Source organism: Polyangiaceae bacterium, assembly GCA_015075635.1.
In the GTDB taxonomy this organism is placed as follows: domain Bacteria; phylum Myxococcota_A; class Polyangia; order Polyangiales; family Polyangiaceae; genus JADJKB01.
The window spans coordinates 1,659,403-1,715,219 of sequence record JABTUA010000002.1 but is presented as its reverse complement, the minus strand read 5'-3'; the positions used below and the strand labels follow the sequence as shown (position 1 = coordinate 1,715,219).

50 protein-coding genes and 1 pseudogene (2 of these 51 only partly in view) are annotated in these 55,817 nt (G+C 70.6%); 23 read left to right on the top strand and 28 right to left on the bottom strand.

Features of this window, described 5'->3' with window-relative positions:
• From HS104_23975 to HS104_23945, 7 genes and pseudogenes are all read right to left on the bottom strand, one after another.
• On the bottom strand, window positions 1–1,317 hold the 5' portion of the coding sequence (locus tag HS104_23975; GenBank protein MBE7483019.1) for a glucosyltransferase-I. Its footprint begins 540 nt before the window's first position; 1,317 of the gene's 1,857 nt are visible here — the first part of the coding sequence; the start codon lies at window positions 1,315–1,317; its stop codon lies off the left edge, out of view.
• A 41-nt stretch (window positions 1,318–1,358) separates the two neighbouring features.
• Window positions 1,359–1,715: a hypothetical protein gene (locus tag HS104_23970; protein MBE7483018.1), complete on the bottom strand. Its 357-nt coding sequence runs from the start codon at window positions 1,713–1,715 to the stop codon at window positions 1,359–1,361.
• Window position 1,716: 1 nt separating this feature from the next.
• Window positions 1,717–2,190 carry a hypothetical protein gene (locus HS104_23965; protein MBE7483017.1) on the bottom strand — a complete coding sequence of 158 codons (474 nt, stop codon included), beginning with the start codon at window positions 2,188–2,190 and terminating at the stop codon, window positions 1,717–1,719.
• Window positions 2,191–2,677: 487 nt separating this feature from the next.
• A pseudogene (locus HS104_23960) lies at window positions 2,678–2,863 on the bottom strand (hypothetical protein).
• Between the two features lie 428 nt (window positions 2,864–3,291).
• Entirely contained in the window at window positions 3,292–3,816 is a 525-nt protein-coding gene (locus tag HS104_23955; GenBank protein MBE7483016.1) for a hypothetical protein, read from the bottom strand.
• Window positions 3,813–4,988: a DUF3570 domain-containing protein gene (locus HS104_23950; protein ID MBE7483015.1), complete on the bottom strand. Its 1,176-nt coding sequence runs from the start codon at window positions 4,986–4,988 to the stop codon at window positions 3,813–3,815. The genes HS104_23955 and HS104_23950 overlap by 4 nt, the downstream gene beginning before the upstream one ends.
• A 27-nt stretch (window positions 4,989–5,015) precedes the next feature.
• On the bottom strand, window positions 5,016–5,411 hold the full coding sequence (locus HS104_23945) for a hypothetical protein (GenBank protein ID MBE7483014.1): 396 nt from the start codon (window positions 5,409–5,411) through the stop codon (window positions 5,016–5,018).
• Window positions 5,412–5,540: 129 nt separating this feature from the next.
• Here HS104_23945 and HS104_23940 point away from each other — a divergent pair, with 129 nt between their 5' ends.
• From HS104_23940 to HS104_23915, 6 genes are all read left to right on the top strand, one after another.
• Window positions 5,541–6,416: an NAD(P)-dependent oxidoreductase gene (locus HS104_23940; protein MBE7483013.1), complete on the top strand. Its 876-nt coding sequence runs from the start codon at window positions 5,541–5,543 to the stop codon at window positions 6,414–6,416.
• Window positions 6,417–6,430: 14 nt separating this feature from the next.
• Entirely contained in the window at window positions 6,431–7,258 is an 828-nt protein-coding gene (locus HS104_23935) for an endonuclease/exonuclease/phosphatase family protein (protein ID MBE7483012.1), read from the top strand.
• Window positions 7,255–8,187 (top strand): acyl-CoA dehydrogenase family protein, encoded by a 933-nt coding sequence (locus tag HS104_23930; GenBank protein MBE7483011.1) that lies wholly within the window; start codon window positions 7,255–7,257, stop codon window positions 8,185–8,187. The genes HS104_23935 and HS104_23930 overlap by 4 nt, the downstream gene beginning before the upstream one ends.
• A gap of 39 nt (window positions 8,188–8,226) precedes the next feature.
• Entirely contained in the window at window positions 8,227–8,538 is a 312-nt protein-coding gene (locus tag HS104_23925) for a polyhydroxyalkanoic acid system family protein (protein MBE7483010.1), read from the top strand.
• Window positions 8,539–8,671: 133 nt separating this feature from the next.
• The gene (gene nrfH / locus HS104_23920; protein MBE7483009.1) at window positions 8,672–9,121 is read left to right on the top strand and encodes a cytochrome c nitrite reductase small subunit; all 450 of its coding nucleotides are present in this window, start codon (window positions 8,672–8,674) and stop codon (window positions 9,119–9,121) included.
• Between the two features lie 12 nt (window positions 9,122–9,133).
• Window positions 9,134–10,561, top strand: a complete 1,428-nt coding sequence (locus HS104_23915; GenBank protein ID MBE7483008.1) for an ammonia-forming cytochrome c nitrite reductase subunit c552 — start codon at window positions 9,134–9,136, stop codon at window positions 10,559–10,561.
• 3 nt (window positions 10,562–10,564) lie between these two features.
• On the opposite strand, the gene HS104_23910 is transcribed toward HS104_23915, so the two are convergent.
• The gene (locus HS104_23910) at window positions 10,565–12,238 is read right to left on the bottom strand and encodes an amidase (protein MBE7483007.1); all 1,674 of its coding nucleotides are present in this window, start codon (window positions 12,236–12,238) and stop codon (window positions 10,565–10,567) included.
• Window positions 12,239–12,342: 104 nt separating this feature from the next.
• On the opposite strand from HS104_23910, the gene HS104_23905 reads away from it, so the two are divergent.
• A complete protein-coding gene (locus HS104_23905; GenBank protein ID MBE7483006.1) occupies window positions 12,343–13,959 on the top strand; it encodes a protein kinase in 1,617 nt (538 codons plus the stop codon).
• A gap of 46 nt (window positions 13,960–14,005) precedes the next feature.
• Here HS104_23905 and HS104_23900 read toward each other — a convergent pair whose 3' ends face one another.
• Entirely contained in the window at window positions 14,006–16,402 is a 2,397-nt protein-coding gene (locus tag HS104_23900) for a DUF4388 domain-containing protein (GenBank protein MBE7483005.1), read from the bottom strand.
• A 281-nt stretch (window positions 16,403–16,683) separates the two neighbouring features.
• Between HS104_23900 and HS104_23895 the strand changes: the two genes are divergently transcribed.
• Window positions 16,684–16,998 (top strand): hypothetical protein, encoded by a 315-nt coding sequence (locus tag HS104_23895; protein MBE7483004.1) that lies wholly within the window; start codon window positions 16,684–16,686, stop codon window positions 16,996–16,998.
• Window positions 16,999–17,000: 2 nt separating this feature from the next.
• Here HS104_23895 and HS104_23890 read toward each other — a convergent pair whose 3' ends face one another.
• The 4 genes from HS104_23890 to HS104_23875 form a co-directional block, all read right to left on the bottom strand.
• On the bottom strand, window positions 17,001–18,257 hold the full coding sequence (locus HS104_23890) for a hypothetical protein (protein MBE7483003.1): 1,257 nt from the start codon (window positions 18,255–18,257) through the stop codon (window positions 17,001–17,003).
• A complete protein-coding gene (locus HS104_23885) occupies window positions 18,251–19,252 on the bottom strand; it encodes a hypothetical protein (protein MBE7483002.1) in 1,002 nt (333 codons plus the stop codon). The genes HS104_23890 and HS104_23885 overlap by 7 nt, the downstream gene beginning before the upstream one ends.
• Window positions 19,252–20,601, bottom strand: coding sequence for a serine/threonine protein kinase (locus HS104_23880; GenBank protein ID MBE7483001.1), 1,350 nt, complete (start codon window positions 20,599–20,601; stop codon window positions 19,252–19,254). Before HS104_23880 ends, HS104_23885 begins: the two co-directional genes overlap by 1 nt.
• A gap of 78 nt (window positions 20,602–20,679) precedes the next feature.
• Entirely contained in the window at window positions 20,680–21,180 is a 501-nt protein-coding gene (locus tag HS104_23875; protein MBE7483000.1) for a hypothetical protein, read from the bottom strand.
• Between the two features lie 123 nt (window positions 21,181–21,303).
• Here HS104_23875 and HS104_23870 point away from each other — a divergent pair, with 123 nt between their 5' ends.
• From HS104_23870 to HS104_23850, 5 genes are all read left to right on the top strand, one after another.
• On the top strand, window positions 21,304–23,772 hold the full coding sequence (locus tag HS104_23870) for a glycogen/starch/alpha-glucan phosphorylase (protein ID MBE7482999.1): 2,469 nt from the start codon (window positions 21,304–21,306) through the stop codon (window positions 23,770–23,772).
• A gap of 276 nt (window positions 23,773–24,048) precedes the next feature.
• Window positions 24,049–24,465 (top strand): hypothetical protein, encoded by a 417-nt coding sequence (locus tag HS104_23865; protein MBE7482998.1) that lies wholly within the window; start codon window positions 24,049–24,051, stop codon window positions 24,463–24,465.
• Window positions 24,466–24,644: 179 nt separating this feature from the next.
• Window positions 24,645–25,304: an ABC transporter ATP-binding protein gene (locus tag HS104_23860; GenBank protein ID MBE7482997.1), complete on the top strand. Its 660-nt coding sequence runs from the start codon at window positions 24,645–24,647 to the stop codon at window positions 25,302–25,304.
• On the top strand, window positions 25,298–27,664 hold the full coding sequence (locus HS104_23855; GenBank protein MBE7482996.1) for an ABC transporter permease: 2,367 nt from the start codon (window positions 25,298–25,300) through the stop codon (window positions 27,662–27,664). Before HS104_23860 ends, HS104_23855 begins: the two co-directional genes overlap by 7 nt.
• A gap of 2 nt (window positions 27,665–27,666) precedes the next feature.
• Window positions 27,667–28,950 carry an HlyD family efflux transporter periplasmic adaptor subunit gene (locus tag HS104_23850; GenBank protein ID MBE7482995.1) on the top strand — a complete coding sequence of 428 codons (1,284 nt, stop codon included), beginning with the start codon at window positions 27,667–27,669 and terminating at the stop codon, window positions 28,948–28,950.
• A gap of 15 nt (window positions 28,951–28,965) precedes the next feature.
• Here the strand turns inward: HS104_23850 and HS104_23845 are convergent, their stop codons facing one another.
• The 6 genes from HS104_23845 to rplS form a co-directional block, all read right to left on the bottom strand.
• Window positions 28,966–29,529 carry a hypothetical protein gene (locus HS104_23845; GenBank protein MBE7482994.1) on the bottom strand — a complete coding sequence of 188 codons (564 nt, stop codon included), beginning with the start codon at window positions 29,527–29,529 and terminating at the stop codon, window positions 28,966–28,968.
• A 573-nt stretch (window positions 29,530–30,102) separates the two neighbouring features.
• Window positions 30,103–33,051, bottom strand: coding sequence for an FHA domain-containing protein (locus tag HS104_23840; GenBank protein MBE7482993.1), 2,949 nt, complete (start codon window positions 33,049–33,051; stop codon window positions 30,103–30,105).
• 51 nt (window positions 33,052–33,102) lie between these two features.
• Entirely contained in the window at window positions 33,103–34,380 is a 1,278-nt protein-coding gene (locus HS104_23835; protein ID MBE7482992.1) for a serine/threonine-protein phosphatase, read from the bottom strand.
• Between the two features lie 19 nt (window positions 34,381–34,399).
• Window positions 34,400–36,700 carry an FHA domain-containing protein gene (locus tag HS104_23830; GenBank protein MBE7482991.1) on the bottom strand — a complete coding sequence of 767 codons (2,301 nt, stop codon included), beginning with the start codon at window positions 36,698–36,700 and terminating at the stop codon, window positions 34,400–34,402.
• A gap of 38 nt (window positions 36,701–36,738) precedes the next feature.
• Window positions 36,739–38,025 (bottom strand): FHA domain-containing protein, encoded by a 1,287-nt coding sequence (locus HS104_23825; protein MBE7482990.1) that lies wholly within the window; start codon window positions 38,023–38,025, stop codon window positions 36,739–36,741.
• Between the two features lie 103 nt (window positions 38,026–38,128).
• Window positions 38,129–38,482: a 50S ribosomal protein L19 gene (rplS, locus tag HS104_23820; protein ID MBE7482989.1), complete on the bottom strand. Its 354-nt coding sequence runs from the start codon at window positions 38,480–38,482 to the stop codon at window positions 38,129–38,131.
• Between the two features lie 191 nt (window positions 38,483–38,673).
• On the opposite strand from rplS, the gene rplC reads away from it, so the two are divergent.
• Genes rplC through HS104_23805 form a run of 3 tightly spaced genes read left to right on the top strand, consistent with a single transcriptional unit; the run spans window position 38,674 to window position 41,680 of the window.
• Window positions 38,674–39,336: a 50S ribosomal protein L3 gene (gene rplC / locus HS104_23815; protein ID MBE7482988.1), complete on the top strand. Its 663-nt coding sequence runs from the start codon at window positions 38,674–38,676 to the stop codon at window positions 39,334–39,336.
• A 26-nt stretch (window positions 39,337–39,362) separates the two neighbouring features.
• Window positions 39,363–40,997: a class I SAM-dependent methyltransferase gene (locus HS104_23810; GenBank protein MBE7482987.1), complete on the top strand. Its 1,635-nt coding sequence runs from the start codon at window positions 39,363–39,365 to the stop codon at window positions 40,995–40,997.
• A 20-nt stretch (window positions 40,998–41,017) separates the two neighbouring features.
• A complete protein-coding gene (locus tag HS104_23805) occupies window positions 41,018–41,680 on the top strand; it encodes a hypothetical protein (protein ID MBE7482986.1) in 663 nt (220 codons plus the stop codon).
• On the opposite strand, the gene HS104_23800 is transcribed toward HS104_23805, so the two are convergent.
• Both HS104_23800 and HS104_23795 read right to left on the bottom strand, forming a co-directional pair.
• Window positions 41,677–42,003 carry a 4a-hydroxytetrahydrobiopterin dehydratase gene (locus HS104_23800; protein MBE7482985.1) on the bottom strand — a complete coding sequence of 109 codons (327 nt, stop codon included), beginning with the start codon at window positions 42,001–42,003 and terminating at the stop codon, window positions 41,677–41,679. The two genes, HS104_23805 and HS104_23800, sit on opposite strands and share 4 nt — an antisense overlap.
• Window positions 42,004–42,027: 24 nt before the next feature.
• Window positions 42,028–42,741 carry a ribonuclease H-like domain-containing protein gene (locus HS104_23795; GenBank protein ID MBE7482984.1) on the bottom strand — a complete coding sequence of 238 codons (714 nt, stop codon included), beginning with the start codon at window positions 42,739–42,741 and terminating at the stop codon, window positions 42,028–42,030.
• Window positions 42,742–42,948: 207 nt separating this feature from the next.
• Between HS104_23795 and HS104_23790 the strand changes: the two genes are divergently transcribed.
• Window positions 42,949–45,024 (top strand): Rne/Rng family ribonuclease, encoded by a 2,076-nt coding sequence (locus HS104_23790; GenBank protein ID MBE7482983.1) that lies wholly within the window; start codon window positions 42,949–42,951, stop codon window positions 45,022–45,024.
• Window positions 45,021–45,353, top strand: a complete 333-nt coding sequence (locus HS104_23785) for a PilZ domain-containing protein (GenBank protein MBE7482982.1) — start codon at window positions 45,021–45,023, stop codon at window positions 45,351–45,353. The genes HS104_23790 and HS104_23785 overlap by 4 nt, the downstream gene beginning before the upstream one ends.
• Before the next feature lie 290 nt (window positions 45,354–45,643).
• On the opposite strand, the gene HS104_23780 is transcribed toward HS104_23785, so the two are convergent.
• Genes HS104_23780 through HS104_23770 form a run of 3 tightly spaced genes read right to left on the bottom strand, consistent with a single transcriptional unit; the run spans window position 45,644 to window position 47,470 of the window.
• Window positions 45,644–46,204: a regulatory protein RecX gene (locus HS104_23780; protein ID MBE7482981.1), complete on the bottom strand. Its 561-nt coding sequence runs from the start codon at window positions 46,202–46,204 to the stop codon at window positions 45,644–45,646.
• Window positions 46,201–47,097 carry a Fe-S cluster assembly protein HesB gene (locus HS104_23775; protein MBE7482980.1) on the bottom strand — a complete coding sequence of 299 codons (897 nt, stop codon included), beginning with the start codon at window positions 47,095–47,097 and terminating at the stop codon, window positions 46,201–46,203. The genes HS104_23780 and HS104_23775 overlap by 4 nt, the downstream gene beginning before the upstream one ends.
• Window positions 47,075–47,470, bottom strand: coding sequence for a RidA family protein (locus HS104_23770; GenBank protein MBE7482979.1), 396 nt, complete (start codon window positions 47,468–47,470; stop codon window positions 47,075–47,077). Before HS104_23770 ends, HS104_23775 begins: the two co-directional genes overlap by 23 nt.
• Window positions 47,471–47,637: 167 nt before the next feature.
• Between HS104_23770 and sugE the strand changes: the two genes are divergently transcribed.
• The 5 genes from sugE (at window position 47,638) to HS104_23745 (ending at window position 50,450) form a co-directional block, all read left to right on the top strand.
• Complete coding sequence (sugE, locus tag HS104_23765; protein ID MBE7482978.1) at window positions 47,638–47,961, top strand: quaternary ammonium compound efflux SMR transporter SugE; 324 nt, start codon at window positions 47,638–47,640, stop codon at window positions 47,959–47,961.
• 110 nt (window positions 47,962–48,071) lie between these two features.
• Complete coding sequence (locus HS104_23760) at window positions 48,072–49,169, top strand: hypothetical protein (GenBank protein ID MBE7482977.1); 1,098 nt, start codon at window positions 48,072–48,074, stop codon at window positions 49,167–49,169.
• 53 nt (window positions 49,170–49,222) lie between these two features.
• Window positions 49,223–49,420, top strand: coding sequence for a hypothetical protein (locus HS104_23755; protein MBE7482976.1), 198 nt, complete (start codon window positions 49,223–49,225; stop codon window positions 49,418–49,420).
• A 2-nt stretch (window positions 49,421–49,422) separates the two neighbouring features.
• Window positions 49,423–50,034 (top strand): YeeE/YedE family protein, encoded by a 612-nt coding sequence (locus HS104_23750; GenBank protein ID MBE7482975.1) that lies wholly within the window; start codon window positions 49,423–49,425, stop codon window positions 50,032–50,034.
• Window positions 50,031–50,450 (top strand): YeeE/YedE family protein, encoded by a 420-nt coding sequence (locus HS104_23745; GenBank protein MBE7482974.1) that lies wholly within the window; start codon window positions 50,031–50,033, stop codon window positions 50,448–50,450. The genes HS104_23750 and HS104_23745 overlap by 4 nt, the downstream gene beginning before the upstream one ends.
• 1 nt (window position 50,451) lies before the next feature.
• Here the strand turns inward: HS104_23745 and HS104_23740 are convergent, their stop codons facing one another.
• The 4 genes in view from HS104_23740 to HS104_23725 are tightly spaced (each overlapping or abutting the next) and all read right to left on the bottom strand, a layout consistent with a single transcriptional unit that may run on beyond the window.
• Window positions 50,452–51,783, bottom strand: coding sequence for a protein kinase (locus HS104_23740; protein ID MBE7482973.1), 1,332 nt, complete (start codon window positions 51,781–51,783; stop codon window positions 50,452–50,454).
• Window positions 51,780–53,195 (bottom strand): response regulator, encoded by a 1,416-nt coding sequence (locus tag HS104_23735; GenBank protein ID MBE7482972.1) that lies wholly within the window; start codon window positions 53,193–53,195, stop codon window positions 51,780–51,782. Before HS104_23735 ends, HS104_23740 begins: the two co-directional genes overlap by 4 nt.
• On the bottom strand, window positions 53,192–55,651 hold the full coding sequence (locus HS104_23730; GenBank protein ID MBE7482971.1) for a response regulator: 2,460 nt from the start codon (window positions 55,649–55,651) through the stop codon (window positions 53,192–53,194). Before HS104_23730 ends, HS104_23735 begins: the two co-directional genes overlap by 4 nt.
• Window positions 55,648–55,817: the 3' portion of a chemotaxis protein CheW gene (locus HS104_23725; protein ID MBE7482970.1), read on the bottom strand. The gene runs 427 nt beyond the window's last position; the window shows 170 of its 597 coding nt (coding positions 428–597); the start codon falls outside the window, past its right edge; its stop codon occupies window positions 55,648–55,650. Before HS104_23725 ends, HS104_23730 begins: the two co-directional genes overlap by 4 nt.

The following is a 55,817-nucleotide window of genomic DNA, read 5'->3' as shown; positions in this document are numbered from 1 at the left end:
CGCGCTGGGTCCGCACCAGACGCCGCCCAGGACCTCGGTCACTCCGCTCGACTGGCGCTTCCACTCGTTGCCGTCGAAGTGCAGGACGGTGCCGCGCAGGCCGACGGCGAACACGTCCTTGTCGCCCCGGCCGGAGACCGCGGCCAGGTACTCCGTGGAGCCCGACGGGCGCGTGCTCCACGCGGCCCCGTCGTAGTGCAGCAGCGTGCCCCTCTCGCCCACCGCCCAAACGTTCTTCGGGCCGGAGCCCCACACACCGAGCAGGCGCGCGTAGGTGGGGCTCGGGTAGCCCTTCCAGGCGCCGCCCTGGAGGTGGAAGGTGCGGCCGGCCGGACCGACGACGATGACCTCACTCTTTGGCGAGTGCCAAAGCCCGCCGGTCTCGCCGACCGGCAAGCGGCCCTCTGCGGTCCAGCGCTCGCCGTCGAAGCGCGTCAGCTGACCGACGTCGCCGACCGCCCAGACTTGCTTCGCCCCGCTGCCGAAGAGCGCGCGGCGGCTCTCGACGGTGCCCGAGGCCATGGGTTTCCAGCCCTGTCCCTGGTTGCGGTACACGGGATCGCCGGGCGTGCCCACGGCGAAGACGTCCTCGAGGGAGCTGCCCCAGATCGCGCGCAGGTAGGGCGTGGTCGAGATGCTCTCGTTCTTCCACCCGCTGCCGTCGTTACGCACCACGGCGCCATTGCGTCCGATGGCGATCACGGTGTTCCCGGCACCCCAGACACCCTTGAGCTCGAACCCGGCGCCGGTCTCCTGACGTTGCCACTCCTTGCCGTCGAAACGCAGTGCGAGCCCGTCCTTGCCGACGGCGTAGACGTTCTTCGAGTCGAGCGCCCAGATGCCGTTGAGCCCGAAGTCGGCGCCGGTCTTCTCGGCCTGCCAGCGCTTGCCGTCGAAGCGCACCACCGTGCCTCCGTCGCCCGCCGCCCACACGTCGTCCGGGCCGGTGCCGGAGATGGCGTTCAGCGTCCTGTGCGTGCCGCTCTCCTGGTACGCCCACGCCTTGCCGTCGTGGACCAGGATGGTCCCCGCTTTGCCCACGGCGAAGGCGCGCTCGCCCTCGCCCCACACGCCGTACAGGTTGTTCCCTTGCGGCAGCGGGCTCTGCCAGCACCAGCCGTCGTCCACGCAGAGCGGCTCGGCGGCGGGGAGCATCGCGAGGGCGACGGGCTGCGAGCCGGGGACCTCCGACGGGGGCGCCGCCCTGGCCGAGGCGGTCGCGACCGCTTGCGCGGACGGTGCGGCGTCCGGCGTCGCTCGCTCCTGCGAGGGCCGGCAAGCTCCGATGGCCAACGCCACGAGATACACGTGCCTCATCGCCGCGCAGCGTAATACGAGTGCTCGGCCCTCGCGAGCAGCTACCGCCCCGCCATCCAGGTGCCGTACTCGTGAGCCACGGTGTGGCCGAGCGCGCCGACCAAGGCCAGCAGCGTGACCGCCGCGAGCAACCGGTACAGCCAGGCCGGCGGCCCGGCGTCCCAACCCGCGCCGAGCTTCCGCAGGAGCGGGAGGGCGACCGCGAGCGCGAGGGCCCCGCCGCCCAAGGCGACCAGGGAGCGTCCGTACCAGCGCATCGCCACGCCGGGCAGCGGATCCCAGCGCCACACGCGCTCGACCGGGTAGTAGATGGGGGCACGCGGATCGAGCACGTAGAGTGCGGAGGTCACCACGATCGCCGCGCACAGGCTGATGGTCAGGGCCTCCTTCTGGCGCATCTCACACGCTCCGGATGGTCCCCAGGTACCAGCCCACGCAGGCGTTGTAGAACAGCACCAAGAGCACCACGCTCGCGAGCCCGCCGACCAGCAGGGCCTCCGGTTTCTGCTTCAGGTCGAGCGTGCGCGACAGCAAGAAGATCGCGAGCACCGGGATCAGCACGATGCTCGCGGCGTGCTCCTTGATCTCGAACAGGCCCGTGGCCCAAGGGTAGGTCTTGTCCAGGAGCTCGGCGCGGACGCGCACGCGGAAGGTCGGGTAGATGAGCGTACCGAGGGTGAACGTCGCCAGGTAGGCGAGCCCCAGCACCGTGGCGTGGGTGCGGACGCGCGGGTCGTGGCGTCGCCGCACCAGCCGCAGCAGCAGGTGGACGCAGGAAGCCAGACTGGTGATCCCTGCCACGAAGTGCAGGAAGTGCAGCGGTCTTACCAGAGACTCGAAGGCGACCATCTCGGGGCACGAGTGCAATAGCACGGCCGGCGCGCGGGTGAACGAATCAAGGTGCCCACAGCTGGTGCTCGAGATCGCCGTGGCACTTGGACTCGTTGCAGGTCGGCTTGTGCTCCTTGTCGCTGGGCATGATCTTCTCGCCCAGGCTGCCGCGCATACGGGTCTCCGTGGTGAGCCAGCTGACGCTGGGTGCGCCGGCGGCCGGGATGGAGAAGAAGCCGTTCTGGTCGGTGCAGGTGATGGCGAAGGCCGTTCCATCGCGGACGGCGACCTCGATCTTGGGGGCCGGGTTCTTGCCGCCCCACTCCCAGATCATGCCGGCGATGAAGAACGCGGTCGCGGGACCGGCCGCGCCGTGGCAGTCCTCGCAGCCCTTGCTCTTGTAGGCGGAGTGATCGGCGGGCGCGGGGTTCGGGGGCGCGCAGCCCTCGACGTAGTCCGCCTCCCAGAACTCGATGCAAGGCGCGCTGCTGCCGCCGCAGCCGGCGGTGCCGCCGTCGCCGGCGGTACCGCCGCTGCCGCCGCTGCCCCCGAGGCCACCGCTGCCGCCGAGCGGAGCGCCGCCGCTGCCGCCGCTGCCCCCCGAAGCGCCGGTGCCTCCGGCGCCGCCGCTGCCCCCGCTTCCCCCCGAGCCGCTCAGGACGAAGCCAGGGGGCCTCGCGAGCACCGCCGCCGCGTTGCACGCTGCGCCGTCCACCGCGCCTTCGAGCCAGGAGACGAAGCAGCGCCTGCCGAGGGCGTCGAGCGCCTCGCCGCCCTTGTGACTCTCGAACAGCCGGCCCTTGCGCACCAGCGTCAGGCGCTCCGGATCGCGACCACCGTCCTGGAAGACGGCGGCCAGGATCTCCGGCTCGAGGGCGAGCACGGAGACGTAGTTCGCCTCGGCCTCCGCCGGATCCGCGGTCTTGCGCGGTACGCCCGGAACGTCGCTCGGATCCAGGCGCAGCCCCATGGAGCCGTAGAGGCGCAAGCTGCGACCGGCCTGGCCGTGGCAGTCGAGGGAGCCGCAGCGCGCGTGGAGCATCTCGCTCACGCGGTGGAAACCCTCGGGGCTCGGCGCGTCGAACGTCTTCTGCTCGCTCACGACCGAGCAGGCCGCGACGACGAGCAAGGGTCCGAGCCGCCTCATGGGGTCGGCTCCTTGCACGAGTCGCGGCCGGACACGGGTTCGTCGTCCCGCAGGTACACGCGGAACGTTCGGCTGGGGCCGGCCGGATCGAAGTGGCACGCCGCGCAAGACCTCTCGCGACGGATCGGGGTCTTCATGCAGCGCCGCTCGTCGCCGTACTCGAGCCTCACCCAGAGCGGGAACTCGAGCTCGAGCGCGCCCTCTTCCAGGAAGAAGGTGCCGACCTCGTTCGTGCCGACGGTCTGCTGCCGGCCCTTCGAGTCGAACAAGCGCACCGTCACGCCGGGCAGACCCTCCGGCGAGTCCTTCTCGGCGTACACCGTGCCGGCCAGATCGAAATTCGGCTCGGCGCGCCCACCCTTGGCGTGACAGTACGTGCACGGGAAGCCCGCGCGGTGGAGCGGGCCTTCCTCGTAGGGTCCAGGATCCGGCCCGAGCGCCTCGGCCTTGGCGTCGAGCGCCGGATCGCGGCAAGCGCTCGCGGCGAGCACGGCCGGAAGGAGCAGGAGCCAGCGCTTCACTCGAACCTCGCGCTGAAGCCTGCCACGGCGAGGCCACTCCAGCGATGGTCGATGTAGAGCGCGTCGCGGAACTGCGTGTAGGCGCCGTCGAATTCCAGCGTGGCGCTCAGGCTCCGGGGGGTCGGCGACCCGAGATCGAAGCGCAGCCCCGGACCGGCGGTCGCCGTCCAGAACGGGGACAGCTCTCGGTCTCCGCTGCGGTGCTCGGGCACCACCACGCTGCCGGCGCCGATGCGGCCGACGTACGCGCGGCGCCAGAACGTGGCGGCCGACTGATCGTGGAAGCGGAGGTGCGGCCAGACCGACCAGCGGCGCGAGAGCTCGAACACCCACTTGACGTCGGTGGTGGTGGCCAGGAGCCCCCAGCTGTCCAGGTAGGCCCGGTCCCAGAGCGTCAAGGTCGAGCGCGCGAAGCGGTGCGCGAGGCGCGCGCTCGCGGCGTAGCGCTGCCGCGTGTCGGGCAAATGCTCGGCGACGCGCCCGGGCAGGCGCAGCTGGTTCACCTCGTCGATCGAGGCGCCCACCGGGACGCTCGACGCGACGGCGGCGTCGAACAGCGGCAGCCAGCGGTAGGGCTTCTCCTGGCGCCCCGACTCGAAGTGAACGTCGAGCGCCGGCGAGAGGAGCGTGGCAGGTCCGACTACGATCTCGGCGCGGGCCGCGAGCTGGTGGCGATCGGCGCGCAGCGCGTAGACGGAGAACGGCGTGCCGGTGCGCCCCGCTACGGCGTGCTCGTACACGTAGCCGAGGGACAGCACCAGGTTCTTGCGCGCGAAATCGTGGCTGCCGGTGGCGCCCGCCGCGAAGGAGGTGAAGTCCGGCTCGATGGACGTCGCCAGGCTCGCCGACACGGCAGCCGCGCCGGGCTTGTAGCCTCCGCTGAGCGCGCCGGCGTGCCGGACCTCGAACCAGCGCGGGCTCGCCGCCGAGACGATGTCCACCGACGCCGCCGAGACGATGTCCACCAGGTAACTGCCGCTGGCGTTCCAGCCGGCGCTTGGCTCGCGCGCACTGGCGTGAGCGGACGGCGTCAGCGCCCAGACGTGGTCGGTGTCGAGGTAGCCGGCGACCTCGCCGCCGGTCTCCCAGCGCACGCCCGGCTCCGCGGTGCCGGTTGCGCTCGCCAGCGCAAGCGTGGCGAGGAGACGAATTGAGAGCTGGCGACGGAGCACGGGCCAGCGAACGCTAGCGCAGCCGGCTCACTTTTTCACGGGATCGCAGCCCCAGCGCACGTCTTCGACCTTCCAGGCCTGCTTGCAGCTGGATGCCGACATCGTGACGCTGTGGCTCTCGTTCGAGGCGAGCTCGAAGCGCTCGCTCTTGGCGCTGGTGGACTCGGGCTTGCCGTCGTTGTCGGCGCACTTCACGACCCAGCTCACCTTGCACGCGAGCTTCATGCCGCAGCTCGACTCGATGTCGAAGGCGATGCCCCTGTCGATGTCGCTCTTCTTGAAGCCCAGGCAGCTCTCGGCGGTCTCCTGGGCGTGGGCCACGGCGACGGGCAGGCCCGGGCTGGTCCAAGGCTCGCCGGCCGGCAACGAGAGCGCCCCAAATGCCCCAAAACCGAACACGAATGCCAGCGCACGACGGCTCATCGCCTGCTCCTTCTCTGGGCCATCGCCCGAACCGCCACCCGACGCGGCGGATTGTGGGGAGTGACAGCGGCCCGCAGCGGCGGGTTCCCGGATTTTTTTCCGGGCCCCGCCCAGGCTAGCCTCCTGGCCGTGTCGAGCCTGCCTCGCGTCGCGTTTCTGGGCCTGGGAACCATGGGGGGCCCGATGGCCCTGCGGCTCGTGCGAGCGGGCTTCCCACTGGTGGTCTGGAACCGCAGCCCCGAGCGGAGCGCCGTGCTCGGCGCGCCGCGGGCGGCGACGCCGGCAGAAGCCGCGGCCGCTGCCGACGTCATCTGCAGCATGCTCACCGGAGGCGAGGCCCTGGAGAGCGTGCTGTTTGGCCCGAGCGGAGCGGCGGAAGGCGAGATCGCGGGCAAGCTCTACGTCGATTTCTCGACCAGCGGCCCCGTCGCGGCCCGCGCCGCAGCCGCTCGCTTGACCGAGCGCGGAGCGCGCTTCGTGGACGCGCCGGTGAGCGGCACTCGAGGTCCGGCAGAGCGCGGCGAGCTGGTGGTGCTCGCGGGAGGCGACGCGGCCGACGTCGCGGCGCTCGCGCCTGTGTTCGCGGCGGTCGGAAGGCGCACGCTCCACGCGGGCCCCGTCGGCGCGGGCCAGGCGCTGAAGGTGGTGCTGAACGGCCTCGGGTGTCAGCACCTGATGGCGTTCGCGTCCATGCTGCGTCTCGGCGAGCGCGCGGGGCTCTCGCGGGAGGTGCTGGTCGCGGCCTTCACCGAGGGGGCGTTCGCAACGCCCGCGTACCAGGGCAAGCGCGAGCGGGTGCTCGCACGCCGCTACGACGATCCGGACTTCGTGCTCGAGCTGGTGCTGCGCGACGCGGAGCTGTGCGCGGAGCTCCAGCAGGAGCTCGGCGCGGTGATGCCGACGCACGCCGCGGCCCGCGCCGAGGTCGGGCGCGCGGTGGAGGCCGGGCTCGGATCGAAGGACCTGTTCGCAGTCGAAGAGCTGTACGGGAGGGACGAGGAATGACCGAACGCTTGCGCATCGCCACCCTCAACATCTGGAACAAGTCCGGACCCTGGCCCGCGCGCGCGGCGCTGATCCGGAAGCAGCTCGCGGCGCTCGCGCCGGACGTGCTCGGGCTCCAGGAGGTGCTGCGTCTGGACGAACCGGCGCCGGACGCGGAGAGCTGTCAGGCCGTCGAGCTCTGTGAGGGGCTCGGCTTCGAGCTCGCGTTCGCTCCCGCGATGCACTACGGCGCCGGGCTCTCGTTCGGCAACGCGCTCGCCAGCCGTCATCCCATCATCGAAGAAGCGCACTTCGCCTTGCCCGGGGCGGATCCGGGCGAGGCGCGCGTGCTCCTTTACGCGCTGGTCGGAACGCCGCACGGGCTCTTGCCGGTCTTCGTCACCCACCTGAACTGGAAGCTCCACCACGGCAGCGTTCGTTTGCTCCAGGTACGCTTCATCGTCGACAAGATCTTCGAGCTCTGCCCGGTGGACGAGAGCCGGCTGCCGCCGGTGCTGATGGGCGACTTCAACGCCGGGCCCGAGTCGGACGAGATCCGCTACCTCTCCGGGCACGCGACGGTGGAGGGCAAGAGCGTGTATTTCGCCGACGCCTGGCTCCACGGCGGTGACGGTCCGGGCTACACCTTCGACCGCAAGAACCGCTTCGCCGCTCTGGCCCACGAGCCGCCGCGGCGCATCGACTACGTCTTCGTGCGCGGTCCGGATCGGGGCTTCCGCGGCGAGCCTCTCGAGACCCGGCTCGCCTTCGCCGAGAGCGAGCCACACCCCGAGGGCGAGCTCTGGCCGAGCGACCACTTCGGCGTCGTGACGGAGATCGCGGCGACCCGGCGGGAGCAATGACTCTCGCTCCCGCGACCGACACGGCGATCCTCGAAGCGTTGCTCTCTGCCGAGCCGGTGCTGGCGGCAGACCTGCCGGAGTGGTGGCAGAGGTCGGCGGGCGCGCGCCACGCGGCGCTGGGCATCGATCGCGCGTTGCTCGCCGGCGTGACCGCCGATCGCCTGGGCTTCGCCTTTGCCGGTGGGTACGACGCGGCCCTGCGAGCTCTCTTCACGGGGCTCGACCCCGTGCCAACTTGCCTGTGTGCGAGCGAGGAGGGCGGCAACCACCCGCGCGCCATCCAGACCCTGCTCGAGCCCCGCGGGCAGGGCTTCGTGCTCGACGGAGAGAAGCGCTGGGCGACGCTCGGACCGCTGGCAGAGCAGGCGCTGGTGGTCGCCAAGACGGGCGAGCGCGAAGGGAAGAGCCAGCTCGTCGTGGTGCGCGTCGCGCTGCCGGGGCAGGGGATCGAGGTCGCCGCCATGCCCGAAACGCCCTTCGTGCCCGAGGTCCCGCATGCGACGATCCGGTTCCGCGACGCGGCGGTGGAGGCGAGCCAGGTCTTGCCCGGCGACGGGTACGCTCGGTACCTGAAGCCGTTCCGCAGCATCGAGGATCTGCACGTCCATGCGGCGCTGCTCGGCTACCTGCTCGGCGTCGCGCGGCGCTCGGGTTGGCCGGCCTCGCGGGTCGAGCGACTGCTCGCGCTGGTCGGCTCCGCGCGCGACCTTCGCGATCGGGATCCGCTCGCGCCGGCCACCCACCTGGCGCTCGCGGGCCTGTTGGCCGAGACCGAGGCGTTCGTCCAAGACGCGGAGCCCCTCTGGGCGCAGGTGGACGCCGCCGAAGCGCGGCGCTGGGAGCGCGATCGGCCGCTGCTCTCCGTCGCCGGCAAGGCCCGGCAGGCCCGGCAGAAGCGCGCGCGGGAGCACTTCGGGCTCCCGGAGTGACTGGAAAACGGCTGCGGCTTGGGTTAGGTGGTGGCGCCCATGAAGCACGTCGTGCACCACGGTCTGGGATTCGACACGGCTCGCAAGGTCGCGGACGCGGCGTTCGCCTCGTACAAAGAGCGCTTCGCGCAGTACCACCCGGAAGCCCGCTGGGTGAACGACCGCCGCGCCGAGATCCACTTCAAGGTCAAGGGCATCGGGCTCACCGGAACGCTCGAGGTGGACGAGCGCGACATCGCCATGGACCTCGACGTCCCGTTCATGCTGCGGCCGTTCAAGGGCACGGCCATCAAGTTGATCGAAGAAGAGATCGACAAGTGGGTCGAGAAGGCGAAGAAGGGCGAGCTCTGACACCTTCGGCGCCCTGGCACCGGTGCACCCTCGAGGCGCGAAACCCGAGACGGGGCGCGTCCAGGACGCGGTCTGCACATTCCCCATCGTGCTTCCCAAGCCCGCACTCGGCCGGCACCATCCCTGCCGAGGGATGCGCTTCTCGCTTTGGAACGTGCTCGCCGCCGCACCCGGCGTCGCGCTGGGCTTGGCCCTCTACACCTTCGGCTACGCGCGGGGCTACTCGTATTTGCTCGACGACTCGGCGGCGTGCGCGAATTGCCACGTCATGCGCGAGCAGTACGAGAGCTGGCTCAAGAGCTCGCACCACGACGTGGCCAGCTGCAACGACTGCCACACGCCGCCGGGGACGCTGGGCAAATACGCCACCAAGGCGCTGAACGGCTTCAATCACTCGCTGGCGTTCACGACCGGGCGCTTTGCCGAGCCCATCCGCGCCAACGCGCTGAACCAGCGCATCGCGCGCCAGGCCTGCTCGAAGTGCCACGCCTCGATCGTGGAGTCGATGCACGCCTCGAGCCCGAACGAACGCGATCTCGCCGACTGCAAGCGCTGCCACGGCTCCGTGGGCCACCCCGACTGACGAGGAGGAAGCATGGAGGAGAAAAGATCGCGCTGGAAGCTCGTGACGGTGTTGTCGGTGGCCGCCTTGGCCAGCGCCGGGCTGGCGGCTTTGTTGGTCAACATCTTCGAGAAGAAGCAGGAGGCGAAGAACCCGTTCTTTCGCGTGGTCGAGCTCGACGACTCGGTGGTGGATCCGGCCGTCTGGGGCAAGAACTTCCCGCACCAGTACGACGGCTACCGCCGCACCGTGGATCAAGTGAGGACCCGCTATGGCGGCAGCGAGGCGGTGCAGCGCTCGCCGACTCAGGCGGACCCGCGCTCCGTCGTCGCGCAGTCGCGGCTGGAGGAGGACCCGCGCCTGAAGGTCGTGTGGGCCGGCTACGCCTTCTCGCACGACTTTCGCGAGGAGCGCGGGCACGCGTTCATGCTGGTCGATCAGCGCTACACCGAACGGCAGGCGTTCGCCAAGCAGCCCGGCACTTGCCTGAACTGCCACGCCTCGACCCACGCGCTCTACACCAAGCTCGGCGGCGGGGACGTGGCCGCAGGCTTCGACGCGCTGAACCGCATGCCCTACGCCGAGGCGACCAAGCAGGTGGAGCACCCCGTCGCCTGCATCGACTGCCACGACGCGACGACGATGCAGCTCCGCCTGACGCGGCCAGCGTTCGTGGCCGGGCTCAAGGCGCTAAAGGCGCGCGAGGGTGTCCCGAGCTACGACCCGATGCGCGATGCCACGCGGCAGGAGATGCGCTCGTTCGTCTGCGGCCAATGCCACGTGGAGTACTACTTCAAGGGCGAAGGCAAGACGCTCACGTACCCGTGGAGCCGCGGCCTCAAGGCGGACGAGATCCTCGAGTACTACGAGGCGGAAGGGTTCACCGATTGGACCCATGCCCAGACCGGCGCTCGCGTGCTCAAGGCGCAGCACCCCGAGTTCGAGATGTTCAGTCAGGGCACGCACGCGCGTGCGGGGGTCGCCTGCGCGGACTGCCACATGCCGTACACCCGGGTCGGCTCCTTCAAGGTGAGCGACCACCACGTGCGGAGCCCGCTCCTGAACGTCTCGAACGCCTGCCAGTCCTGCCACCGCGCCTCGGAGAGCGCGCTCCGGGAGCGCGTCGAGACCATCCAGGAGAAGACCCACGGCATGCGCGACCGCGCCCTCGACGCCCTGGTGGCGTTGATCCGCGACATCGAGGGCGCCAAGCGGGCCGGCGCCACCGACGAGCGCCTGGCGCCGGCCCGGCGCCGGCAGCTCCGGGCGCAGTTCCTCGTGGACTTCGTCGAGGCCGAGAACTCGATGGGCTTTCACGCCGACCAGGAGGCGATGCGCGTGCTCGGGCTGTCCCTCGACGAGTCGCGGTTGGGTCAGCTGCTGTGCCGGGACCCGAGCTACACGGAGGGCGCGGCACCGCCGAGCTCCGCGGACGCCGGGGCCGGCGACGCGGGGGACTGAGGCTCACGCCAGGAGGTCGATACCCGCGCGCGGGCGCTCCACGTGGGCGACACCGATGCGCTCGAGGTGGCCGAGCACTTGCAGCACCGCGGCCTCGTCCCAGGCGTCGCCGACGATTTGCAGCCCGATGGGCAGGCCGGCGGAGTCCATGCCGATCGGTGCCGTGCCCGCCGGGCAGCCGGTGAGGTTGCCGACGAAAGCGAAGCGGCAGGCCGCGTCGAGGGCGAGCGGATCGACGAAGCCCTCGCTCGCGTCTCTGTCGCTGACCGGCGGCGCGGTGGTCGCGGTGGTCGGCAGCGCCAGCACGTCGACGTTCGTGAGCAGCGAGGCGACCTCGCGCCGGAGCTCAGCGCGCAGGCGCTGGGCGTCGATGTAGTCGTCGGCGCGGAACGTCTCCAGGTTGGTGAGCAGCATCTGAAGGTCGAGGCCGAGCTCGTCCATGTGATCGCGGCGCACCTCTGCCAGGTTGGTCATGAACTCGAGGCCGATGGTCAGGTAACCGATGGCGGCCGCGTGCTTGGCCAGCCGGAAACCGACGGGGACCAGGGTCGCGCCCTCCTTCTCCAGCGCCCCGAGCGCCTCGCGCCCTCTCTGCCGGACCTCGGGGCTCGCCGCGGCCCACTCGTCTTCGTCCACGCCGACGCGCAGGCCGCCGACCCCGCGCCCGATGGCCTCCACTAGCTCGCCGGGGTCGAGCGGGGGCTGTATCTCCGAAGCGGGATCGCGCGGATCGGCGCCGCTCGCCGCCTCCAGAAAGACCGCCAGGTCGTGGGTGGACGCGCCCAACGGGCCCAGGTGGACCACGCTCGAGCCACCGGGGACGCCGTGTCCGACGACCGGCACGCGGCCGTAGGTCGGCTTGATGCCGAACACGCCGTTGTACGCGGCGGGGATGCGGATCGAGCCGCCGCCGTCGGCGCCCAGCGCCACCGGGACCACGCCCGTCGCCACGGCGACGCCGGAGCCGCTCGAGCTGCCACCGGGCAAGCGGTCGCTCTGGTGCGCGTTGCGCGGCATCACCCGGTGAACGTTCCCGCCGAGCGGGGACATGCCGTACTCGGTCATCGGCGTCGTTCCCAGGATCAGCGCGCCGGCGTCGCGCAAACGGCTGACTGGAACGGAGTCGGTGCTGGCCGCCGTGCGCGGCAGGAACGCCGTGCCGACGCGCGTGGGCAAGCCAGCGACGTGGATCTCCTCCTTGATGGCGATCGGCACGCCGTCGAGCGGTCCACGAAGCTCCCCTCGGGCACGTCGCTCCACGCTCTGGCGTGCGGCCTCGAGAGCGCGCGCTTCGTCGCGATCGAGCAGCGGTCCCAAGCTCGGAGTGCGCGCGGCGAGGCGCTCTGCGGCGGCGAGGGCCCGCACCACGAGCTCCTCGGAGCTGACGCGCCCCGAGGCGAGCGCGCGCTGGCAGGCGTCCGTGGTGCGCGGCCAGTCGCCGACGGTCGGGATGCCGAGGCACTGCGACTCGCGCCGGTGCTCGCAGCGCGCCACGATGGGGGCCAGGTCGAACGGCAGCTCACCGCGCGCGTCGGCCCCGAGGGCGCGGATGGCATTGATGCCGAGCTGCTCGCGGAGAATTTGCGCAGTGGCGTGCTTCGCGGGCGTATTGCGCACCAGCGCGACCAAAGTCCGCAGGGCGCGGCCGCTGATCCGGGTCGGAGGCAGCTCGAACATGCTCCGGATGCTAGTCGGGAGTGTCTCGTTTTTCACCAACGCCCGCGCCGGCCCCTGCTGCTCCGGCTTTCCTGTCCCGAGCGACTCTACTATCGTGAGGTCGGATGGGCGCAGAGGACGTCTTCGGCATCGTCGGCACGACGCAGGCGGGGGCGTACCAGGTCGAAGGTGTGGTCGCCGAGGGCGGGTTCGCGGTGGTCTACCGCGCCTACCACAGCGCGTTCCGGGCTCAGGTCGCGCTCAAGTGCCTGAAGGTCCCGGAGTCCCTCGGCGCGCAACACTACCAAGAGTTCCTCGAGCGCTTCCGGGAAGAGGGCGAGCTCCTGTTCCGGCTGTCGAGCTCGACGCCTGCGGTGGTGCGGCCTTTGCACGTCGGCATCCTCGAGGGCGTCAGCCGCTTCGTGCCGTTCATCGCGCTCGAGTGGCTCGAGGGTCAGACGCTGGACGCGCTGATCGAGGCGAAGAACCAGCGCTTCGAACCGCCGCTGACGTTGAAAGAAGCCGTCCGCTTGCTCACCCCCGTGGCCCGGGCGCTCGAGCGCGCGCACCACTTCCCCGGGGCCGGTGGCGAGGTCTGCATCCTGCACCGGGACATGAAGCCGGAGAACGTCTTCGTCGTCGAGCAGCACGGGCAGCGAAGCGCCAAGATCCTGGACTTCGGCATCGGCAAGGTGAAGAGCGTCGCCACGCAGATGGTCGGACACCAGTCCACCCAGGGCGACGGCATCGTCGCCTTCACGCCAGCCTTCGGGGCGCCCGAGCAGTGGCTGCCCAAGCGCTTCGGTCAGACCGGGCCATGGACGGACGTCTGGGGTCTGGCGCTGACCCTGCTCAACGCCGTCACGGGCCGGCCGCCGATGGAGGGCGACCAGGCGGCGCTGCTCGGCTCGGCCATCGACCCGGGCCGTCGCCCCACGCCCCGGACCGAGGGCGTGGACGTGCCGGATGCCGTCGAGCGCGTGTGCGCGAAGGCGGTCGCGGTCGATCCTCGCGACCGGTACCAGGACGTCGGGCAGTTCTGGACGGATCTGCACCGCGCTGCCGGAATGCAGGAAGGCGTGGTGACCATTCCGCCGCCGGCAGCCGGTCCCTTCGCCGGGCAGCAGGGCCTGTTGGTATCGATGAAGCCCGATCCGATGGCGGCGACTCGCGTCGCCGTGAGCGGGCCGGCAGATCTGCCTCCGCCGCGGGAGCCGGCGCCGAGCCTCGAGGTGCCCGATCTGGACCTCGGCCTCCCGCCAGCCAAGAAGTCCGCGGCGCCTCGCAACGCCGAGCCGCAGGCCCCCGCCAAGATCACCGTGATGCGCGAGAACGACGGCGCGCCCGCTGCGCGCCCGACCGCTCCACGGGCTCCGGCCAGCATCGACATCGCTGACGAGATCGGCCCGCCGGACCGCATGGCCTCCGCACCGAGCCGTCAGGGCCACATGGATGGCATCGGCCTCTCGCCCCGCGCGCCGCCGATCCGCAGCGCGCCGGCGCGCTACGGTGCGATGGACCCGCTGCCGGGCGCGAGCACCCGCGAGCTCAAGGACCGCCTGCGCGGCCCAATCCAGCTCGTCGCGCTCGGCATCGCGGTGATGGCCGCGGACTTCGCGTATTCGCAGTACAGCGGCGAGCTGTTCTCGGTTGGCCCGGTGCGCCCGCTCTGGGTGGCCGGACCGCTGGTCATCGCGGGCATCGCGCTCGCGCTCGTGCGCTTCGTGCAGAACGCGCGCTGAGTTGCAGGCGGCCCAACTCCGTTGCCGAGACCCGCAGCCGCAGCCGCTACGCCCCCCGATTCTTCTCGTCCAGTCGCCGCAGGCCTTCGAGAATCACCATCTCGGGGCTGGCCTGAATGGTCGTGGTCGTGGGCTGGAAGCTCGGATCGAGCGCGAAGCTGCCCTGGTCGAAGGTGAGCATCTCGTAAACGGCTTCCTCGCCTGCCAGCTCGTCGAGCAGCGCGTGCACCATCCGGCCCTCCTGGAAGTGCAGCTGTCCCTCCCGGCCCGACGACTTCACGCTGACCTTGCCGCTCTTTCTGCCGTGAAAGAGGATCTGCATCAAGTCCGGCAACGCGAGGTCCTTGAGCGAGCCCGCGACGCCCGCGGCGACATTGTCCGAGCTGTTCTTGCGGGGCGCCGCCGCCAGGCGCCTCAGCTTACCGGCGAGCACGTCGCCGGTGGTCGGCTTCACCACGTAGTCCTGGGCGCCCAGGCTGAACGCGCGGTCGACCGCTGCCGCGTCCGAGTTCTTGGCGACGAACAGAAAAGGCACGTTCTTGGTGCTCTCCGAGCGCCGCAGTCGCTGCAAGAGATCGAAGCCGTCGAAGGGCTGGAGCTCGACCTCCGAGAGCACGTACCGGAGGTTGCCAGCCTCGGCGAACTTCAGCGCCTGATCGGCAGCTCGCGTCACCTTCACGTCGAAGCCCTGAGCCACCAGGCGGAGCTCGAGGATGGTTGCCTCTTCGGGATCCGGCTCGACGATCAGCACCAGTGGCTTGTCGTCGCTCAAGCGGCGGCGCAGGTCCTCGCCCACGACCAGCTGCGACAGGAGCTCGACCAGATCGGGGTCGAACAGCGAGCCGGCGTACTCGTCGAGCACCTTGTGAGCTTCTTCGTGCGAGAGCTCCTTCCGGTACAGGTTTCGGGGGTTCAGCGTGAGATCCGAGTAGGTGTCGCAGAGCGCGAGCACGCGCGCGGAGAGCGGGATCGACTTGCCGGCCATGCGCCCCGGGAACCCGCTGCCGTCGAAGCGCTCGTACATGGAGCTGACCGCGGTGGTCGCTTCCATCGGGAGCCCGACGCTCTCGACCAGGCGCTGCGGAGTGTAGACCAGCTTGAGGGCGGCGCGCCGGTGGGTGTCGTACTGCGCCACGTTGAGCGGTGTCAGGTGGTACGAGATGGGCTTGCCCAGGTCGTGCAGGTTGGCGGCGATGGTCGCGTTCATCTGAGCGACTTCGTCCAGACCCATCCGCTCCGTCATCATCTTGGAGAGGCGCGCCACCGACGCGGAGTGCCCGCGGAACTCGTCGCGGCTGTTCTCGTTCAGGGTGACCAGCACGTTCAGGAGCTCCGCCAGGTCGCGCAGGCGCTTGTCGCGGACCTCGGAGACCGGGCCGGGGAAACCCGAGGGAACGAAGCGCGGCGCGGGTGCCGCCGTGCCCGATTTGCCGCTCGGGTGGGGCACTGCGGGTGGCTTGTACGACTCCCGCGCAGGCGGAGCGTCCGGTACCGGCACGACATGATGTGACGGCTCGGCGGGCTCGTGCGCCCCGAATGGCTCCTGGAGCGAGCCGAAGTGCGGCTGCTGCGGAGCGGAGGGCTCCGGCTGCGGCGTCGTGCCGAACGCGGCCCGTTGCGGAGTACCGAACGTCGGTGGGTGCGGCGTACCGAACGCTGGTGGTTGCGGCGCGCCCGTGGGCGCCCGGGGTTGCGGCGCCGGCCGCGGCGCCGGCGCTCGGAACGCCTCCGGCGCCTGCGGTGCGGTCAGCTCGAGCATCGGGGGCGGCGGCGGAACGTCCCGGGGCACTGCGGTCTCCCGCGGCGCGGCGGCCGTGGGCACCGGGGTCACGAAGTACTCACCGCGGGGGTGTACCGGAGCGGGCGGCGCGGGCACGGGCGCGTGCTGGGGCGCTGCGGGTCCGGGGCGTGTGTCGGTCGGACGTCGAGGTTCGGGCTCGAACGCGTTGCCGAGCATGAACGAGTCCGACAAGAGCGAGGCGAACGGATTCGTCTCACCCCGGTACCACTTGGCGATCGCCGCCTTCACCGCCGCCGGTCGCGCGATGTAGGGCTTCACCTCGCGCACGCGGATGGCGATCGAGAGCTGCTTCTTGTACTCGGGGTCACCGGCGTCCGGGGAGACGATGCTGAGCGTGTCGGTGTCCGGCTCGTAGCGCACCGGGAAGGCCAGGAGCTTGTCCGCCACGCGCTCGGGCAAGAGGCGCAAGGCCTGGTCGGTGACCTGTAGGCGCGCCAGCTTGGCCGTCGATACGAACTGAGTGCGGCAGCGCTCGGCCGCGAAGCGCAGCAGGCGGTCCTCGTCGATGGCCCCGATGCGCAGCAGGGCCTCCTCCATGCGCTCGTTGTAGAGCTGCATGGCTTGCACCGTCGCGGAGAGCTGCGCCGCGGTGATCAAGCCCTCGGCGCGCAGGCGTTCTCCGACCCAGGTGGGAGTCCACATTCACACCCATTTTTCAGGCGCGACCCCTCGCCGTCAATTGCGCGAGAGAACGGGCTTTTTCTTGCAGGTGCCGGCGCACCCGGGCCGGGGCCGCGCCGGCGCCTCCGCACCAGAACTTGTCCCTTTGGCCAGCGTCGTGGCAGACACGGGTCGACCATGAGAAGGCTCGCATCACGCTGCCCGAGGGGTGGGCGTGGCGCGGCCGGACCTCGCGCCCCCTGGCCGCGGACTCCCCGCGTGTCCGACGGGTGCGCTCCGCGCCACCAACAGGAGATCGCGTCATGAGGATTACGACCGACGAGCTGGAACGTCCCACCGAGTGGCTGCGCCGTCTGGCGGAGAATCGCGCCCTGTATCGCCAGCTGCTGGACGGCGCCGGGAGCTTGGCCGTCGCTGCCTATCGCCTGGCCCGCGCGCGCTGCCGGGTTCAGCCGGTGCCGAACGCGATCCCGACGGCCGCGGAGGTCAGGGTGGCGGCGGACGAGATCGCGCGCTACGTGGGGATGCGCTTCACGCTCAGCGCTCGGCAGCTGGTGGCGGACTGCGAGCACGCGGGCCTGGCGGTGATCGTGCCGATCAACGCTTCGGCGGCCTGACCTCAGGTCCCGCCGTCGCCGCACTTCGGCGGCTTGGCGGGCCCGGGTACCACGTAGATCGGCGGCTTCACCGGCTTCCACTCGAAGGCAAAGGCGAAGCTCTCCGCATCGCAGGGCTGGCTGGGCGTGATCAGGGTCGGCCCGGCGCCGAGGTCCCGGGCGGGCAGCACGTAGCTGTCCATCAAGAGGTTTCCCAGCGATGCGATGCAGTTCGCGAGCTCGTGCGCGATGGGCCGGAAGTAGCTCTCGATGGTCGCCGTGGTCACGGCCACGGAGAGCTGAGAGCTCTTGGCTTGGTCGTGCTCCGGCGTGAGCTCGAGCGTCAGGGTGGTGGTGACCGTGTCCACCACGGTCAGGCGGTCGAAGACGAAGAGCGGCACTTTGCCGGGGGACTTCCCCAGGTCACCGCTGACCCAGACGTTGCTCGACAGGTAGCCTTTGTCGAAGACGAAGAGCGGCTTGTCCACCAGCGGCGACGGAGGCGCCGCGTCGCCCGCGCCGGAGTCGGGGGCGCCGGCGTCGGTCGTTGCCGCGTCGCCGGCGTCCGCGCCACCCGCTCCCGAAACGTCCACCGAAGCCACGTCCAGCGCGAACTGATCGAAGCCGTCCCAGCTCGGCGGCTTCTCGAACGTCGGGTTGCGCGGCACGCTGACGTAGAGCGAGCCCCGCACGTAGGGGTCGTCCGCCTCGTTCGAGAGGTCGTCGAGGCGCAGCACGTAGGTCGCGGTCTCGCCGGTGAGCAGCTCGGCGTGCAGCTGCGGCTCGAAGTTGAGGGGCACGACCTGGATCCCCACCGCCAGCAGGCGGCCCGCGGCGTTGTCGCGGCAGTCGTCGCCGTCCTCCAGCGACTCGGGCGGTGCGCTCGACGGTTGGGCGCAGGTGGTCGAGCTGTTGCTCTTGGAGATCTCCGCCGTGGTGCACTCGCCGTCCACGTCGTGACCGATGCGCCGCCACGCGGTGCTGTCGGGCTTCTTGGTCTCCGGATCCGAAGTCCCCAGGAAGATCGTCTTCGCCGCGAACCAGCGCGTGGCGCCGCCGGACGGGACCGCGGGCCCGGGCGGTCGCTTCGGCGGCACGGGGTCCGAGCCCTTCGGCCCGCCCCCGCCGGCGTCGCTGCCGGCGCTCCCGCCGCTGCTGGTGCCCCCCGTTCCCAGGTTGGGGTCGAGCTGCTTGTCCTCGATGCCGAGCACCACCTGACAGGCGGCCCCGAGCGCGAGCGCCGTGAGGCCGAGCGCCGTGATGCGGGAGAAGCTCACCATCGACCCGTCATCAGGATACCGGAAGAGCGCGCTCCGATCGAAGGAACCAGGCGAACGCCCGAGGTTTTGGCGGGCGCTCGCCGTTCGTCGCCGTCCGCCCGCGACACCAAGAAGAAGTACGTGCCCACGCCCAGGCCGATCACGCCGACGCCGAAGCCGATGTTGCTGATGGTCGCCGCGCGGTTGGCTTGCTCGTTCAGCTCCAGTCCTTCCTTGTCGCACAAGCTGCCGTCGCAGTGGTCGTCGGTCGCGTTCTTCTTGCTCATGGCGGACAGGCCGAAGTAGCTGCCGACGCCGACGCCGACCAGGCCGACTCCTCCAGCGACGTAGGCGATCAGGCGCTCGGTCTCGCGGCTTCGTTTCCCCGCATCCGCGTCGTCCGCGCCTCCAGGCTTGGCCTTCGGCTGCGGCGGCGGCGGCAACTTCTCGAGCTTCGGCACCACCAGCGTCTTTTGCTCCGCGGCGGAGACCTGCAAGGTCGTGCGCCAGGTCTTGTAGCCCGCGGCGCTCGCGGAGATCTCGATCTCCACGCCGGGATCGACGGGCACGGCCGTGCCCCAGGCGCCCTCCCCGACGCGCTCGCCGCCGCGCTCGATGCTCAGGCCGGAGACGCGCGCTTCGCTCGGTACCTCGACGGTGAGGCGCGCGAGCTTCTTGTCGAGCTGCGCGAGCTCCTTCTCCGCCAGGCGCACGCGATCGGCGCGCTTGGCCTTCTTCGCGACGTCGATGGCCTCTTGGAACTCGACCCAGGCGCTGGCGGTGCGTCCTTCGCGCGCGTGACACACCGCGAGGTTGAGCAGGGTTCCTCCCTGAGGATCGAGGCGCTGGCTCTCCTCCAACTTGCGGCAGGCTTCGGCGTAGCGTTTCTTCGCGTACAGCTGCTTGGCGTCTCGGAACAACGCCTCCGCAGCGGCGCGATCGGCCGGAGACGGATCGGCCGCCGCGCCGAGCGGCCAGAGCAACGCGAGGGCGAACACAAAGGACGCGCGCGTCATCAGTGCCGGTCGGAGAGGGGGCTCGGGTTGTTGCTCTTCGGTCTGGCCTTGACCGGCGGCGCGACGCCGGGGCTCGCGCTGGGTGCGACACTGGCCGCGGGGGTCAGGCTCGGGAGGGGCGCTGGGGGAGCGGCCGCGGCTCGGGGCGACGCTGGTGCTTCCGCGTTGGGGCTCGCTTCGATCTCTGGCCCGACCTCGGCCTGCCGAAAGCGCGCCGAGACGATCAGCCCCACGCTGACCGCAGCGAACAGCACGAGCCCGGCGCCCACACCGAGCGCGATGCCGCGCCGTGCGGTGATGCGCCGCTGGTGGGTCGTGCCCCAGGCGCTGGCGGTGCTGCGCAGCGAGCCGTACGCGCCCGAGACTCCGGCGGTGGCGGCGCTGCCGCCGAGTTGTTTGGCGACCGCGATGGCGAAGATGCGCTCCAGGTGGGCGTGTGACGCGGTCGAGGCGAACGGCGCGAGCTCCTGGGCCAGCTCGTGCACGCTCTGGACGCGTAGCTCGGGCCGCTTGGCGAGGCAGCGCAGGATCAGGCGCTCGATCTCCGGCGGTAGATCCGGCCGGAGCTGCGACGGCGGCACGGGCTCGTCGCTGACGATCATGGCGGAGAGGGCCGGCAAGGACTCCGCCATGAACGGCGGCTTGCCGGTCACGATCTCGTACAGGACCACCCCGAGCGACCAGATGTCGGTGCGATAGTCCACGCTCTTGGACGACCGGACTTGCTCGGGCGACATGTGGGTCGGCGTTCCGAACACGTCGCTGGTCCCGGTGAGGCTCGGCGTGTGCTCCTGCTCGAACCAGTCGGCCTTGGAGATGCCGAAGTCGAGCACCTTCACGTGCCCGCGCTGTCCGGGGTTCTCCAGCACCATGATGTTCTCCGGCTTCAGGTCGCGGTGCACGACGCCGATGGCGTGGCAGTGCGCGATGGCGACGGCCGCCTGGAGCAGGTAGTCGATCCCTTCCTGCAGCGGCAGCGGACCGCGCCGCTCGATCAAGCGAGACAGCGGCGCTCCGACCACGAACTCCATCACCATGAACGGCAAGCCGGACCCCAGGCGGCCGACCTCGAACACCTTGACCACGTGATCGCTGTCGATGGCGCTGGCCGCGCGCGCCTCGCGCATGAAGCGCTCGACGCCGAGGGCGCTGCGGGCCGCCCGCGGCGGCAAGAGCTTGATGGCGACGCGCCGGCCGAGCTCGGTCTGAATGGCGCTCACCACCGCAGCCATGCCGCCGGCGCCGAGTAGGCCCTCGACCTGGTAGCGTCCCGCCAGCACCGTGCCGGGCTCGGGTACCCAGCTCTCCGGCGACTCCGAAGGCGGCATGCTGTCGCCGAGTCTGGGCATCGCCGAGATTTTACCTGGAAAGCACGGCTGGGGCCCGAATATTGCGGCGCGCGCGTGGAGCCGAGCGCCCAATTCGGGTCAGGAGCCCGCCGCGCGATGGGTCAAGTGGGCCTCGCCACCGGCCGAGTCACCGCTCGTGTCGAGCTCCACGACCAGCTCGGCGCGCTCTGGACGACACGCCGAGCCCTCGCCGGACCCGCACCAGAAGTAGTGGAGCTTCACGTGGGCCGGGCCGGTCGCGCCGTCGGCGACGTCCACCGGAATTCTGAGCGGGAGCTTCTCCGGGTCCAGCTTCTCGTCGATGCGAGTCGGGAACTCCAGGTGTTCGCCGCTCGCCTCGAGGCGGAGCGGCGCACCGGTGGTGAGCTTGCCGTTCGCGGGAGCCTCGAGGGAGACCACCAGCGTGCCTCTGCCAGGGCCGAGCTGGCCGACGGCGCGAACTCGCTGGGGCGCGGCGCGCGGCGGCGCGAGCTCTGCGTTCACCGCGGGCTCCGCTCGGTGCTCGTGGGCCGCCCGCCGGTCGCAGGCGCCGACGGCGAGCCCGAGCGCGACCAACACAGAGAGGTTCTGGAAGCGCATGGGCAGTCAGAGCCGGAAACGCGCGGACAGGGTTCGCGCGTTCCGGGGAAACCCTAGCACGCCGGGCGCCGACGGTCGGGACGGCCCCCAACTCCCGGTGGGTCTGATAGCGTAGCGCCGCGAATGTCCGAGAAGAATCCCGATCCGGTCCCCCGGGACGCCGACCAGCTGCCGCTGGACTCCGCCTCGCTCGCCAAGAGCTTCCTGGATCACGTGCGGCACACCCAGGGCAAGGCCCCGAGCGTGGCGACCGAGCTCGATCACTTCATGGCGGCGGCGCACATGGCCCGGGACCGCATGGCCGACCGCTGGACCCGCACCTCGCTGCGCTACGCCCGGGAGCAGCCCAAGCGCGTGTACTACCTCTCGATGGAGTACTTGCTCGGCCGGTTGCTCGAGGACGGGCTCTTGAACCTGGGCTGCCTGCGCGCCGCCGAAGAAGGGCTCCAGGAGGCTGGCGTGGCGCTCACCGAGGTGGCCGATCAAGAGCACGACGCCGGCCTCGGCAACGGCGGCCTCGGGCGGCTCGCGGCCTGCTTTCTCGACTCGATGGCCACCCTGGGCATCCCGGGCATCGGCTACGGCATCCGCTACGAGTACGGCATCTTCTTGCAGGACATCGTGCGCGGCGAGCAGATCGAGCGCCCCGATCCGTGGCTGCGCTACGGCAACCCGTGGGAGTTCGAGCGACCGGAGCGGCGCTACGCAGTCCACTTCGGCGGGCGCGTGATCCAGTACACCGGTTCGCGCGGCCGGCGCGTGCACGAGTGGGTGGACACGCACCAGGTGCTGGCGGTCGCCTACGACTCCCCGGTGCCGGGCTACCAGAACGGCGTGGTCAACACGCTCCGGCTCTGGTCGGCCAAGGCCACGCGGGCGTTCGACATCTCGTATTTCAACCAGGGCGACTACATCAAGGCGGTCGAGGACAAGGCGGCGACGGAGACCATCTCGCGCGTGCTCTACCCGAACGACGCTCAGCTGGCCGGCAAGGAGCTCCGGCTGAAGCAGGAGTACTTCATGGTGTCGGCCACGCTCCAGGACGCGGTCGCACGGCACCTGACGAAGCACGAGGACCTGAGCGACTTGCACCGCTTCGCCATTTTCCAGCTCAACGACACGCACCCGGCGCTGGCAGTCGCCGAGCTGATGCGCCTGATGGTGGATCGCCACGGCGTGACCTGGGACCAGGCCTGGGAGGTGACGCGCCAGTGCTTCGCCTACACGAACCACACCATCATGCCCGAGGCGCTCGAGCGCTGGCCGGTGTGGCTCATGGAGCGCCTCCTGCCGCGCCACCTGCAGATCATCTACGAGATCAACGCCCGCTTCTTGGACCAGGTGAAGCGCCGCTTCCCCGGCGACGACGCCCGCCTGGGTCGCATGAGCCTGATCGAGGAGGGGCACGAGAAGCAAGTCCGCATGGCGCACCTCGCCATCGTCGGCAGCCACAAGGTCAACGGCGTCTCGGCGCTGCACTCCCGCTTGATCCGCGAGACGTTGTTCAAGGACTTCGCCGAGCTCTACCCGGGGAAGTTCGTGAACCAGACCAACGGCGTGACTCCTCGCCGCTGGCTCGAGAAGTGCAACCCGGAGCTCGGGGAGCTGATCACGGGGCGCATCGGCCCCGGCTGGGTCACCGATCTCGATCGGCTCTCGGAGCTCGAGCGCTTCGCGGACGAGCCGGCTTTCCAGGCCGAGTGGCGCGCGATCAAGCAACGCAACAAGGAGCGCTTCACGCGCTGGCTCCGGCGCGTCCACGGCCTGGAGCTCGATCCGACGCACCTCGTGGACTCGCAGGTCAAGCGCATCCACGAGTACAAGCGCCAGCTCCTGAACGTGCTCCACGTGGTCTCGCTGTATCAGCGCTACCGCCGCCAGCGCGGGAGCGAGGCGGTGCCGCGGACCTTCGTCTTCGGCGGCAAGGCCGCGCCGGGCTACGCCATGGCCAAGCGGATCGTCCACCTGATCAACGCCGTCGCTACCCGGGTCAACGCCGACGAGTCGACGCGGCACCTGCTTCGCGTGCTGTTCGTGCCCAACTACTCGGTGACTGCGGCGGAGCTGATCATCCCTGCCAGCGACGTCTCGGAGCAGATCTCGACCGCCGGCATGGAGGCATCGGGTACGGGCTGCATGAAGTTCGCGCTGAACGGCGCCTTGACCATCGGCACCCTCGACGGCGCCAACATCGAGATCAAAGACGCCGTGGGTGACGAGAACATCTTCATCTTCGGTCTCACCGCCGAGGAGGTCGAGGCGCGCCGCCGCGACTACGACCCGTTCCCGATCTACCACTCCGATCCCGACCTGCGGGCCGCGCTCGACGCCATCGGAGGCGGCCTGTTCTCGCCGGACGACCCCAGCTGCTTCCGTCCGGTGGTGGACGCCCTGCTGGCCGGCGGGGACCACTACTTCACGCTGGCGGACTTCCGCAGCTACACCCGAGCGCAAGCGGTGCTCGAGGGGACGTACCTCGACCAGGCCGCCTGGACGCGGAAGTCGATCCTGAACGTCGCGCGCATGGGCTTCTTCTCGTCGGACCGCACGCTCCGGGGCTACGCGCGGGACATCTGGGGTGTGCCGGCGTAAGGTCCGGCCGACGCCATGCCCGACACGACCCGAGCCAAGCTCAGCTGGCGCGGCCTCGGACTGCGGCTGCTCGCCGCCGCCGGAGGCGGCCTCGGGCTCGTGGCGCTCGGCTTCTCGTATTCGCGCATCGGCGGGACCTGAAGCATCCTGTGCAACCCGGCGGTCGCCGGGCCCTACGGTGCGCTACTGGGCGTGCTCTTGGTGCGGGCTCCGCTCCGAGCGAAGCCCGAACGCTGAGCTCGGAACTACCCGAGCCCCGCCGGTGTCTCCCCACCCATGCGCGCTCTGCCGCTGCTCGTCGTGGCGACCTTCGCCTCTTGGACCGAGCCGTCCGGCGCATCCAGCATCGCGAGAGAGCCCATCCTCCGGGCGCTCCGCCAGGCCACGCCGGCCGTCCGCGATTGCAGCGCGCGCTACGTCCTGTCCGGCGGCCGGTACCAGGTGAAGCTGACCCTGCTCGCCGGCCGCGCTCGGGAGGTGACCGTGGTGGGAGGTCCCGGGCTTCTGTCCGAGCCGGCCCGGGATTGCCTGGCCCGGGCGTTCGCGGCACCGGCTTACCCCGAGCTCAGCTCGCTGCAGGACGGCACGCCGGAGGAGTACCGGATCACGTACCCGTTCGTGCTGGTGGAGCCGGACGCGCTCTCGCCCCCCCGGCCGCGTCCGGCGCGCGTGAAGAGCCTGCGCGGGCGCTGAGCACAGGGCGCAGGATTTTCGGCTGCACCGCGGCTGGGTGCTCCGCCTGCGCGAAATCGCCCGAGGAGGTCCCGAATCCACCGCGGGTCGGACGGCACGAACGCTGCACGACCTGTCGTGTGTCCGCCCCCGAAGATCGCGCCGTGCTCGCCGGCCGTGACCTGACCAAGGTCTACCGGATGGGTGACGTGGACGTCCACGCGCTTCGTGGCGTCGATCTGTACCTGTACCCCGCCGAGCTGGTCGTCCTGCTCGGTCCCTCGGGCAGCGGCAAGAGCACGCTGCTCAACATCCTGGGCGGCCTGGACATCCCGACCAGCGGCACGGTGATCTACCGCGATCACGACCTGACCGCCGCCGACGCGCGGGCGCTGACCCGGTATCGCCGCGAGCACGTCGGCTTCGTGTTCCAGTTCTACAACCTGATCCCGAGCCTCACCGCCCGAGAGAACGTCGCGCTGGTGACCGAGATCTCCGACGACCCGCTGTCGCCGGAAGAGGCCCTCGGGCTGGTCGGCCTCGGCGAGCGCCTCGATCATTTCCCGGCGCAGCTCTCCGGCGGCGAGCAACAGCGCGTCGCCATCGCGCGCGCCGTCGCCAAGCGCCCGGACCTGCTGCTGTGCGACGAGCCGACCGGAGCCCTGGACTACCAGACGGGCGTCATCGTGCTGGAGGTCATCGAGACTGTGAACCGGGAGCTCGGCACGACGACGGCGGTGATCACCCACAACGCCCCGGTCGCCGCCATGGCGGACCGAGTCGTGACCCTGGGCGACGGTCGCGTCACCAGCGAGGTGCGGAACGCGGAGCGGCGCGCTGCCAAGGAGCTCCGATGGTGAAGGCCTTGGACCGGAAGCTCTGGCGCGATCTGTTGCGTCTGAAGGGCCAGATGCTGACCATCGCGCTGGTGGTGGCGGCGGGGATCGCCGCCTTCGTCACCTTGCGCGGCACCTACACCTCGATCCAGGACGCCCGCGCCGCGTATTACGAGCGACAGCGCTTCGCGGACGTGTTTGCGCGGCTCGAGCGCGCACCGCTCTCGCTCGTCTCCAGCATCGAGCGGCTCCCCGGGGTGTCTCGCGCCGAGGGGCGGGTGGCGAAGCCGGCGATGATGCCGCTGCCGGACGTGCCGGAGCCGATGCGCGCGCTGGTGGTGTCGGCCCGTTCGGAGGAGCTCGAGACCCTGAACCGGCTGCACCTCCGGAGCGGGCGCTGGCTCTGGCCCGGGCGCAGCGACGAGGTGCTCCTGCTCGAGTCCTTCGCCACCGCTCGCAAGGTGATGCCTGGCGACCGCCTGCCGGTCGTGCTCAACGGCAAGAAGCGCGACGTGCGGGTCGCCGGCGTGGTGATGAGCCCGGAGTACGTCTTCGCGATCGCAGCTGGGGACATCTCGCCGGATCCGGAGCGCTTCGCCGTGATGTGGATGAACGAGGACGCCCTCAGCGCCACCTTCGAGATGGAAGGGGCGTTCAACACGGTGTCGCTGGCGCTTCAGCCCGGCGCCAGCGAGCGGGCGGTGATCGACGCGCTGGACCGGATGCTCGAGCCCTACGGCGGGACTGGGGCGTACGGCGTCGACAAGCAGCCGTCGAACCGGGCCATCGACGGGGAGCTGGCGCAGCTCGAGAGCTTCTCGACCTTCTTGCCGGTCATCTTCCTGCTCGTGGCGTCGCTCCTGGTCAACGTGGTGCTCTCCCGCCTGGTGCACCTGCAGCGCCCGGAGATCGCGACCCTCAAGGCCGTCGGCTACTCGGATCTCGAGGTGGGCCTGCACTTCTTCGAGCTGGTGCTGGTCATCCTGGTGCTGGGCGCCGGCATCGGCATCGGCGTGGGCTTCTACTTCGGCGGAGTGATGATCGACCTCTATCTGGAGTACTTCAAGTTCCCCAACCTGGTCTTCAGCTTCGACGCCAAGAGCGCGGCCGGCGCCGTGCTGGTGAGCTTCGCGACGGCCTTGCTCGGGGCCTTCAGCGCGGTCCGGAGCGTCGTCGCGCTGCCACCCGCCGAGGCGATGCGGCCGCCGGCGCCGGCCCGCTACCAGCGCTCCATCGTGGATCTCCTCGGTCTGGCCCGCGCCGTCGGGCCATCTCTCCACATGATGGTGCGCGAGCTCCAGCGCCGGCCGCTGCGAACGGTGTTCTCGTCGCTGGCCATCGCGGTCTCGATCGGGCTGATGGTGATCGGCGGCTGGTACTACGACGCCGTTCGGGATCTGGTGCACACGCAGTTCCACGAGGCCATGCGCGAGGACGTGACGGTCGCGTTCATCGAGGCGAGACCGGAGGAGGCGCTTTCGGGCCTCGAGCACACGCCAGGCGTGCTCGCGGCGGAGGGGCTGCGCGCGGTCCCGGTGCGCTTCCGTTCGGGGCACGCCCATCGCGACGGCGTGCTCCTGGGCTATCCGGCCCAGGGCGAGCTGCGGCAACTGCGCGACCGCTACGCCCGGCTCTCGCCGCTCCCGCCCGACGGCGTGGTCCTCACCGACGTGCTCGCGGACATCCTCCGGGTACGGGTCGGCGATCGCGTGGAGGTGGACGTCCACGAGGGGCAGCGCGGCACGAAGAGCCTGGTGGTCAGCGGGACCGTGGACGAGGCCATGGGGCTGCAAGGCCACATGACGGCGCCGGCGCTGGCGCGCTTCATGGGCGAGACCCCCAAGGTCAACCTGGCCCTGCTCAGGGTCGATCCCGCCGAGTCCGAGACCCTCGACGCACGCCTGAAGGACATGCCGTTCGTCGCCAGCGTCACGCGTCGCGCCGATCTCGTGGCGCGCTTCGAGAGCCAGAGCGCCAACATGATCACGACCATGGCGGTGATCATCATGCTGTTCGCGGCCACCATCACCGTGGGAGTCGTCTACAACAACGCGCGTGTCGCGCTCTCGCTCCGGGCGCGCGATCTGGCGAGCCTCCGGGTCCTGGGTTTCACGCGCGGTGAGATCTCCGGGATCTTGCTGGGCGAGATGGCGCTTCAGGTGCTCCTCGCGCTGCCCTTGGGTCTGGTGTTCGGCGACTGGCTGGTCAACGGCCTGGCTTCGACCATCGATCCGGAGCAGTGGCGCATGCCCATCGTGATTACGCCGCGGAGCTACGCCATCGCCCTGCTCGTGGCGCTGACCGCCGCCGCGGTCTCGGCGCTCCTGGTGCGGCGCCGCCTGGACAAGCTGGATCTCATCGGAGTGCTGAAAACGCGAGAGTGATCATGGCCGAGCCCACCAAGTCCACCACACCGACCGACGCGCCGACGACGAGTCCGGCGCCGGGGAGCTCCAAGAAGAAGGGGCGGCGCTCGCTGGAGCGCTGGATCAAGCGCGCCTTCCTCTTGGCGCTCGCGCTGGGCCTCGGGGCGCTGCTCGTCGTGGCCATGCTGCCCAAGCCGGCGCTGGTGGACGTGGCGGTGGCCGAGCGGAGCGCGATCCGCGTGACGGTGGACGAAGACGGCATGACGCGGGTCAAGGACCGCTACGTGGTGTCGGCGCCGCTGACCGGGAGCCTGGGGCGCATCGAGCACGACCCGGGCGACAGCGTGAAGCAGGGCGACGTCCTGGCCCGAATCGTCCCGCTCCAGCCGGCGCTGCTCGACGAGCGCAGCAAGACGAGCGCCGAGGCGCGGGTGGCCGCCGCCTTGGCCGCGCAGCGGCAGGCGAAGTCCCACGTCGAGCGCGCGGCGGCCAACAAGGACTTCGTCGCCAAGGAGGTCGAGCGCCAGCGCACGCTCGCCGACAAAGGCGTCACGCCCCGCGAGAGCGTCGATCAGGCCGAGCTGTCCGAGCGCACCGCAAAGGCTGATCTCGAGTCCGCCAGGTTCGGCGCGAAGGTCGCGGACTACGAGGTCGAGGTGGCGCGGGCGGCGCTCGGTCGGCTGGGCAAGAAGCAGAAGCCCGGCGCGGAAGAGCAGCTCTTGGTGTCGTCGCCGGTGGCAGGGCGGGTGCTCAAGGTGCTGCACAAGAACGAGGGCGCGGTGCAAGCCGGCACGCCGCTGGTGGAGCTCGGCGATCCGGCGGCCCTCGAGATCGTCGTGGACGTCTTGACGAGCGACGCGGTGAACGTGCGGCCCGGAGCCGAGGCGGCGCTCTCCGAGTGGGGAGGGGCCCCGCTAGCGGCCAGCGTGCGCATCATCGAGCCCTCGGCCTTCACGCGGCTCTCGGCGCTGGGCGTGGAGGAGCAGCGCGTGAACGTGGTCCTCGATCCGAAGGGGCCGACGGAGCCTTGGGCGAAGCTCGGCGACGGCTACCGGGTGAAGGCGGAGATCGTCACGCACCAGAAGCCCGACGCGCTCCAGGTCCCTGCGAGCGCCGTATTCCGCCGCGACTCGGGCTGGGCGGTGTTCCATGTGGAGGGCGAGCTGGCGCGCCTGGCGCCGGTGCAGATCGGCCTGCGCACGCAGCGCCGAGTCGAGATCACCGAGGGCCTCGCGCCCGGAGCGCGGGTGGTGCTGCACCCGAGTGACCGGATCCACGACGGGGTGAAGGTCAAGGTGCGGTAGCTCGGGAGTGTACCGTCACTGTTTCTGGATCACGCAGTGCCCGCCCTGGCACGCCAGCGTCTTGTCCGGATACTGCGGCGCGCACTCGGGGCAGGCTTGGTCGTCGCAGACCAGCGCCGAGAACTGCGACTCCGCCGAGACGGCGATCAGGTGCTCGTCGTCCGTCGGGCCGCCGCACTCGCAGCACGCGGTGGTGCGCACGCGACACTCCGCCACGTCCGCGCAGGCGGTCGAGGCGTGCTCGAGCAGATCGACCAGCTCGCAGCTACCGGAGCTGCAGGTCGCGACCAACGTCGGATCCGTCGGCATGTAGCAAGCAGGGCAGCCTTTGCCTTCGCAGACGCCGTTCCGGTACTCGCCCGCCTTGGCCTGATTGACCGCCAGGGCGTCGCCGCGGGTCGCGCCGCTGCAGCTGCCGCAACAGCTCTTCGGGATCACGATGCAGTCGGCGTTCTTGCTGCAAGCGGTGAGGCCGGGGACGCCGCCGGTGCCGCCGGTCCCACCCGAGTCGTCGCTCCGGCCGCCGCAGGCCGCGCACACGGCGAGGGCGCCGAAGACCGAGATCACCCAGAAGCGCATGGACGCCAGCTTAGCACGCCGGCGGGCACCTCCTTTCGCATGCGGACGCGAGAGCGCAGGAGAACTTGCGCCACGAACGCCACGGCGCCACCACCGCCACGAAAGAAGAGCCGCGCGGCCGGAGGGGGACACCTGGCAGCGAGCCGCGCGGCCGGAGGGGGACACCTGGCAGCGAGCCGCGAGGCCGGCTTGTCAGTACGCCGCGCGGCCGACTCGTCAGCACGCCACGAGGCCGACTTGTCAGCGTGGCGTGCGGCCGACTCGTCAGCATGCCGCGAGGCCGGAGGGGGACACCTGGCAGCGAGCCGCGAGGCCGGAGGGGGACACCTGGCAGCGAGCCGCGAGGCCGGAGGGGGACACCTGGCAGAGCCGCGAGGCCGGAGGGGGACACTTGGCAGCGAGCCGCGAGGCCGGAGGCCGAGCTCTGCCATGAGCTCACCAGTCTTGCCGAGATCAGATCACGATCAGCCAAAGAGAGGAGAGAGAGAATGCCCGGCGAGGCCGGGCGCCGGCTGTTCGTCAGGTGGCAAAGATCGCGGGGCGCTGCGGTCGCCCGCGGAGCGAGATCAAACCTCAAATACTATCCCGTCGCTTGAGCACGATCAGGATCCAGATCAAGACGCCCAGCATCATCGCGGACAGGACCGCCGGCGGGAGCCAGATCAGCTCGTAGTCCTTGAAGCCCCAGGCGCCGTTGAAGTCCATGCTGGCGATCTGAGCCTCGGCGCACTTGAACTTCCCCTGGAACACGAAGTTGTCCACGCTCGTGGTGTCCGGACGCTTCAGGTCCATGACCCAGGCCGCATCCTCGGCGATGGCCATGCGCTCCTGGGCCACTACGCCCTGGAAGCCCCAGCGCGCCGGGACGATGTACATCGGCCACTCGAGCAGCGAGTTGGTGGTCATCGGCACCATGATGCCGCCGAGCACGACCTGCGGGATCAGGGCGATGGGCGTCAGCGCCATGGCCGCTTCGCTGGAGGTCACGATGGTGCTGAGCAGCAGGCCGATGGCCACGCTGTTCATGGCCGTGATGATCAGCGTGCCGAGCTCGATGGCGAAGGCGACGGGGCCGCCGTGGAAGCCGAGCGCGAAGAACACGATGCCGAGTAGCACCGTGCACTGGATGATGCAGATGAAGGTGAGCAGCAGGAACTTGCTGAAGACGTAGTTGAAGAGCTTCAGGTTCACCATGCGCTCGCGCATGTAGATGGCGCGCTCGCTGACGATCTCGCGGGCCGCGTTGCTGGTTCCGAACCAGACCGCCGCCACGACCAGGAAGAACGCGGCCCCGGAGTGATCCGTGGTGACCTGCATGCCGGAGAGCAGGTCGTTGGAGCCGGCGCCGAGCCCGCCGGAGCGGCGCCCGAGCTCCTGCAGCGCGCCCAGGCACCAGTAGGGGATGGCCTCCTTCTGCCCGCCGAACACCAGCGCCAGGAGCACGCCGATGATCGGAGCTTGGGCCAGCATGATCACCGTCCCGCCGACGTCGCGCACCTTGGTCTTGAAGTAGCGCGAGAAGAGCAGGAAGAACTGGCCTCCGGTCCTGCCACGCCCGCGCGGCACACCTTGGTTGTGGCTGCCGGCGCCCACCTGGCGCTGCCCGGCGAACATCTTCTGGAAGATCGGGTTCTGCGGGTTGAAGAACTCCGCGTTCCACTCCCGGGCGGCGGTCTGGCGCGCGACGAAGCGCGGCGTGTACGGATTCTGCGCGCGCAAGGCGTCCCAGATCGGGCGCTCGCGCTGGTTCAGCATGTCGAACATGTCGCGCGGGTTGTCGACGTTGTTCGGCTTGCCCTGCCGCTCCAGGAAGCTGCCGAAGAACTTGTAGCCGTCCTTGGTGGGCCCGTAGAAGATGGGGACGCCGCCCTGCCCGAGGACGAGCGCGAGGTTGAACTTCTCGTATTCGTCCTTCGCCGGCTGGTGAATCGTGCAGATGATGGTCTTGCCGGTGGAGCTCGCCAGGCCGCGGAGCAGCTCCACCAGCGCCGTGGTGTCGTCGGCAGCCAGGCCCGAGGTCGGCTCGTCCAGGAACATGATGACCGGGTCGGTCACGAGCTCCATCGCGATGTTGACGCGCTTGCGCTGCCCGCCGGAGAGGATCTTCTTCTCGGGCTTGCCGATCTGAAGGTGGGAGACGGACTCGAGCCCGAGCTGCGCCAGCGTGGTCTGGACCCGCCGGTCGATCTCCTCTTCGCTGTAGTCCGAGGGCAGGCGGAACTTGGCGCTGTAGCGCACGGCCTCGTACACCGTGAGCTCCGGGTGCACGATGTCGTCCTGCGGGACGTAGCCGATGCTGCCGCGCAGGGCGTCGTAGATGGCGTAGAGATCCTCGCCGTTGATGCGCACCTGTCCGCCGGTGGGCGGCAGGTAGCCGTTCAGCGCCAGGAGCAGCGTGGTCTTGCCGGCGCCAGAGGGACCCATCAGCGCGATCAGGTCGCCCGGCAGCGCCTTGAAGCTGATGTGATCGAGCAAGGTCTTCATCTGACCGGGGTTGTCCCGGTCGTTGACCTGCATCACCAGATCCCAAGCCTCGATCTCGTAGAGCGGGCGCCCCGCCCACTTCGCCTGGTCCTCGACGACGAGGGCGACCTCCTCCGCCTCGACCTGGATGAGCAGCGGCATCGGGCCGATGAAGACCTTCTCGCCGTTCGCCACCGGCACGCGCTGGCCGGGCGGGATGCGCTGGCCGCGCACGTAGGTGCCGTTGCCCGCGCCGCGGTCCTCCAGGAAGAGCTGCGAGCCGAGCTTGTGCAAGATCGCGTGCTTGCTCGACACCTGCGGGTGCGGGAGCACGATGTCGTTGTCCGGCGTGCGGCCGATGGTCTTGTAGGTGGGCTGGCCCGGGCCGCCGATCGCGACCTGGCCGATCACCGTCTTGTGCTTGGGCCGCGAACCGGCCGCGGCGGGCGCGCCCGCCGCCGCGCCGGCAGCGGCCGCCGGGGCTTGCGCCGGAGCGCCTCCGCCCAGCGCTTGGGCGAGCTGAATGGCGAGCGTGACCGGCAGGGGCACGGGGCCAAGCGCCACGAGCGCGCTCGGGTCGAGGGCCGTGGCCTGGTTCGCGGCCAGGCGATTGCCGGCGATCCAGGTGCCGCTGGTCGAGCCGTGATCGGTGATGGCGAGCGGGCTCATGGTCAGCGTGGCGTGCTGGCCCGACACGCTGCTGTGCTGCACGACCACGTTGGCGCGAGCGGCCTCGCGCCCGAACACGAGCTTGCCAGGCGTCACCGGGAGCTCGCCCTTCTGCATCAGCATCAAGGTCAGGGCAGGGTGCGCGTTGGGCACCGGCGTCTGCCCGACCATGAACTGCGTGCGGAAGTCGAAGGGATGCGAGGAACCCGGGGCGACGGGCTGCCCGTTGGCGTAGGTCTGACTCGTGCCTGCGTCGACGAACACCAGCTGTCCGCCGCCCTGGTGCACGATTCGCGCGTGCTCCGCCGCGACGCCCGGTCCTCCCAGGTGGATCTCGCAATGCGGCGCGCTGCCGATCGTGATGCTCTGCTTGCCGAAGCCGGGGATCATCGGTTCTCGCTTGGAATCGAACTCATGCTCTAACAAAGCCGACCTGGCTTCTCAATCACGAGCGGCGTCGGCGCTCTCCAGGGGAGCGCTGCTCGGGCTCGGTGCCGGCATTTCTGCGTCTTCGGGGGGAGCCGAGCTAGAAGGTCGAGGTGGGAGCTTGACCTCCGGAGGGGGCACGATCTCCTCCGATCGGTCGCGGCCGCGGTGCATGACCCGCACCAGCGCCCACGCGGCGACGGCCGCCAGCACGGTGACGGCGAGGCCCACCCCGAGCCACACGAGCGCGCGCGACGAGCTGATCGGCCGCGGTCGAAGCAGGTGAGGCGGCGGCTCCTCGTGGGGGAAGCTCGGGGTTGCGAGGCCCGGCTCCGTGCGGCGATCGCCGGTGTCCAGCTGGGTGAGCCCCGGCAGCGTGGGGCGCGGGCCCGCCGAGCCGTCGTCGAACAGGGTCGGCGCGGGTGCTCCGTCGGAGATCGTGCCCTGGTCGCCCTCGACCAGCGTCGCGCCGCGCGCCGCCCGAGCGTCCTGGATCACCGTGCCGCGCGCCGCGGTCTGAGGCGGGAGCTCGACTAGCGCGAGCACCAGCGTCGTCACGTTGTCGTGTCCGCCGCGCGAGTTCGCCAGCGCCACGAGCTCCTGGCAGACGGCTGCCGTGCCGCTCGGGAGTCGGCGGCGCACGATGTCCAGGATCTCGGGATCGGTCACCAGATCCGTCAGACCATCGCTCGAGAGCAAGAGCACGTCGCCCTTCAGCAGGCCGAGCGGCTCGGCGCGCGCTTCGACGTTCACCTCCGGCGTGATGCCCAGGGCGCGCGTGATCTTGTTGGCCTCCGGGTGCGCGAGCGCCTGCTCCGGAGTGAGCATGCCGGACGCGACCAACTCCTGGACCATCGAGTGATCGCGCGTCACGCGCTGGATGTGCCCGTCGCGGAGCAGGTAGGCGCGGGAGTCCCCGGCATGGCAGAGCTCCGCGCCGCCGGGGTGAATCAGCACGGCGACGCAGGTCGAGCCCGGTCGGTGCTCCGAGGCGCCGGAGCCGCCGAGCGCGTAGACCGCGCGCCCGGCGCGCTCGACGGCCTGCTTCAGCACCAGCCCCGGGGGTGTGCCGGGGGCGGGGGAGCGCGCCGCCTCGATGACGGTGCGCACGGCCAGCTGACTGGCTTCGCGCCCTGCCTCGTGTCCGCCCATGCCGTCGCACACCAGGGCCAGGTGCCCCAGCGGGGTCTCGGCGTAGCCGGACGAGTCTTCGTTGACCTGCTTGGACGGATCGCGGCCCGGATCGCTCAGCTCGGCGAAGTCCACGACGACGCCGTGTACGGAGCCGAGCACGCGCGCCTGCCTCCTTCCGTCACTCGAGCCGAACGGTGAACTCGACGGGTCCGAAGCGGACCAGCGAGCCGTTCGGGGCGGGAGTCCACACGCCTCCCGTCAAGCGGGTCCCGTTGATCTGGGTCCCGTTGTTGCTGTTCTCGTCGCGGATCACGAGCTGCCCGCCGTCGAGGCGCAGCGTGGCGTGCACGCCGGACACGCGGGGCTCGCTCAGCAAGATCCCGCACTGCGAGCCGTCGCGCCCCGCGCGCATCTCGACGCCGGGCACCACGGTGAACACCCCGGCGGCGCCCTGAAGCGTCGCCCGCGACACCACCGCCGGCCCCCCGCCATAGGGGTTCGGCGGCGGCGCGCCCACGGGCATGGGGGCGGGCGCCGGAGCTGGCTGGTTGCCGTACATGAAGTCCGGGCTGGGCGGCGCCGGTGCGGGCATCGGCGCGGGCGCGCCGTACGGGCTGGGCGCGGGCGCGGCGCCATACGGGTTCGGTGCGGGCGCGGCGCCGTAGGGCTGCGGCGGCGCGCCGTAGCCGCCGCCATAGGGCATACCGCCGGCGACGACCGGTGCGGGCGGCGGCTGAGCGCCGCGCTTCTTGCCCCCGCTGCGCACGATCACGACGATCAGCAGCAGGATCACGACCACGCCGAACAGACCGCCCAAGACCCACAGGACCGGAAACGGAGTGGTGGTGCCCTTGAGCTGGACGATGTTGTCGGCGGTGACGCCGCTCGTGCGGCGGGCCTTGTTGTCGTAGATGACCAAGCGCACCACGGCTTGCTCGCCGGAGCCGTGCAGGATCTTCTCCTTGTCCGGCGCCTCGAACTCGCCGTAGGTGTCGCTGACCTCGAGCGCGCGGCCCTTCATGCCCATGGCGATGAGCTGCTGCTGGGTGCGCTTGGCCTTGTCGACGTCCGCGCCGGAGAGCGCCGCCGGCGCCTGCTGCCCGGCCGGCAGGAAATACACCTCCGCCCGGCCCTTCTCGCCGCCCCAGCAGAAGTTGCCGAACACCTTGAAGGTGCCGGCCGGATACACGCCGCCTTGCCGCTTGGCCATGTCCTGCGTGTACTGGACGTTCACGTCGAGGGGCCAGGTGGTGGGGTCGATGCCGACGGGGACGTCCTTGAAAGTGTTGTCTCCCAGGATGGGCGGAGTGACCTCCTTGAACACCAGCCCGAAGGTCTGGGTGACGCCCGACTCGATGCACGAGACCCGCCACTTGACGATGTGCATGTTGGCGAAACGCCCGCGCACCGCGCCCACGATGGCGTTGCCGCGGCCGCCCTCGCCGGACTGCACCACCGTGAAGAACCCACCGATCTCGGTGTTGGCCAGGCCCCGCATGAACTCCAAGGAGTTCTGCCGGAACTCGTCGTAGACCTTGGGCGGGAAGAACACGCTGATCACCGGGACCGGCGCCTTCGGCAGCGCGGTGTTGTCCTCCGGGAAGCGGCCGCCGCTCATGTACTTGGCAATCTGCAGACCGCCGGGGCCCGTGGTCAGGGCGTCCGTGCCGCCGTAGCCCGTCGAGAGCACGACCATGGCCTGGTGCAGCGGGACCTTCACGTCCTCGCCGACGTTGCCCAGGCTCTTCCATCCGTCGGTCGCGGCCTCCTTGATGATGGTGCCGAGCGAGCGGTTGCGACCCTGCGAGGCCCAGGTGCCGGTGACGCCGTTGACGAACTGCTGCGCTTGACCCTTCTTGGCTGCGCTCATCCACTTGCTGTCTTTCACGACCTGCCGGTCGTTGAAGAACATCACGTTGACGATGTCGTTCGCGCTCATGCTGCCGATGAACGTGTTGGCGATCTGCTTGGCGTCGCCGAAGGCGTCCTTGATGCGCGCGTCGGCGTCGATCAAGATGAGCCAGGCCGTGCCGACCGAGGGCTGAGTCAAGCTCGCGCCCCACTTGGTGTGGCTCACGTAGCTCGCGGGCTGGTCAGTGCCCTCCACCTTGACGGTGAAGATGGCGTTCTCGTGCGGGAAGCCGGCGCCGGCGGCGCCGAACGGCTGGTACAGCGCCAGCGGCTTCTCGAGCGCGTCGCTCAGGCAGCGGTAATAGCCCGTGCCCCGATCGTCGACGCAGCCCGCAGTGGCGTCGCTGATGCGTTTGGTCTGCACCAACTCGATGACCGTGGTGAGGATCGGCGCGCCGTTCTCTTGCGCGGCGCGCGGATCGACGCGCAGGATGTGGGCTTCCGGCGCGGCCTTCGCCGTCGAGGTCGCGAAGGCGATCGCCGCGACGATGGCGCGGAGGAGCCACGCCAGCGAGCGGTGGCGAACGGGGTTCGGTTGGTGCGCGAGATTCAACTTCGCAGCTTGCATGTCCCTCGAGCTCGGTGCATTCGCGTCGTGGCGCGCGCTCAGACGATCTTCACCGTCGTGGTGTAGCCGCCGAAGCGCAGCGTGTCCCCGTCGCGGATCTCGACGGGCGTGCCCTTGGCGACGCGTTCTTCGTTCAGGTAGGTGCCGTTGGTGCTGCCCGGATCCTCCAGCTTCAGTGCGCCCGGGCGAGCGGCAGCGTGGAGCACTGCGTGACGGGACGAAGTCGTTGGATGGTCGATCTCGATGTCGAGGCCTTCGATGGCAGCCTTGCGGCCCACCACGTTCTTGCCCTGATAGAGCGGCCAGAACGTGCCGAGCTCGTTGGCCTCGTAGCTGACCAGGAAGCCGGCGAGGGTGCGGGGGGCATCCGGCCCCACCGACATCGGGTCGCGCGCGACCTGCGCCTCCGTCCGCGACACGCCGGTTGGCGGCGGAGCGCTCGGACGCGCCTCCTCCGCCGGCGGGTGCGCCGAAGGCGCGGCTGAGGCCGGCGGCGCTGCGGGCGGCGAGGCTGGCGGCGGTGGGGCCGGCTCGGGGGAAGGCGGCGCCTTCGCGCGCTGGGCGGCCTCGTGCTCGTCCGCGGTGGGCGGCGGTGCGGTGGCGGCGAAGGCCGCCGGATCGTTCCAGCCCGGCGCGGGCGCCGGAGCGCCTCCGGGAGGCGATGCGCCGAATGCCGGCGTGCCCGGCGGCGGGCCCGGCGGAGGCGCCGGCATGCCGCCCGGGGCGCCGGGGGCTGCACCGCCGCCGAGGTCCGGCGCCATGGTGGCGCCGAATGGGTTCAGCCCTTCGGGCGAGCCGACGCGGTAGCGCTCATTGGCGGGGGAGAAGCCCCCGCCAGGAGGCGCACCCGGCGGACCGGCAGGCGGCGCGCCCGGCGGACCGGCGGGCGGCGGACCAGGCGGCGGTCCCCACCCGGGCGGCCCAGCGGGAGGTGCGCCGAACCCGGGAGGTGGCGCCCCGTAGCCGGGGGGTCCCGGCGGGGCTCCCGGAGGCGGGCCGAAGCCTGGCTGTCCGGGTGGAGGGCCATAAGGCGAAGGCGGAGTGCCGGGCGGAGCACCGGGAGCGGGGTACGGCGCTGGCGGCGGAGCGCCCCAGCCGGGGGGTGGCGCACCCGGGGGAGGGCCGTATGCGGGCGGCGGCGCGCCGGGCGGCGGACCCGGTGGCGGACCCCACCCCGGCGGCCCGGCCGGAGGCCGCTGCTGGCCGGGCCCAGGGAACGTTTGGGGCTGCGCGCCCACGCCCGATGCGGGCAGCGGAGCGCCGCAAGAAGCGCAGAACTTGCTGGTGGGCTGGTTGGAAATGCCGCAACGCGGGCACGCAATCATTCGAGGCGACCTCCGAAACCCCAAGAAACGGCGTGAAAACACGCCGGTTCCAAGGCGGCCCCGAGCATAGCCGGTCCGCTACCGGCCGCGAAGCACCGAAGTTCTAGACGTCCTTCTCGTCGCGGATGCGCGCGGCCTTGCCCTGCAGCTTCCGGAGGTAGCCGAGCCGGGCCTGGCGGACGACGCCCCGGGAAACCACGTCGATCTGCTCGATGCGCGGCGAGTGCAGCAGGAAAATGCGCTCGACGCCCACGCTGAAGCTGACCTTGCGCACCGTGAAGGTGCTGCGAGCCCCGGCGCGGTGACGCTTGATCACCGTGCCGCGGAAGACCTGCGTGCGGAGCTTGTCGCCCTCGACGATCCGGTAGTGCACCGCCACCGTGTCCCCCACGCGAAACTTCGGCAGATCCGAGCGAAGGGTGCTGTTCTCGTGGGCCTCGATCTTGGGATGCGTCATCGACATGGCGGGGGCTCCGGCCGGCTGGGGGCGGGGATTATGCACGCGCCCGGAGCCCCGTCAATGGTGGGGGTGCTCGCGGCGGACCCCGACGGCCCGGCTTGCACGAGGCGCGGAAATACACTACTTCCGCGAGCCCCATTTTCCGGTTGGCCGACAGAGCCGCCGCGACGACGAAAGAGAGACGGACAATGAACACGCATCCGGGTGTCATCGGGCGCAAGCTCGGCATGACTCAGGTCTTCACCAGCGACGGTTCGGTGATCCCGTGCACGGTGGTGGAGGCTCGGCCCGTCGTCGTCGGCAAGCGTACCAAGGAAAAGGACGGCTACGACGCGCTCGTGCTCGGTCTCAAAGACCGCAAGGAGAAGCACACGGTGAAGCCGCTCGCCGGGATGTACAAGAAGGCGAGCGTCACTCCGAAGCGCTGGCTGCGCGAGCTCCGCTGTACGGCGGACTTCGCCGCGCAGCACGAGGTCGGCGCCGAGCTCAAGCTCGACAGCGTGTTCGAGGAGGGACAGTTCGTGGACGTCCAGGGCATGACCCGCGGTCGTGGCTTCACCGGCGTGATGCGTCTCCACAACTTCGCCGGTCAGGTGCAGACCCACGGTACCCACGAGTACAAGCGCCACGGCGGGTCCATCGGCACGAACATGACTCCGGGTCGCGTGCTCAAGGGCGTCCGCATGCCGGGCCAGTACGGTAACGAGAAGGTCACCGTGCACAACCAGCGCGTGGTCAAGGTCGCGGCCGACGACAGCCTGCTCTTCGTCGAAGGCGGCATCCCCGGTGCCAAGAACTCGCTCGTGTTCGTGCGCGGCGCGGTCAAGCGCCGCGGCGGCAAGAAGAGCTGAGGCGGGCACCGCCCGGGTAGGGCGCCGTGTTCTCTCCAATCCCCTGGCTGGACGAGCGCGTCGTCGTTCGTGACGCCGACGTGCTCGTGGTGGACAAGCCGCGGGGCATCGTCGTCCATGGGGGCGACGAGGCGCGGGCGGACGATCTGGTCAGCCGCCTGGGCAGCTGGCTCGAGGCTCGGGGCGAGCCCGGCTACCTGGGCGTGCACCAGCGGCTCGACAAGGACGCCTCCGGCATCCTGTTCTTCACCCGGCGCCGCGAGCTGAACGCCGCCGTCGCCCGCGACATGGAGGGCCACGCGGCCCGGCGCGTCTACGTGGCCGCGGTGACCGACGGCGGGCTCCCGACCGAGGGCACGCTCGCCCACCAGCTCTCCCACGAGAAGGGCGGGATCACCCGCGTGATCCCGCGCGGCGGACAGCGCGCGGTCGCGCGCTACCGCGTGCTCGCGCGCGCGGCGGGGCGGGCGCTGATCGAGCTCCGGCCCGAGACCGGCCGTACCCATCAGCTCAGGGCGCAGCTCGCCGCGGTGCGCTCGCCCATCGCGGGCGATCGCCTCTACGGCGGCGCGCGCGCCAACCGCTTGATGCTCCACGGCCGGGAGCTCGAGCTGCCGTCGCTCGGACGTCGCTTCGAGTGCGCGGTGCCGGAGTCGTTCGAGACCTGGCTCGCTGACGGCGAGGTCGGGCTCGGCGACCGCACACAGCTCGAGCGCGCGCTCCGTGACGCGCTCTGCCTGCGCGCGCCCCTGTTCGAGCGCGCCACGGCGTTTCGCCTGTGCAACGGGGCCGGCGACGAGCTGCCTGGGGTCGTCGTCGATCGCTACGCGGACTTCGCGGTGTTGGCCGTCTCCAGCGACGAGGCCGTGGCACGCGCTCAGGAGATCGCCCAGGCGCTCGTGGCTCTCGGCGCGAGAGGCGTGTACCTCAAGCTGCGCGAGCGCGCCGACCAGCGGCGCGTGGATCCGGAGAAGAACGCGCCACGCATGCCCGTCGCTGGAGAGCCTTCGGGCGACGAGCTGGTGGTGAGCGAGGGCGATCTCGACTTCCCGGTGCGGCTCGGCGACGGCCTCTCGACGGGGCTGTTCGTGGATCAGCGCGACAACCGTGAGCTGGTGCGCCGTTTCGCCGGCGGCAAGCGCGTGCTGAACCTGTTCTCGTACACCTGCTCGTTCAGCGTGGCGGCAGCGCGGGGCGGCGCCCGCGAGGTGGTCAGCGTCGATCTGGCTCAGCCGGCCCTGGAACGTGGCCGGAGGGCCTTCGAGCAGACCGGCCTGGACCCGGCGCAGCACCGCTTCTATCAGGAAGACTGTGTGGCGTGGCTCGGGCGCGCGCGCCGCAAGGGCGAGCGCTTCGGCCTCGTGATCCTCGATCCGCCGAGCTTCGGCACGCGCGGCAAGCGCGGGACCTTCGACATGGACAAGGGCTTCGCTGCCGTCGCCGCGGACGCGCTCGCCGTGCTCGAGTCGGGCGGCAGGCTGCTCGCCGTGACCAATCACCGCAAGACCAGCCGCGAGCGGCTGCGGAAGCTCCTGCACGAGGCCGCCCGGGCCTCGAACGTGGAGCTTTCTCAGATGAAGGATCTGCCTTCGCCGCTCGATTGCCCGGACGGACCCGACGGGCCGACGCCGATGAAGAGCGTGCTCTGCACGCTCGCCTGAGCTGGAGTATCCTGGCGGAGATGTCCGCGCGAACGAGCCTCGTGGTCGGCGTCGTGCTCGGCTCGACGCTGGGGCTGCCCCTCGCCTGCTCGGGCGCGACCTCCGACGACGCCTCGGGCGGCGGAGGGGGCGTGCCGCAACAAGGCGGCTCAGGGGGCGGCAAGGTCGACGACGGAGGCCTCTGGCCCGACGGCGCCGGCGGCACGAGCGCTGGCGGCACGAGCGCCGGTGGCACGAGCGCCGGCGGGGGCGGCGGGGTCCCGAGCGGCGGCGGCGGGCCGAGCGGCGGTGGCGGGCCGAGCGGCGGCGGCACCGGGGGATGCACCCCCGACTGCGGCAACGCCTGCAACACCACGGTGGTCACCTGCGGCGCCACGCTTACTTGCGGGCAGTGCACGACAGGCCTGAGCTGCGTCAGCAAGGAATGCGAGCAGACGGTCATCACCAAGTGTGGCGGTTGTCCCGCCTCTGGCTTCACCGTCGAAATCGCGACCATCCCCGACGTGGGCTACTGCGGCTCGGGCTGCCCGAGCTCCGGCGTTCTGCACGTCTGCGCGAAGGATCCGAGTCACGGCTTGCCCCTGGGGACCAACAGCTGCCCCACCGGGGGCACGCTCGTGGAGCACGTGAAAGACTGCGCCAACAAGTCGCACTACGTCTGCGCGAAGACCAGTCTGCCTTAGAGCAGCGCGTCCACTTTGGCGGCGCAGATGAAGTCGTTCTCGCTCAGGCCCCCGATGGCGTGCGTGGTGTAGCGCACCAGCACGCGGTCGTAGAACACCTCGAGATCCGGATGGTGGTCTTCCTGGTGGGCCATCCAGGCGACGGCGTTCACGAAGGCCATGGTCTGGTAGTAGTTCCGGAAGGTGAAGGTGCGCGAGATGCTCTTCTTGTCCGGCGCCACCTCCCAGTCGGGGACCTGGCTGCCCAGGGCCAGGACCTGCTCGGTGTAGAGCGGCGGGATCCCGCCCTCGCAGGGCACGCAGCGTTTCTCGGTGAGGGACATCGGGAGTACGTAGGAGGCGCGCGCTCAGACCGCAACCGTCAGCAGCCGCGCCTCGTCGAGCCCCGCCGCCACCGGCGCGAGCCGGGCGTCGCCGCGGATGGTCTCGATCAGGCCCTGCATCGCCTGCCGATAGGCGCTCGGCTCGAGCTCCCCGCGCAGGAGCTGAACGCGCAGGAACACCCCGGCGGTCTGCGCCACGTCGCAGAGGCAGTACTCGCGGACCTCCTTGATGCGGCCGGCGTGGACCATCGGGCCGACGTCCTTGCCGTCCACTCCGACCTTGCCGGGCATGCCGCAGAGCTTGGCCACGATGTCGAGCTTGGCGCTCTTGGCCGCGCCGAAATCCGCGATGAAGTCCATCAAGTCCAGGTGGCCTTCGGGCGAGAAGCGGTAGCGCACGTCGCGGGCTCGGTAGTAGTGGCGGAGCGGGACGCCGTGGCGCAGGCAGCGCGCGGCGATCACCGGCAGGTCGAAGCCCCGGCCGTTGAAGCTGACCAGGTCGGGCCTGCGCTCCTCCAGGAACTTCGCGAAGTCGACCAGCATCGCCGGCTCGTCCTTGCCCTCGCCCAGGACCCCGACCCGCTGCACCGCGTAGGCGGCGTCGAAGAGCAGCGCGCCGATCACCACGATCTTGTGGTGCGGCGGCGCCGGCAGGCGCTCGGCCTCGCTGGACTCGGCGATGGGGAGCTCGGCGTCCAGGACGGTCTCGATGTCGAGCACCAGGAAGGACTTCGGCACGCCGCCAGCATGCCCGAACCCACCGGAATGAGAAGGGTAACCGCCTCCTGAAAATCCAGACTGTTTCCGAGCACTTGACACGAAAACCGCCGCGTGGTCACTTGGCTGTCATGATTTTCCGCTCCCAGGCTTCGAGTCGCGCGGTCGCGACCAGCCAGCGGAGCCTTCTCCTCTTTGGGGCGGGCTGGCTTTGCCCCCGCCGACCGCATGGCGCGAAACACTTTGGTGATCAACTGCGACCTCCGGGAGACCCGGGTCGCTCTAATTGAAGACGGGGTCATCGCCGAGCTCCACATCGAGCGGGCGAACGCACGCGGCGCAGTCGGCAACGTCGTGCTCGGTAAAGTCACGCGTGTCCTTCCGGGCATGCAGGCGGCCTTCATCGATGTGGGCATGGATCGCGCTGCGTTCCTCCACGTCGAGGATCTGATCCGACCGGACGACTTCGAGGCCTACCTCGCCGGCGCTCACCGTGAGGACGAGGGGCCTTCCGGCAAGGGCGAAGGCGGGCGTCGGCGGCACGGCGAAGCCGGCGGCGAAGACGACGAGGACGACGACGAGGTGGTCGTCGGTCCGGGCGAAGGCAACGGCAACGGCGAGGTCGCCGCTGCCCCTGCCGAGGCGCAGGTCGCCAGCGTTCCCGAGGTCGAGCCCGCGCACGAAGACGCCGAGGACGAGGACGAGGACGAGGACGAGGGCGAGGACGAGGACGACGCAGACGACGGCGACTCCGACCCCGAGGCGAGCGACGAAGAGGCCGGCCCGGACGCAGAAGACGCCGAGGAAGGCGAGGCCGACGAGCCCTCTGCGGCCGCTGCCGCGGCGCCCTCCGCCGAGGTGGCCGAGGGCGCCGAGGCGTCGAGCCAGGTCGAGAACGAGCCGCCGCCCGCGGGGGCTGCGGTCGAAGAGAGCACCGGGCGCCTCGTCGACGCTTCGCGCCGCGGTGGTCGCCGCCGCCGTCGCCGTCGCGGTCGCGCACCGGAGCCGAAGGCCGCGCCGGGTCGCCGCGAGAGCGCGCGGGGCGGAAAGAACAAGGGCGGTTCGCCCAAGAAGCCGCAGCTCCGGGTCGCGCGCACCGTGCCCATCACCGAGGTCGTCAAGGAGGGCGACGAAGTGGTGGTGCAGATCTCGAAGGAGCCCATCGGTACCAAAGGTGCCCGGGTCACCAGCCACATCTCGCTGCCCGGTCGCTACGTCGTTTACCTGCCGACGGTCGAGCACACCGGCGTGAGCAAGCGCATCGGCTCCGGTCGCGAGCGTCACCGGCTGCGCGAGGTCATCGACTCCGTCAAGCCGCAGCAGGGCGGCCTGATCGTGCGTACGGTGGCCGAGGGACTGACCAAGAAGCAGCTCAAGGCGGACATCGGCTACCTGATCAAGCTCTGGGCCGAGATCGCCAGGAACCGCGAGGGCGCGAGGTCCCCCAAGATCCTCTACTCCGAGCTGGACATCGTGCTGCGCACCGCGCGCGACCTGTTCACCGACGAGATCGAGCACATCGTCATCGACGATCGCGAGCAGTACCTGCGCTTGGTGCGCTTCGTGGAGATGTTCCTGCCCGCGCGCGTCAAGGACATCGAGCTGTACACCGGCCCCGAGCCCATCTTCGACGCCTACGGTATCGAGGACGAGATCGGTCGCGCCTTGAGCCGCAAGGTGCCCCTCGCGAGCGGCGGCTACCTGATCATCGATCAGGCCGAGGCGCTCACCGCCATCGACGTGAACACCGGGCGGTTCGTCGGCAAAGGCAGCAAAGATCTGGAAGAAACCGCGCTGAAGACCAACCTGGAAGCGGTCGAGGAGATCGCCTACCAGCTGCGCTTCCGCAACATCGGCGGGCTGGTGATCCTCGACCTCATCGACATGGAGATCGCGGGCAACCGCGACAAGGTGTGGCGCGCGCTCGAGGCGGCCCTGGCCAAGGACAAGGCCAAGACCACCCTCAACCGCATCAGCGAGCTCGGCCTGATCGAGATGACGCGCAAGCGCACGCGCGAGAGCCTGAGCCGCACCATGAACGAGCCGTGCTTCTACTGCGACGGCACGGGGCACATCCAGTCGCGCACGACCATCGCCTACGAGATCTTGCGCCAGATCCGCCGGGAGCGAGACAGCTTGCCGGGCTACGTGATCACGGTGAACGCGCACCCGGCGGTGGTCGATCTGCTCACCACGGAAGAGAAGGCGGCGGTTCAGGACGCCGAGCGTCGTTACATGCGGCGCATCGAGCTCACCCCGCGGCGCGAGTACCACATCGAACAGTTCGATCTGCAGGGGAGATGACCATGTCGAGCGACCGTCGCGAGGAGCGGGTGACGATCAACAAGGAGTTCGAGTCCTTCGATCAGTTCATCCAGGAGTACGTGACGAACATCTCCCGGAGCGGCGCCTTCATCCGCACCGACCACCCGTTGCCGATCGGCACCGAGGTGAACCTGCGCTTCACCGTGATCATGGACGACATCGAGAGCATCGAGGGGCTCGGCCGGGTGGTGCGGGTCGAGCAGAACCCGCCGGGCATGGGCGTGGTGTTCCTGGAGCTCAGCAAGTACTCCGCTCAGCTGATCGAAAAGCTGCTGATCCACGCGCCGATGGGCGCCGAAGACCCCTGAGCGTCCGAGCAGTTGCCACTCGGCACTCGACAAGGGCCGAGTCCTGCATAGACTCCGGCGCCCCATGTTCCTCTTCAAGCTCGGGAAGCCCAAGCGCGACCGCAAGCGCTCCGCCAAGCACAAGGCGAAGCTCAAGAACAAGAACAAGCGCCGCCACAACCACGTGCGCGCTTGATTGTTCGAAGTCCCGCCCGCCCACCCCCGCCGTAACCCTCCCCGGGGGTAACCCCCCCGGACCCCCGACACGCCTCGCTGCGCTCGGCGTGGGCTCGCGTCCGCTCGCTGGGGAGCTACCAGTCGTCGCCTTCCGCTTCGTCGCCCGTGCTGCCCAGCGCGCGGCGTGCGATGTCCATGCTGAAGCCGGCCCGCGCGAGCGCGCCCAGGTCCTTGCGGAAAGACGCGGCGCGCTCTGTTTCGGGACGGAAGGCGCCGATGCGCCTGCGCCGCACGAACGCCTGCGCAGCCGCGAGCTCGGCCGCGTGGCTGCCCTCCGAGTCCACGCCGGCGAGTGCCTCGCTGGCGACGTCGTCGCGCACGCCACGCGCGCGGAGCTTCTGCACGATGGCGCGGCCCGAAGAGCCGCGGCGCCGTAGCCCGCTGGCGATGGCGCCGGCGAAGCGGGCGTCGTCGACGAGCCCGCTCCGTTGGTAGCGCGCCAGCAGCTCGTCGACCCACTCGCCACCCTGCGCCGCCGCATCCGCCCCGCGCTCCGCGCTCACCCGCTTCACGTAGCCGAGCAGCACGCGCCGGAGGTTCTTCGCCGAGCTGTCGAAGCGGTCCAGGTATCTGAGCGCCGCGGCGTCGAGTTCTTCGCGGGTGAGGGGCCCCGTGCGCTTGGTGCGAGCGGTCATTCTCCGTGCCAGTCTGCGGTCAGGTCCATCCATAGGGCCAGGCCGCGCCAGGCACCGTAGCGAGCGTAGCGCCGCCGGAGCGTGCGTTCACTCGGCGCGCGGCCGGATTTTGCCAGCGCCCCGAGCCGAGCGCGGCACCAGGAATCGAGCGCGAAGTCGTCGTAGCGGCCCAGCAGGCGCAGGGCCTGGCCGGCGGCGTAGGGGCCGAAGCCGGGCAAGGCGAGCAGGCGCTCACGCAGCTCGTCCGTCGGCAAGCGCGGATCCTGGAAGTCCGCGGGGCGGAGCGCGCCCCGGGCGAAATCGCGGGCCAACGTCCTGAGCGCGCCCGCGCGGTAGCCGAGGCGGCCTTCTTCCCGGAAGAAGCGCTCGCTCCGTTCCGCGCAGACCTCCGCGCTCGGGAACGCTCGCCGGCCGCTCGGCGTCTCGGCACCGAGCGCCGCCACGAGACGGGCGGTCATGTTGCGCGTCGCCGCCCACGAGCAGTTGGTCGTCATCAGGAGCTTGGCCAGGTCCTCGAACAGCGCTGGCGAGCGGGTCAACCGACCCGCGCCCCGGCGAGCGACCCAGGCGAGCCGCGGCTCACCGGCGCAGAGCCGCCAGAAAGGCGCGAGGTCGTCCTCCAGCCGCAGCATGTGGGTCAGCGCCGCGATCGCGCGCTGGGCTTCGGCTCGGTCGCGCGCCCCGTGGACCTTCACTTGCAGGCGCCCGCGCCTGTCTCTCACTCGGAGCTCCACGCCACGCCCCCCGAGCTCCAACGCAGTGGTGAACGTGCCCTCTTCGGGGTGCCAGGCGTTGGGGGCCAGATCGACGAAGCCATGACCGAACAGCGCCAACCGGAGCTCGAAGGGCTTCGGCGGCGAGAGCGCGTGCTCAGAGCTCCGGGACGATGGCATCGACCTCGATCTCCACCAGCACCTCCGGGACGATCAGCGCCCGCACCTCGACCATGGTCGTGGCGGGCTTGATCGCGCCGAACACCTCGCCGTGGGCGCGTCCGATCTCCTCCCAGCGGGAGATGTCCGTCACGTAGATGCGCGAGCGCACCACGTGCTCGAGCCGCGCGCCCAACGCTTCCAGGGCCACTCGCACGTTCTCGAGGGCCTGCTCAGTCTGCCGCCGGGCGTCACCGGGACCGGCGATGCTGCCGTCCGGGAGCGTGGCCGTGGTGCCCGAGACCACGACGTGTGGCCCGACCCGCACCGCGCGCGAGTAGCCGACCACGTTCTCCCACGGCGCTCCCGACGAATACTGACGGCGCTCCGGCATGGCCCGGCGCAGGATAGCTCGGCGGCGAGGTCTCCGGCGCGCCCTCGTGGACGGGGGTTGCCGCCGGATAGCGTGGGCTCCACGCTCCAGATGGCCAGACCGGCTCCCGACGAGGGCTACCCGTACCGGGCTTCGCAAAGACGGGTCGCAGAATTGGAGAGGAAGGTATGTCCTGGCTCGTCCTCGTCGTTGCTGGCTCGTTGGAAGTGGTGTGGGCGCTCGGTCTCAAGTACTCCGAGGGCTTCTCGCGGGTCGTGCCGAGCGCCGTGACCGTCGCGGCGATGGTCGCGAGCATGGGCTTGCTCGGCCTCGCGGTGAGAACGCTGCCGATCGGCACCGCGTACGCGGTGTGGGTCGGGATCGGCGCGGCTGGAACCGCGATCGGCGGCATGCTGCTGTTCGGCGAGCCGCCTTCGCCGGCGCGTTTCGCGCTGCTCGCGTTGCTCGTCGCGGCGATCGTCGGGCTGAAGGTGACCGCGCCCGCGACGTGAGTCCGCTGCCCGCCGGGCGATGCCAACCACGTTCTCCCACATCGCTCCCTGCGAACAATGACGTCGCCGCCGTTGGCGTGGCTCCGAGCCTCGGCGTATCCTCGGGAGCGATGGCCGGGCGAAACGTGGCGGGGGTGTGTCTCTTGGCGCTCGGGCTCGCCGCTGCCTGCGGTGGCGAGTCCGAAGAGGACGGCGCGAGCACGGGCGGGCACTCGAGCGGCGGAGCCGCCGGCGCCTCGGGAGCAGGCGGCGCTTCGGGCGCCGCGGGCGCGGACGCCGGCGGTGCCGCGGGCGCCGTAGGTGTCGGTCGCTGCGGGGATCCGGTGCCGCCGGGTGCGCCCACGGCCAAGGATCCGCCGGCGTATTCCGGCGGTACTTGCCCGACGCTGGCGCCGGGGATGAACACCATCACCAGCACCGCGGAGCGCAAGTTCATGCTCGTCGTGCCCAAGGACGTGAAGCCAGACGAGAAGCTCCCGCTGATCTTCCTCTGGCACTGGCTCGGCGGCGAGGCCAAGGACTTCCTCGAGAAGGGCGAGATCCAGACCGCGGTGGACACGCAGCGCTTCATCGCGGTGCTCCCCGAGAAGAAGGGCGACGTGCTCTTCGTGTGGCCGGTGGAGATCATCCAGTCGCAGGCGCGCGTGGACGAGGAGCTGAAGTTCTTCGACGACATCCTGGCCTGCGTCAGCGCGCAGCTCGGCGTGGACAAGAACTGCGTCGCGAGCGCCGGCGTCAGCGCGGGCGCGCTCTGGACGGATCAGCTCGCCGGGTACCGCAGCGAGTACCTGTCGTCGTTCCTGTCGCTCTCGGGCGGCGTGGGCGGCGTGATCCGCGCCTGGGGCAAGCCCGCCCACAAACTGCCGGGTCTGGTGCTCTGGGGTGGCCCGACCGACACCTGCGCCGGCCTGCTCAGCTTCAACACCCTGTCGGCGACCCTGGAGACCGAGCTCGAGAAGGGCGGGCACTTCTTCCTGGAGTGCGTCCACAACTGCGGCCACTCCGAGCCGCCGATGGCCGGCGCGACCGGCTTCTCCAAGTACCAGTTCCTGTGGCAGTTCGTGGCGGATCACCCCTACTGGCTACCGGATGGACAGTCGCCCTACACCGGGGAAGGCTTGCCCAAGTCCGCGCCGGAGTGGTGCGGGATCGGCAAGGGCAGCGCCACACCGCGCACCGGTGAGTGCATCGACCCGTCGCAGTGCTGATTTCGCTGCCAGGCCTTGTCACGGCTGGGCCATCCACCGCATATTTCGACCCAATGTCCGACGAGTCCTGCCCTCACATGAAGGGCTGCGAGATGTACGAGATCTTCACGTTCTCGGAGACGCTCGCGGTCTGGAAGACCCGCTACTGCTCGGGCGACTTCAAGCGCTGCGAGCGCTTCCAGCGCTCGTCGCGCGGGCAGCCGGTTCCCGTGAACCTGTTGCCCAATGGGCAGGTCCTGGAGAAGCCCTGAGCATGGCGTACTGGCCCTGGTACGTCGGAGGAGCAGCGCTGGCGGCGGTCTGCGTCTTCCACTGGCTGACGCTGCGCCGCATGATGGCGGTGTCGGGGCGCATCACCGCCGTGATCAACCGCGTGCGCTTCGGACCCGAGAAGAAGGTCGAGATGACCGCCGACGAGCTTCGCGCGGCGATGCTGAAGGCCACGCTCGAGGCCTTCGGTCCCGACGCGGGCGTGGCCGAGTCGCCTGCGGAGCCCGCAGCGAAGCCCCAGGTGAAAGCAGGGCCGACGCTCACGGCGTCGCAGGGCACCGGCACGCACCTCTTGTTCCTGGCCGGGCTCCTCGCTGGCGGCCTCTTGTCGATGCTGCTCGCTGGAGGCTTCGGGGTGTCCGGCGGCCTGCGCGGCGAGGTGTTCAACGGCTTCTTCGGCGGCAAGACCGCGAGCGCGCTGGTGCTGCTCGGCGGCGGTGTGCTCGTGGGTTTCGGCACGCGCATGGCCGCCGGGTGTACCTCCGGTCACGGCCTGTGCGGCGTCAGCCGGTTTCAGGTCGGGAGCCTGCTTGCGACCATGGCGTTCTTCGGGACCGGCGTGCTCACGTCGTTCGTGCTGAGGTGGGTGCTGTGAAGGAGCGCGTCGGCGTCGGCGTCACTGGCGTGATCTTCGGCTTCGCGCTGAGCCGCATCGGCTTCAGCAGCTGGGACGAGGTCCACCGGATGTTCACCTTCTCGGATCTCCGGCTCTTCCTCACCTTCTGCTCCGCGGTGGCGTTCCTCACCGTGGCTTGGATCGCCATCGCCCGGCTGACGGGGGCGAGCTGGTCGCCGCGCAGCCTGCACCCCGGCACATTGATTGGCGGAGCGATCTTCGGCACGGGCTGGGCGCTCTCCGGCGCCTGCCCCAGCATCGCCATGGTTCAGCTCGGGGAAGGACAGCTCGGCGCTGGCTTCACGCTGATCGGCATCTTCGCTGGCAACTGGCTCTACTCCGTGGTGCACGAGCGCTACTTCCGCTGGAGCGCGGCGAGCTGCGTGGACGCCTGACTCAGCCCTTCAGCACCTCGCCCAGCGCGTCGAGCAAGAGCTTCCCCTCCAGACGCTTCGGCAGGACCTTCGCGACGCCCGCGGCGGCGGCCTCGCGCTCGAGCTCGGGGCTGGGATCCGAAGCCAAGAGCACGAACGGTAACCTGGCGAGGCCAGGCCTGCCGCGCATGGCCTCGCAAAGGCGCACGCCGGACTGACCGGGCAGGTGCGCCTGACACACCACCGCGTCCGGAGGCTGGTCGTCCGCCAGCGTCTGGGCTTCCTCCGCCGAAGCGGCCTCGATCACGTGGTAGGTCGAGCCGATCAGCGTGCGCACCAGCGCGCGCATGGTCCGAGACTGATCCACCACCAGCACGCGGCGGCGCTCCGTCGTCTCCGCGGTGCTCTCCGGCGACGCGGGCCTTTGTAGCGAGGAGAGCGTGGCGGCCAGGGTCTCCATGGCGGGGCGGCTGGCGGACATGGACGCCGCGCCGAGCGCCTCGACGACCTCGAGGCCTCGCGCGGGGCGCCCGGAGATCTCCCGGTTCAGGAGGCGCACGACGATCTGATCGACCTCCGGCGGGACGTCGGGGCTCACGAGCGACGGCGCGGGGATCTCCGCGGCCATCACCTTGTAGATGACCTCCGCCTCGCTGGTGCCGGTGAAGAGCTGCCGGCCGGTGAGCATCTCGTAGGCGACCACGCCCAAAGCGAACAGATCCGAGCGCGGCTCGACGCGCCCGTCGAGCGCCTCCGGGGCGAGGTAGCTCAGCTTGCCCTTGACCACGCCCACACCGTGCGCCGTCGGCGTCAGGCGCGCACGCGCGCGTGCGATTCCGAAGTCGACGAGCTTCACCTCCCCTTCGTGGGAGATCAGGATGTTCGACGGGCTGACGTCTCGGTGCACGACCATCAGCGGCCCGCCGTCCGCACCCCGCTTTCGGTGCGCGTAGTCGAGGGCGCGGGCTACCTCCGAGGTGATGTAGGCCGCCTCGGCGATGGTCAAGCGGAGGTTCCTCTGGCGCAGAGCGCCGAGCAGGGCGCCGAGGCTCGGCCCGTTCACGTACTCGAGCACCAAGAAGTGCTGGCCCTCGTGCTCGTCGAAGTCGATCACCTGCACGATGTTGCCGTGATAGAGCTGCGCGGTGATGCGCGCCTCGTCGCGGAACATGGCGATGAACGCGCCATTTTCGCTGTGCTGAGGCAGCACGCGCTTGATCACCACCTCGCGCGAGAAGCCGTCGGCGCCCGAGACGCGTCCGAGCAGCACCTCCGCCATGCCGCCGTAGGCGAGCCGGCGCAGGATCTCGTACTTGCCGATCTGCCTCGGCGGCTCCTGCTCGGGGGCGCTCACGCGACACCTCCCCGGTTGCCGACTCGCTCCACGATCTCCCGCGCCAGCTCCTCGAGCCCGAGCACGGCGTGGGGCAAGCGCGCGCGAATCGCCGCCTCGGGCATGCCGGGCACGATGCAGCTCTCGGGGCTCTGAACCAAGATCGTGCCTCCGCGCTCCCGTACCACGCCGAGGCCCTTCACGCCGTCCTCTCCCATCCCGGTCAGCAGCACGGCCAACAGATCGCGGCCGAAGGCGCGAGCAGCGGACTCGAACAACACCGTCCCGCTCGGGCGGTGCGCGCCGACCGGCGCCGCCGCCGAGACGCGCACCAGGCTGCGGCTCTCCACCACCAGGTGGTGGCCGTCCGGTGCCAGGAGCACCCGGCCAGGTCGGATGCTGTCGCCGTCCTGAGCGACCGCTACCGGAACGCCGCTCACGGACTCGAGCCACTCCGCGAAGGTCTCCGCGAAGCCGGACATGATGTGCTGCACCACCAAGATCCCCACGCGCTCGAGCGACGAGGCGGACTCGCGGAGGAGCTTGGAGAGCGCCGCCGGACCGCCGGTGGAGCCGCAGATCACGACCAGCTGCGCCGGGTTTCGCGGCAGCGGCGCGCGCGCGCGGGCGCTCGGCGGAGGCACGCTGCGGCTGCGCCGGCGCACCACCGGGACCTCCGCCAGCTCCTTGAGCTTGTCGCGAAAGACCACGACCTCCGCGGAGCTCACGTCCGCCCAGGACGGCGGCACCAGGAAGTCGAGGGCGCCGGCCTCGGTGGCCTCGAACAGCACCTTCGCCCCGTGCGCGGACCGATCGGCCGTGACCAGGACCACGGGCGTGGGCGCGCGACGCATGATCTCCCGCGTGGCCGCGATGCCGTCGAGCTTCGGCATGAAGGCGTCGAGCAGCACCAGGCTGGGCTTCAAGCGCTCGGTCATGCGCACGGCCTCCTCGCCGTCCGAGGCCACGCCCACCACCTCGATCTCCGGGTCGGCGACCAACGCGCGCTCCAGCAGGCGCCGCCCGACCTCCGTGTCGTCGGCGATGAGCACGCGCAGCTTGGCCCGGGGTGCCTTGCCCACGAAGGCGTGCACCAGGCGCTTGAGCTCGGCGCCGTCGAGCGGCTTGGGCAAGAAGGCGTCCGCGTGCCCCTTCTTCACCGCGCTGCGCCCGCCGTTCATGTCGCCCGCGGACATCAGCACCACCTTGGTGCGTCCCAGGCTCTCGCGGCGAATGCGCTCCGCGAGCTCGACGCCGCTCATGCCGGGCATCTCGATGTCGGACACGACCAGATCCGGCGAGTTCTGCTGGAAGCTGTAGAGCGCCTCGGAGGCCGAGCTGGCGAAGTCCAGCGCCGCGCCGGTGTCCGAGAGCAGGCTCCCGACCAACTGCTGCATGACCTTGGAGTCGTCCACGATGAGGATTCGTCTCATCCGGCCCTCCCGAGCAGCTCGTTGAGCTTCTGGACGAGCAGCTCGTGATCGAACTCCTGCTTGGCGACGTAGGCGTCGGCGCCGGCCTCGAGCCCGCGGCGTCTGTCGGCGTCCGAGCCCAGGGAGGTCACCAGGATGACCGGCAAGGCGCGGGTCTGCTCGGTCTTGCGGATCTTCGCGCACAGGTCGAAGCCGTTCATGCCCGGCATGGAGACGTCGCTGACCACGGCGTCGAAGGAGTCGGCGTCGAGCTCGACCAGGGCGGCCTCCGCGTCGGCGACGGCCACCACGGAGAAGCCTGCTGCCTCCAGCACCGAGCGCTCGAGCGCCCGGGTCGTGAACGAGTCGTCCACCAAGAGCACACGAGGAGCCGCCCTCCGCGCGCTGTCCGCGGCCAGAGCGGCGGCCCGGTTCGGTCCCAGCGAGCTGGCGCGGCGGAGCAGGTCGATGGGGTTCAGGGTCAAGAGCACGCTGCCGTCGCCGCGAATCGTGGCACCAGCGACGTTCGGAATGCGGATCAGCGGCGGCTCCAGGTTCTTGGCCAGGACGGTCTGGTCGCCCACGATCTCGTCCACCGCGATGGCGCAGCGCTGATCGCCGACGCCGACTACGACCACGCCCATGCGCTCCGACTCGCGCCGCCGGTCTTCTTCGACGCCGAGCAGGGTCGCGAGGGGGATCAAGGCCACGGGCCTGCCGTCCACCAGCACCGCCGTGGACTGCTCGACGTCGAGCACCTCGCTCGGGTGGACGCGCATGATGCGGTGAACCGACGAGATCGGCACCGCCAGCTCGTAGCTGCCCACGCGGACGATCAGCGCGTGGACCACGTAGATGGTCAACGGCAACGTGATGGTCACCGTTGTGCCGTGCCCGCGGCGGGACTGCACCGAGATGCTGCCGTGCAGCTCCTCTATGCTGGCGCGGACGGCGTCGAGCCCCACTCCGCGCCCCGACAACACGCCGACCTTGCGCCGCGTGGTGAAGCCCGGAGAGAACAAGAGCTCGAGCAGTTGCTGCTCGCTGGCCTGAGCCGCGGAGCGCTCGTTCAGGAGCCCGCGCTCGAGCCCGCGCTGGCGCACGGCGTCCAGATCGACCCCCGGCCCGTCGTCGCTCAGGGTGATCGCGATGGAGTCGCCGCGATGCTCGGCCTTGAGCCGGAGCGTCGCGCTCGGGGCCTTTCCGCTCGCCGCCCGCTCCGCCGCCGGTTCGACGCCGTGGTCCACCGCGTTGCGGAGCAGGTGGTAGAGCGGATCCTTGAGGGCCTCGAGCACCTTCTTGTCGAGCTCGATCTCGCCACCCTGCACCTCGAGCTCCGCGTCGCGGCCGACCTCGCGGGCCATGTTGCGGACCGCGCGCGGCAACGTGTCGAGCACCGACGCCAGCGGGAAGGTCTGGATGCGGCGGATGTCCTCCTGTAGCTCGCCGGAGAGGATGGTGGACTGCAGCGCGTCCGCCTCGAACGCGCGCACCAGATCCCTCAGGCGCCGGGTCAGCTCCTTGTGGCCCTCCGCGCCCTCGTCCACGGCGTCGATCAAGCGCTCCACGAAGGGATCGCGGACCGAGAGGTCGTAGTCGTGCAAGCTCGCGCGGAGCGCGCTGCGGCGCTCGAGCTGATCTTCCTCGAAGCTCAAGATGGACTTCAGCTCGCTCAGCCGCTGATCGGTGCGCAGGCGCGCCGCGAGCAGCTCGCCGACCTGGGCCATCAGCGCGCTGAGCTTCTTGGTCGAGACTCGCAGGCTCTCCTCGGCGGGCTTGAGCGCGCCGGTCGCCGGCGCCCCGAGCTTCGCGCGGTTGGTCAGGATGGTGCCCGCCTCGGGGAGCGCGTCGGCTTCGCCGGGATCGGTGCCGAGCTCTTCCGGGCGCGGGGGTGGTGGTACCACCTGCTCGAAGGGGATCTGGGCCGCGGTGGGCTCGTGAGCCATCGGCGCATGAGAGGGCGGCGTCCTCGGCGCGGGGGTCGGGTCGCTCTTGACCGGCGGAGTCGGCGGCGACCGCGGCTCGATGGGCGGGGGCTTCGGCACCGTGGGAACGGCGCTCGGCCGCGCGGGTCGGAGTGACTCGCTGGTCGTGACCAGCTGGTTGATGACGCGGGTGATCTCCAGCGGCGCGTCGGCCGCGGGGTCGGCGTCCAGCGTCTTCGGCACGAGCGTGAGCCCCTGGTGCAGCAAGTCGAAGAGCGTGCGCGCGCGGCTCGGGGGCAGGCCGCGGATCTCGCCGAGCGCGGTCTCGAGCGCGTGCGCCAGGCGCGCGGTGAGCGTGAAGCCCAGCGAGCCCGCGGCCCCCTTCAGGTTGTGCGCCTGCCGGAACGCCTCCTCGAGCAGGGCGCGACCTCGGGTGCCGTCCGCGCCGCGCTCGACCTCGAGCAGCACCGCGCCGATGCGCTCGACCTGCTCGCCCGCTTCCTCGCGCAGCGTGGCGCACAAGAGCTGGAAGGCCTCGTCGTCCGCGCTCATTGACGCTCCTCGACGCGCAGGCTGCGGTCCTCGAGCAGCTGCGAGAGGTCGATCACCACGGTCCGATCTTCGAGCACGCCCAGCGTGTGCCGTTGGAGCAGCGCGGGGAAGGTCGGCATGGCCCGGGCCAGGCCTTCGCGCCGCACGTCGATCACGTCGTGCAGCT

What these genes read in the sequence shown, in the direction of transcription:
- HS104_23770 (MBE7482979.1), bottom strand. Translation starts at nt 47,470, where the DNA reads ATGCCGGAGCGCCGTCAGTATTCGTCGGGAGCGCCGTGGGAGAACGTG.
- HS104_23945 (MBE7483014.1), bottom strand. Translation starts at nt 5,411, where the DNA reads ATGAGCCGTCGTGCGCTGGCATTCGTGTTCGGTTTTGGGGCATTTGGG.
- HS104_23925 (MBE7483010.1), top strand. Translation starts at nt 8,227, where the DNA reads ATGAAGCACGTCGTGCACCACGGTCTGGGATTCGACACGGCTCGCAAG.
- HS104_23870 (MBE7482999.1), top strand. Translation starts at nt 21,304, where the DNA reads ATGTCCGAGAAGAATCCCGATCCGGTCCCCCGGGACGCCGACCAGCTG.
- HS104_23750 (MBE7482975.1), top strand. Translation starts at nt 49,423, where the DNA reads ATGGCGTACTGGCCCTGGTACGTCGGAGGAGCAGCGCTGGCGGCGGTC.
- HS104_23730 (MBE7482971.1), bottom strand. Translation starts at nt 55,651, where the DNA reads ATGAGCGCGGACGACGAGGCCTTCCAGCTCTTGTGCGCCACGCTGCGC.
- HS104_23900 (MBE7483005.1), bottom strand. Translation starts at nt 16,402, where the DNA reads ATGTGGACTCCCACCTGGGTCGGAGAACGCCTGCGCGCCGAGGGCTTG.
- HS104_23790 (MBE7482983.1), top strand. Translation starts at nt 42,949, where the DNA reads ATGGCGCGAAACACTTTGGTGATCAACTGCGACCTCCGGGAGACCCGG.
- rplC (MBE7482988.1), top strand. Translation starts at nt 38,674, where the DNA reads ATGAACACGCATCCGGGTGTCATCGGGCGCAAGCTCGGCATGACTCAG.
- HS104_23915 (MBE7483008.1), top strand. Translation starts at nt 9,134, where the DNA reads ATGGAGGAGAAAAGATCGCGCTGGAAGCTCGTGACGGTGTTGTCGGTG.
- HS104_23875 (MBE7483000.1), bottom strand. Translation starts at nt 21,180, where the DNA reads ATGCGCTTCCAGAACCTCTCTGTGTTGGTCGCGCTCGGGCTCGCCGTC.
- HS104_23800 (MBE7482985.1), bottom strand. Translation starts at nt 42,003, where the DNA reads ATGTCCCTCACCGAGAAACGCTGCGTGCCCTGCGAGGGCGGGATCCCG.
- HS104_23890 (MBE7483003.1), bottom strand. Translation starts at nt 18,257, where the DNA reads ATGGTGAGCTTCTCCCGCATCACGGCGCTCGGCCTCACGGCGCTCGCG.
- HS104_23905 (MBE7483006.1), top strand. Translation starts at nt 12,343, where the DNA reads ATGGGCGCAGAGGACGTCTTCGGCATCGTCGGCACGACGCAGGCGGGG.
- HS104_23825 (MBE7482990.1), bottom strand. Translation starts at nt 38,025, where the DNA reads ATGATTGCGTGCCCGCGTTGCGGCATTTCCAACCAGCCCACCAGCAAG.
- HS104_23755 (MBE7482976.1), top strand. Translation starts at nt 49,223, where the DNA reads ATGTCCGACGAGTCCTGCCCTCACATGAAGGGCTGCGAGATGTACGAG.
- HS104_23910 (MBE7483007.1), bottom strand. Translation starts at nt 12,238, where the DNA reads ATGTTCGAGCTGCCTCCGACCCGGATCAGCGGCCGCGCCCTGCGGACT.
- HS104_23735 (MBE7482972.1), bottom strand. Translation starts at nt 53,195, where the DNA reads ATGAGACGAATCCTCATCGTGGACGACTCCAAGGTCATGCAGCAGTTG.
- HS104_23855 (MBE7482996.1), top strand. Translation starts at nt 25,298, where the DNA reads ATGGTGAAGGCCTTGGACCGGAAGCTCTGGCGCGATCTGTTGCGTCTG.
- HS104_23970 (MBE7483018.1), bottom strand. Translation starts at nt 1,715, where the DNA reads ATGCGCCAGAAGGAGGCCCTGACCATCAGCCTGTGCGCGGCGATCGTG.
- HS104_23850 (MBE7482995.1), top strand. Translation starts at nt 27,667, where the DNA reads ATGGCCGAGCCCACCAAGTCCACCACACCGACCGACGCGCCGACGACG.
- rplS (MBE7482989.1), bottom strand. Translation starts at nt 38,482, where the DNA reads ATGACGCATCCCAAGATCGAGGCCCACGAGAACAGCACCCTTCGCTCG.
- sugE (MBE7482978.1), top strand. Translation starts at nt 47,638, where the DNA reads ATGTCCTGGCTCGTCCTCGTCGTTGCTGGCTCGTTGGAAGTGGTGTGG.
- HS104_23885 (MBE7483002.1), bottom strand. Translation starts at nt 19,252, where the DNA reads ATGACGCGCGCGTCCTTTGTGTTCGCCCTCGCGTTGCTCTGGCCGCTC.
- nrfH (MBE7483009.1), top strand. Translation starts at nt 8,672, where the DNA reads ATGCGCTTCTCGCTTTGGAACGTGCTCGCCGCCGCACCCGGCGTCGCG.
- HS104_23930 (MBE7483011.1), top strand. Translation starts at nt 7,255, where the DNA reads ATGACTCTCGCTCCCGCGACCGACACGGCGATCCTCGAAGCGTTGCTC.
- HS104_23780 (MBE7482981.1), bottom strand. Translation starts at nt 46,204, where the DNA reads ATGACCGCTCGCACCAAGCGCACGGGGCCCCTCACCCGCGAAGAACTC.
- HS104_23785 (MBE7482982.1), top strand. Translation starts at nt 45,021, where the DNA reads ATGACCATGTCGAGCGACCGTCGCGAGGAGCGGGTGACGATCAACAAG.
- HS104_23895 (MBE7483004.1), top strand. Translation starts at nt 16,684, where the DNA reads ATGAGGATTACGACCGACGAGCTGGAACGTCCCACCGAGTGGCTGCGC.
- HS104_23880 (MBE7483001.1), bottom strand. Translation starts at nt 20,601, where the DNA reads ATGCCCAGACTCGGCGACAGCATGCCGCCTTCGGAGTCGCCGGAGAGC.
- HS104_23845 (MBE7482994.1), bottom strand. Translation starts at nt 29,529, where the DNA reads ATGCGCTTCTGGGTGATCTCGGTCTTCGGCGCCCTCGCCGTGTGCGCG.
- HS104_23830 (MBE7482991.1), bottom strand. Translation starts at nt 36,700, where the DNA reads ATGCAAGCTGCGAAGTTGAATCTCGCGCACCAACCGAACCCCGTTCGC.
- HS104_23860 (MBE7482997.1), top strand. Translation starts at nt 24,645, where the DNA reads ATGGGTGACGTGGACGTCCACGCGCTTCGTGGCGTCGATCTGTACCTG.
- HS104_23865 (MBE7482998.1), top strand. Translation starts at nt 24,049, where the DNA reads ATGCGCGCTCTGCCGCTGCTCGTCGTGGCGACCTTCGCCTCTTGGACC.
- HS104_23840 (MBE7482993.1), bottom strand. Translation starts at nt 33,051, where the DNA reads ATGATCCCCGGCTTCGGCAAGCAGAGCATCACGATCGGCAGCGCGCCG.
- HS104_23805 (MBE7482986.1), top strand. Translation starts at nt 41,018, where the DNA reads ATGTCCGCGCGAACGAGCCTCGTGGTCGGCGTCGTGCTCGGCTCGACG.
- HS104_23760 (MBE7482977.1), top strand. Translation starts at nt 48,072, where the DNA reads ATGGCCGGGCGAAACGTGGCGGGGGTGTGTCTCTTGGCGCTCGGGCTC.
- HS104_23775 (MBE7482980.1), bottom strand. Translation starts at nt 47,097, where the DNA reads ATGCCATCGTCCCGGAGCTCTGAGCACGCGCTCTCGCCGCCGAAGCCC.